General features: G+C 69.3%; 57 protein-coding genes (1 of these 57 only partly in view). 40 read left to right on the top strand and 17 right to left on the bottom strand.

Translation table 11 applies throughout. The features are described 5' to 3' along the window. Positions 1-133, bottom strand: the 5' portion of a protein-coding gene (locus ACNJ7E_RS40445; protein ID WP_198601994.1) for a hypothetical protein. Its footprint begins 17 nt before the window's first position; the window shows 133 of its 150 coding nt (coding positions 1-133); the start codon lies at positions 131-133; the stop codon falls past the left edge of the window. Positions 134-242: 109 nt separating this feature from the next. Here ACNJ7E_RS40445 and ACNJ7E_RS40440 point away from each other — a divergent pair, with 109 nt between their 5' ends. Both ACNJ7E_RS40440 and ACNJ7E_RS40435 read left to right on the top strand, forming a co-directional pair. After that, complete coding sequence (locus ACNJ7E_RS40440) at positions 243-431, top strand: DUF1918 domain-containing protein (protein WP_005247576.1); 189 nt, start codon at positions 243-245, stop codon at positions 429-431. Between the two features lie 91 nt (positions 432-522). After that, a complete protein-coding gene (locus ACNJ7E_RS40435; RefSeq protein ID WP_283334276.1) occupies positions 523-1,149 on the top strand; it encodes a TetR/AcrR family transcriptional regulator in 627 nt (208 codons plus the stop codon). 17 nt (positions 1,150-1,166) lie between these two features. Here ACNJ7E_RS40435 and ACNJ7E_RS40430 read toward each other — a convergent pair whose 3' ends face one another. From ACNJ7E_RS40430 to ACNJ7E_RS40415, 4 genes are read right to left on the bottom strand one after another with little or no spacing between them, the layout of a single operon-like run. Next, positions 1,167-2,108: an NADP-dependent oxidoreductase gene (locus ACNJ7E_RS40430; protein ID WP_280782540.1), complete on the bottom strand. Its 942-nt coding sequence runs from the start codon at positions 2,106-2,108 to the stop codon at positions 1,167-1,169. 53 nt (positions 2,109-2,161) lie between these two features. Next, positions 2,162-4,519, bottom strand: coding sequence for a malto-oligosyltrehalose synthase (treY, locus tag ACNJ7E_RS40425; RefSeq protein WP_418342477.1), 2,358 nt, complete (start codon positions 4,517-4,519; stop codon positions 2,162-2,164). A gap of 13 nt (positions 4,520-4,532) precedes the next feature. Further along, positions 4,533-6,794 carry a glycogen debranching protein GlgX gene (gene glgX / locus ACNJ7E_RS40420; protein ID WP_283352550.1) on the bottom strand — a complete coding sequence of 754 codons (2,262 nt, stop codon included), beginning with the start codon at positions 6,792-6,794 and terminating at the stop codon, positions 4,533-4,535. 51 nt (positions 6,795-6,845) lie between these two features. Further along, complete coding sequence (locus ACNJ7E_RS40415) at positions 6,846-8,141, bottom strand: adenosylmethionine--8-amino-7-oxononanoate transaminase (protein WP_418342476.1); 1,296 nt, start codon at positions 8,139-8,141, stop codon at positions 6,846-6,848. A 68-nt stretch (positions 8,142-8,209) separates the two neighbouring features. On the opposite strand from ACNJ7E_RS40415, the gene ACNJ7E_RS40410 reads away from it, so the two are divergent. Together ACNJ7E_RS40410 and bioD are read left to right on the top strand one after the other, a co-directional pair. Beyond that, positions 8,210-9,361 carry an 8-amino-7-oxononanoate synthase gene (locus ACNJ7E_RS40410; protein WP_418342475.1) on the top strand — a complete coding sequence of 384 codons (1,152 nt, stop codon included), beginning with the start codon at positions 8,210-8,212 and terminating at the stop codon, positions 9,359-9,361. After that, positions 9,358-10,053 (top strand): dethiobiotin synthase, encoded by a 696-nt coding sequence (bioD, locus tag ACNJ7E_RS40405; RefSeq protein WP_418342474.1) that lies wholly within the window; start codon positions 9,358-9,360, stop codon positions 10,051-10,053. The genes ACNJ7E_RS40410 and bioD overlap by 4 nt, the downstream gene beginning before the upstream one ends. Before the next feature lie 10 nt (positions 10,054-10,063). On the opposite strand, the gene ACNJ7E_RS40400 is transcribed toward bioD, so the two are convergent. Further along, positions 10,064-10,438, bottom strand: a complete 375-nt coding sequence (locus ACNJ7E_RS40400; protein ID WP_283334283.1) for a VOC family protein — start codon at positions 10,436-10,438, stop codon at positions 10,064-10,066. Positions 10,439-10,463: 25 nt separating this feature from the next. Beyond that, positions 10,464-10,850, bottom strand: a complete 387-nt coding sequence (locus ACNJ7E_RS40395) for a VOC family protein (RefSeq protein ID WP_280782534.1) — start codon at positions 10,848-10,850, stop codon at positions 10,464-10,466. A gap of 173 nt (positions 10,851-11,023) precedes the next feature. On the opposite strand from ACNJ7E_RS40395, the gene ACNJ7E_RS40390 reads away from it, so the two are divergent. From ACNJ7E_RS40390 to ACNJ7E_RS40375, 4 genes are read left to right on the top strand one after another with little or no spacing between them, the layout of a single operon-like run. Continuing rightward, the gene (locus ACNJ7E_RS40390) at positions 11,024-11,308 is read left to right on the top strand and encodes a hypothetical protein (protein ID WP_009473700.1); all 285 of its coding nucleotides are present in this window, start codon (positions 11,024-11,026) and stop codon (positions 11,306-11,308) included. After that, the gene (locus ACNJ7E_RS40385) at positions 11,305-12,129 is read left to right on the top strand and encodes a hypothetical protein (protein WP_418342473.1); all 825 of its coding nucleotides are present in this window, start codon (positions 11,305-11,307) and stop codon (positions 12,127-12,129) included. Before ACNJ7E_RS40390 ends, ACNJ7E_RS40385 begins: the two co-directional genes overlap by 4 nt. 21 nt (positions 12,130-12,150) lie before the next feature. Further along, complete coding sequence (locus tag ACNJ7E_RS40380; RefSeq protein WP_418342472.1) at positions 12,151-14,085, top strand: fumarate reductase/succinate dehydrogenase flavoprotein subunit; 1,935 nt, start codon at positions 12,151-12,153, stop codon at positions 14,083-14,085. A gap of 1 nt (position 14,086) precedes the next feature. Beyond that, on the top strand, positions 14,087-14,836 hold the full coding sequence (locus tag ACNJ7E_RS40375; protein ID WP_105413673.1) for a succinate dehydrogenase/fumarate reductase iron-sulfur subunit: 750 nt from the start codon (positions 14,087-14,089) through the stop codon (positions 14,834-14,836). Positions 14,837-14,897: 61 nt separating this feature from the next. On the opposite strand, the gene ACNJ7E_RS40370 is transcribed toward ACNJ7E_RS40375, so the two are convergent. The 4 genes from ACNJ7E_RS40370 to ACNJ7E_RS40355 all read right to left on the bottom strand — a co-directional run bounded on the left by ACNJ7E_RS40370 (position 14,898) and on the right by ACNJ7E_RS40355 (position 18,200). Beyond that, the gene (locus tag ACNJ7E_RS40370; RefSeq protein ID WP_418342471.1) at positions 14,898-15,569 is read right to left on the bottom strand and encodes a sterol desaturase family protein; all 672 of its coding nucleotides are present in this window, start codon (positions 15,567-15,569) and stop codon (positions 14,898-14,900) included. Then, positions 15,566-16,303, bottom strand: a complete 738-nt coding sequence (locus ACNJ7E_RS40365; RefSeq protein WP_418342470.1) for a FadR/GntR family transcriptional regulator — start codon at positions 16,301-16,303, stop codon at positions 15,566-15,568. The genes ACNJ7E_RS40370 and ACNJ7E_RS40365 overlap by 4 nt, the downstream gene beginning before the upstream one ends. Before the next feature lie 59 nt (positions 16,304-16,362). Further along, positions 16,363-17,493 carry a lipase family protein gene (locus tag ACNJ7E_RS40360; RefSeq protein ID WP_418342469.1) on the bottom strand — a complete coding sequence of 377 codons (1,131 nt, stop codon included), beginning with the start codon at positions 17,491-17,493 and terminating at the stop codon, positions 16,363-16,365. Between the two features lie 77 nt (positions 17,494-17,570). Further along, positions 17,571-18,200, bottom strand: coding sequence for a TetR/AcrR family transcriptional regulator C-terminal domain-containing protein (locus tag ACNJ7E_RS40355; RefSeq protein ID WP_418342468.1), 630 nt, complete (start codon positions 18,198-18,200; stop codon positions 17,571-17,573). 154 nt (positions 18,201-18,354) lie between these two features. On the opposite strand from ACNJ7E_RS40355, the gene bioB reads away from it, so the two are divergent. From bioB to ACNJ7E_RS40340, 3 genes are read left to right on the top strand one after another with little or no spacing between them, the layout of a single operon-like run. Then, positions 18,355-19,368: a biotin synthase BioB gene (gene bioB / locus ACNJ7E_RS40350; protein ID WP_418342467.1), complete on the top strand. Its 1,014-nt coding sequence runs from the start codon at positions 18,355-18,357 to the stop codon at positions 19,366-19,368. Continuing rightward, positions 19,365-19,694, top strand: coding sequence for a biotin synthase auxiliary protein BsaP (bsaP, locus tag ACNJ7E_RS40345; protein ID WP_418342466.1), 330 nt, complete (start codon positions 19,365-19,367; stop codon positions 19,692-19,694). The genes bioB and bsaP overlap by 4 nt, the downstream gene beginning before the upstream one ends. A gap of 10 nt (positions 19,695-19,704) precedes the next feature. Further along, positions 19,705-20,262 (top strand): DUF2567 domain-containing protein, encoded by a 558-nt coding sequence (locus ACNJ7E_RS40340; RefSeq protein WP_418342465.1) that lies wholly within the window; start codon positions 19,705-19,707, stop codon positions 20,260-20,262. Here ACNJ7E_RS40340 and ACNJ7E_RS40335 read toward each other — a convergent pair. Then, complete coding sequence (locus tag ACNJ7E_RS40335) at positions 20,252-21,064, bottom strand: SDR family NAD(P)-dependent oxidoreductase (protein WP_418342464.1); 813 nt, start codon at positions 21,062-21,064, stop codon at positions 20,252-20,254. The genes ACNJ7E_RS40340 and ACNJ7E_RS40335 overlap by 11 nt on opposite strands. An 83-nt stretch (positions 21,065-21,147) precedes the next feature. Between ACNJ7E_RS40335 and ACNJ7E_RS40330 the strand changes: the two genes are divergently transcribed. Then, positions 21,148-21,747, top strand: coding sequence for a TetR/AcrR family transcriptional regulator (locus ACNJ7E_RS40330; protein WP_418342463.1), 600 nt, complete (start codon positions 21,148-21,150; stop codon positions 21,745-21,747). 19 nt (positions 21,748-21,766) lie between these two features. Here ACNJ7E_RS40330 and ACNJ7E_RS40325 read toward each other — a convergent pair whose 3' ends face one another. Continuing rightward, the gene (locus ACNJ7E_RS40325; protein WP_418342462.1) at positions 21,767-22,492 is read right to left on the bottom strand and encodes an NUDIX hydrolase; all 726 of its coding nucleotides are present in this window, start codon (positions 22,490-22,492) and stop codon (positions 21,767-21,769) included. A gap of 78 nt (positions 22,493-22,570) precedes the next feature. On the opposite strand from ACNJ7E_RS40325, the gene nadA reads away from it, so the two are divergent. The 3 genes from nadA to nadC are packed head-to-tail and all read left to right on the top strand — an operon-like array spanning position 22,571 to position 26,042. Next, positions 22,571-23,608: a quinolinate synthase NadA gene (gene nadA / locus ACNJ7E_RS40320; RefSeq protein ID WP_005247541.1), complete on the top strand. Its 1,038-nt coding sequence runs from the start codon at positions 22,571-22,573 to the stop codon at positions 23,606-23,608. Next, positions 23,605-25,173: an L-aspartate oxidase gene (locus ACNJ7E_RS40315; protein ID WP_418342461.1), complete on the top strand. Its 1,569-nt coding sequence runs from the start codon at positions 23,605-23,607 to the stop codon at positions 25,171-25,173. Before nadA ends, ACNJ7E_RS40315 begins: the two co-directional genes overlap by 4 nt. After that, the gene (gene nadC, locus ACNJ7E_RS40310) at positions 25,173-26,042 is read left to right on the top strand and encodes a carboxylating nicotinate-nucleotide diphosphorylase (RefSeq protein ID WP_418342460.1); all 870 of its coding nucleotides are present in this window, start codon (positions 25,173-25,175) and stop codon (positions 26,040-26,042) included. Before ACNJ7E_RS40315 ends, nadC begins: the two co-directional genes overlap by 1 nt. 51 nt (positions 26,043-26,093) lie before the next feature. Here nadC and ACNJ7E_RS40305 read toward each other — a convergent pair whose 3' ends face one another. Further along, entirely contained in the window at positions 26,094-26,723 is a 630-nt protein-coding gene (locus ACNJ7E_RS40305) for a LysE family transporter (protein WP_280782521.1), read from the bottom strand. Between the two features lie 37 nt (positions 26,724-26,760). Then, positions 26,761-28,038 carry a glycoside hydrolase family 1 protein gene (locus ACNJ7E_RS40300; protein WP_418342459.1) on the bottom strand — a complete coding sequence of 426 codons (1,278 nt, stop codon included), beginning with the start codon at positions 28,036-28,038 and terminating at the stop codon, positions 26,761-26,763. A gap of 87 nt (positions 28,039-28,125) precedes the next feature. On the opposite strand from ACNJ7E_RS40300, the gene ACNJ7E_RS40295 reads away from it, so the two are divergent. The 14 genes from ACNJ7E_RS40295 to ACNJ7E_RS40230 all read left to right on the top strand — a co-directional run bounded on the left by ACNJ7E_RS40295 (position 28,126) and on the right by ACNJ7E_RS40230 (position 39,584). Then, on the top strand, positions 28,126-30,069 hold the full coding sequence (locus ACNJ7E_RS40295) for an acyl-CoA dehydrogenase family protein (RefSeq protein ID WP_280782519.1): 1,944 nt from the start codon (positions 28,126-28,128) through the stop codon (positions 30,067-30,069). A gap of 111 nt (positions 30,070-30,180) precedes the next feature. Continuing rightward, a complete protein-coding gene (locus ACNJ7E_RS40290; RefSeq protein ID WP_418342458.1) occupies positions 30,181-31,242 on the top strand; it encodes a zinc-binding metallopeptidase family protein in 1,062 nt (353 codons plus the stop codon). Positions 31,243-31,348: 106 nt separating this feature from the next. Then, positions 31,349-32,671, top strand: coding sequence for a histidinol dehydrogenase (gene hisD, locus ACNJ7E_RS40285; protein WP_005260320.1), 1,323 nt, complete (start codon positions 31,349-31,351; stop codon positions 32,669-32,671). Further along, positions 32,668-33,810 (top strand): histidinol-phosphate transaminase, encoded by a 1,143-nt coding sequence (locus ACNJ7E_RS40280; protein WP_105413688.1) that lies wholly within the window; start codon positions 32,668-32,670, stop codon positions 33,808-33,810. Before hisD ends, ACNJ7E_RS40280 begins: the two co-directional genes overlap by 4 nt. Next, a complete protein-coding gene (gene hisB / locus ACNJ7E_RS40275; RefSeq protein WP_005247522.1) occupies positions 33,807-34,421 on the top strand; it encodes an imidazoleglycerol-phosphate dehydratase HisB in 615 nt (204 codons plus the stop codon). Before ACNJ7E_RS40280 ends, hisB begins: the two co-directional genes overlap by 4 nt. Before the next feature lie 13 nt (positions 34,422-34,434). Beyond that, positions 34,435-34,587, top strand: a complete 153-nt coding sequence (locus tag ACNJ7E_RS40270; RefSeq protein ID WP_007297398.1) for a hypothetical protein — start codon at positions 34,435-34,437, stop codon at positions 34,585-34,587. Further along, the gene (locus ACNJ7E_RS40265; protein WP_280782516.1) at positions 34,587-35,768 is read left to right on the top strand and encodes an MFS transporter; all 1,182 of its coding nucleotides are present in this window, start codon (positions 34,587-34,589) and stop codon (positions 35,766-35,768) included. The genes ACNJ7E_RS40270 and ACNJ7E_RS40265 overlap by 1 nt, the downstream gene beginning before the upstream one ends. A gap of 9 nt (positions 35,769-35,777) precedes the next feature. Then, positions 35,778-36,413 (top strand): imidazole glycerol phosphate synthase subunit HisH, encoded by a 636-nt coding sequence (gene hisH, locus ACNJ7E_RS40260; RefSeq protein WP_280782515.1) that lies wholly within the window; start codon positions 35,778-35,780, stop codon positions 36,411-36,413. Then, positions 36,410-36,667 carry a membrane protein gene (locus ACNJ7E_RS40255; protein ID WP_009473676.1) on the top strand — a complete coding sequence of 86 codons (258 nt, stop codon included), beginning with the start codon at positions 36,410-36,412 and terminating at the stop codon, positions 36,665-36,667. The genes hisH and ACNJ7E_RS40255 overlap by 4 nt, the downstream gene beginning before the upstream one ends. A gap of 19 nt (positions 36,668-36,686) precedes the next feature. After that, positions 36,687-37,421 (top strand): bifunctional 1-(5-phosphoribosyl)-5-((5-phosphoribosylamino)methylideneamino)imidazole-4-carboxamide isomerase/phosphoribosylanthranilate isomerase PriA, encoded by a 735-nt coding sequence (priA, locus tag ACNJ7E_RS40250; protein ID WP_005247511.1) that lies wholly within the window; start codon positions 36,687-36,689, stop codon positions 37,419-37,421. 9 nt (positions 37,422-37,430) lie between these two features. After that, positions 37,431-38,264 carry an inositol monophosphatase family protein gene (locus ACNJ7E_RS40245; protein WP_280782513.1) on the top strand — a complete coding sequence of 278 codons (834 nt, stop codon included), beginning with the start codon at positions 37,431-37,433 and terminating at the stop codon, positions 38,262-38,264. Continuing rightward, the gene (hisF, locus tag ACNJ7E_RS40240) at positions 38,261-39,034 is read left to right on the top strand and encodes an imidazole glycerol phosphate synthase subunit HisF (RefSeq protein ID WP_005247506.1); all 774 of its coding nucleotides are present in this window, start codon (positions 38,261-38,263) and stop codon (positions 39,032-39,034) included. The genes ACNJ7E_RS40245 and hisF overlap by 4 nt, the downstream gene beginning before the upstream one ends. Further along, on the top strand, positions 39,031-39,375 hold the full coding sequence (gene hisI / locus ACNJ7E_RS40235; RefSeq protein WP_061044217.1) for a phosphoribosyl-AMP cyclohydrolase: 345 nt from the start codon (positions 39,031-39,033) through the stop codon (positions 39,373-39,375). The genes hisF and hisI overlap by 4 nt, the downstream gene beginning before the upstream one ends. 20 nt (positions 39,376-39,395) lie before the next feature. Next, positions 39,396-39,584 carry a tautomerase family protein gene (locus ACNJ7E_RS40230; protein ID WP_280782510.1) on the top strand — a complete coding sequence of 63 codons (189 nt, stop codon included), beginning with the start codon at positions 39,396-39,398 and terminating at the stop codon, positions 39,582-39,584. 36 nt (positions 39,585-39,620) lie between these two features. Here ACNJ7E_RS40230 and ACNJ7E_RS40225 read toward each other — a convergent pair whose 3' ends face one another. Beyond that, entirely contained in the window at positions 39,621-40,130 is a 510-nt protein-coding gene (locus ACNJ7E_RS40225; protein WP_105413693.1) for a MarR family winged helix-turn-helix transcriptional regulator, read from the bottom strand. Between the two features lie 178 nt (positions 40,131-40,308). On the opposite strand from ACNJ7E_RS40225, the gene ACNJ7E_RS40220 reads away from it, so the two are divergent. Then, the gene (locus tag ACNJ7E_RS40220; RefSeq protein WP_280782509.1) at positions 40,309-41,088 is read left to right on the top strand and encodes a dioxygenase family protein; all 780 of its coding nucleotides are present in this window, start codon (positions 40,309-40,311) and stop codon (positions 41,086-41,088) included. On the opposite strand, the gene ACNJ7E_RS40215 is transcribed toward ACNJ7E_RS40220, so the two are convergent. Next, positions 41,076-41,540 carry a peroxiredoxin gene (locus ACNJ7E_RS40215; RefSeq protein WP_009473669.1) on the bottom strand — a complete coding sequence of 155 codons (465 nt, stop codon included), beginning with the start codon at positions 41,538-41,540 and terminating at the stop codon, positions 41,076-41,078. The two genes, ACNJ7E_RS40220 and ACNJ7E_RS40215, sit on opposite strands and share 13 nt — an antisense overlap. A 59-nt stretch (positions 41,541-41,599) precedes the next feature. On the opposite strand from ACNJ7E_RS40215, the gene ACNJ7E_RS40210 reads away from it, so the two are divergent. From ACNJ7E_RS40210 to ACNJ7E_RS40165, 10 genes are all read left to right on the top strand, one after another. Next, positions 41,600-43,186, top strand: a complete 1,587-nt coding sequence (locus ACNJ7E_RS40210; RefSeq protein ID WP_280782508.1) for an anthranilate synthase component I — start codon at positions 41,600-41,602, stop codon at positions 43,184-43,186. After that, positions 43,183-43,887 carry a TIGR02234 family membrane protein gene (locus tag ACNJ7E_RS40205; protein ID WP_280782507.1) on the top strand — a complete coding sequence of 235 codons (705 nt, stop codon included), beginning with the start codon at positions 43,183-43,185 and terminating at the stop codon, positions 43,885-43,887. Before ACNJ7E_RS40210 ends, ACNJ7E_RS40205 begins: the two co-directional genes overlap by 4 nt. Positions 43,888-43,973: 86 nt before the next feature. Further along, on the top strand, positions 43,974-44,783 hold the full coding sequence (gene trpC / locus ACNJ7E_RS40200; protein ID WP_005247490.1) for an indole-3-glycerol phosphate synthase TrpC: 810 nt from the start codon (positions 43,974-43,976) through the stop codon (positions 44,781-44,783). Positions 44,784-44,845: 62 nt separating this feature from the next. Next, positions 44,846-46,165 carry a tryptophan synthase subunit beta gene (gene trpB / locus ACNJ7E_RS40195; RefSeq protein ID WP_005247488.1) on the top strand — a complete coding sequence of 440 codons (1,320 nt, stop codon included), beginning with the start codon at positions 44,846-44,848 and terminating at the stop codon, positions 46,163-46,165. Continuing rightward, the gene (gene trpA / locus ACNJ7E_RS40190; RefSeq protein WP_009473666.1) at positions 46,162-46,965 is read left to right on the top strand and encodes a tryptophan synthase subunit alpha; all 804 of its coding nucleotides are present in this window, start codon (positions 46,162-46,164) and stop codon (positions 46,963-46,965) included. The genes trpB and trpA overlap by 4 nt, the downstream gene beginning before the upstream one ends. After that, complete coding sequence (gene lgt / locus ACNJ7E_RS40185; RefSeq protein WP_280782506.1) at positions 46,962-48,014, top strand: prolipoprotein diacylglyceryl transferase; 1,053 nt, start codon at positions 46,962-46,964, stop codon at positions 48,012-48,014. Before trpA ends, lgt begins: the two co-directional genes overlap by 4 nt. Beyond that, entirely contained in the window at positions 48,007-48,852 is an 846-nt protein-coding gene (locus tag ACNJ7E_RS40180; protein WP_418342457.1) for an NINE protein, read from the top strand. Before lgt ends, ACNJ7E_RS40180 begins: the two co-directional genes overlap by 8 nt. Positions 48,853-49,127: 275 nt before the next feature. Further along, a complete protein-coding gene (gene gltB, locus ACNJ7E_RS40175; protein ID WP_418342456.1) occupies positions 49,128-53,711 on the top strand; it encodes a glutamate synthase large subunit in 4,584 nt (1,527 codons plus the stop codon). Next, complete coding sequence (locus tag ACNJ7E_RS40170) at positions 53,704-55,206, top strand: glutamate synthase subunit beta (protein ID WP_280782503.1); 1,503 nt, start codon at positions 53,704-53,706, stop codon at positions 55,204-55,206. The genes gltB and ACNJ7E_RS40170 overlap by 8 nt, the downstream gene beginning before the upstream one ends. Before the next feature lie 37 nt (positions 55,207-55,243). Further along, on the top strand, positions 55,244-55,971 hold a 728-nt coding region (locus ACNJ7E_RS40165; RefSeq protein WP_418342455.1), incomplete at its 3' end, for a pyruvate kinase.

Below are 55,971 nucleotides of genomic sequence, written 5' to 3'. Positions count from 1 at the left end.
CGGAGTCCTCTACCTCCTCGATGATCTCGGCGCCGAGAACGGACAACCGGTGTTCCTCGGCGTCCTGCACGGTGCCGAAGTCCTGCTCCTCGAGCACGTTACGGTCCTTGTCGAGGTATCGATACGTAGCCATGTCCCCACGATGGCACACGCCGGCAGAGATGGCGGCGAGTCGACCCTTTCGCCCCGGTTCCGGAAGTAGCAAGCTGGGGGTACGGACTCGAACGTCGCGAGGAGCAGTCATGCACGTAGCAGTGGGAGACCGGTTGCACGTCCAGGGCAGGGTGGTCGGAGTGCACGAGACGACCGCCGAGGTCGTGGAGGTACACGGAGAGAACGGCGAACCGCCCTATCTCGTCCGGTACGACGACGGCCACGAGGCGCTCGTGTTTCCCGGATCCGATGCCTGGGTGGAACACCCGAAGTCGTAGGTATCGGGTGTTTCGCCTGGTCGATGTGTGGCAAATCGCTGTGCCACATTGGTTGCACGATTGATGTATCGAATGCGTCTATCGTGAGCCCATGCCCGAATCCGCCAAGAGGTCCTACAGCTCGCCGCTTCGTGCGGAATCGGCGCGCCGGACCCGCCTCCTCGTCCGGGACGCCGCGGCCCGGCTGTTCGTCGAGCGTGGATACGTCAGCACGACGGTGCGGAACGTGGCCGAGGCCGCCGGGGTGTCGACCCGCACGGTGTTCACCGCGTTCCCCGGCGGCAAGGCGGAACTGTTCCACGAGGCCCTGCACACGGCCATCGACGGTGATACCGCCGCGACCCACACGCCCGCACCCCGGGACGGCGACCCCGTCGAACGGATCCTCGACCAGATGGTCGGATTCAGCACCGACGTCCTGGAGCGCGCCGGAACCCTGATGACGACGTCGATCGAATCCTCGGGAGCGGACGACGACATGCGGCGGTTCGCCGACGAGGGAGCGCGGGCCTCGGCCGAGAATGCGATGACGCTCGCCGAGGGGCTCGCCGCGCACGAACTGCTGCGTCCCGAAATCTCCGTCCAGCGCGCCGCCGACGTGCTGTTCACGGTCGTGTCGCCGCAGGTGTACTCGATGCTGCGACGGCAGTGCGGGTGGGATGTCGTCGAGTACCGGAACTGGGTGAAAGCGACGATCCGGGCGAGTTTGCTCCACTGATCCGAGGTGCGTCGCGCCTACGGCAGCAGGATGAACTTGCCCGCCGCGTGCGGCTTCCGAAGATCGGCATGAGCGCGCGCTGCCTCCGTCAGCGCGTACGTGCGCGCCACGCGCACCCGCACGTCGCCGTTGCCCGCGAGGTCGACGAGGAAGACGCGGGCCCGTTTACGCGGCTCCATACCCTCCGGCCCCAGCGCGCCCACGATCCGGAAACCGGCTTCGGCCGGGCGGGGGCCGGGAACGGTCGTCACCAACCGCGACCGGTCCCGCACCAGGTCCACGGAAACGTCGATCGCCTCGTCACTGCCCGCGGTATCGATCACGGCGTCCACCCCGTCCGGTGCCAGGACGCGGACCCGATCGTCCAGGCCGGCGCCGTAGGACACGGGGGTGGCACCGAGCGAGCGGACGTAGTCGTGGTGCTCGGGGCGCGCGGTACCGATGATCGTGGCACCGCGGGCCCGCCCCAACTGCACGACGAACGACCCCACGCCGCCGGAAGCTCCGTGCACGAGCAGGAGGTCGCCGGTGCCGACGTTCGCCGTGTCGAGGGTGTCGACCGCGGTGGCACCCACGGCGAGAAGTCCGGCCGCCTCGTTCCACGGCAACGACGCCGGTTTCGGGATCACCGAATCACCGGACACGACAAGTCGATCCGCGTACGACTCGGACACCGGGTACACGATCACCTCGTCGCCCACCGAGATCGGGCCCACCGGCCCCGCCGCGGTGTCACCCACCTCGCCGACGATGCCCGCGGCCTCGCTGCCCAGACCCATGGGCAAGACGTCCGGGTCGGCGCCGAACGCGCCGCTGTAGAGCTTGTAGTCGATCGGGTTGACCCCGATGGCGCGAACCTCGATCACCACCTCGCCGGGGGCGGGATTCACAGCCTCCGCGTCGACGACCGCGAGGACCTCCGGCCCTCCGTACGCCCGGGCAACCACACGTCGCGACATACAAGGCCAGTACCCCTGTGAGTACTTGTCAACCGCGGGCGGTTAACAAGTACTCACAGGGTCAGAAGCGCCACGGGATAGCGGGCGAACAGCGTCGCGGTGTCGATGCGGCCGCCGGTGTACGTCTGGGAGGTGAGCAGGTCGGTCCAGGTGCCGTCCGGGAGGGGCACGGTGGTGCCGCCCCAGCCACGTTGCTCCAGTCCGACGGTGTGGCGGGTGGCCAGTGCCACGACGTCCGGCGCCGACCCTTGCCGTCCGCGAGCGAAGCCGATCAGATGCTCCGCCGCGGTCCCCGACGCGAACACCGGCGTGTAGGTCCCGCCGACGAAGCTGTCCGGACGTTCCCGGCGCAGGCGCAGAGCCGTGCGGACGATGTGCATCTTCGCCGCGCCCGTCGCATCGACGGGAGGAGTGCCGAGCCCCGCGAGCAGGCTCCGTCGTATGTCGTAGTCCACGGGACGGCGATTGTCCGGGTCGACGAGCGAGTCTTCCCACAGCTCGGTTCCCTGGTACACGTCCGGGATCCCGGGTCCGCACAGCTGCAGAAGCTTCTGACCGAGCGAGTCCGACCAGGCGTGCGGGGCAAGCTGGGTGCACAGCGAGCCGAGCGCCTTGCCGACGGTGCCGTCGATCACCGTGTCCAGCCAACTGTGGAGGTCGCGCTCGAAGTCCTCGTTCACGTCGTGCCACGACGTCCGGGTCCCGGCCTCGCGGACCGCCTTCTCCGCGTACGCGTGGACGCGCTCGCGGAAGTCGGGCACGTCGGCCGCGGCCCGGCCGTCGACCGGCCACACCCCGAACAGGTTCTGCCACAGGAACAGTCCGGTCACGGGATCGGGGCTGGGTGCGATGCGTTCCCACTGATCGACGCATTCGGCCCACAGGTCCGGCACCTGCGACAGGATGCCGATCCGGGCCCGGACGTCCTCCCCGCGCTTGGTGTCGTGCGTCGACAGCGTCGTCATCGCCCGCGGCCACCGGGTGGCTCGCTCGGCTGCGGCCAGGTGGAATTCGGCGGGGGAGACGCCGACGTTCGCCGGATTGCCGCCCACCTCCTGCAACGACACCAGCCGGGCGGTGCGGTAGAACAGGCAGTCCTCCACGGACTTCGCCATCACCGCGCCGCACACCTGCTGGAATCGGGTGGCCGCCTCACCGCCGGCGATCAGGGCGGCGCCGAGGGCAGAGAGTGCGTCGGACCAGTGCGGTTCACGCCGCAGGACGTCGCCGATCACCCGTTTCGCCAGCCCGGCCAGCGGACTGTAGTCGGACCGGTACACGGGCATGGCCGCGACGACGTCCACGACGGCGTCACGCAGGTCCGTATCGCTGCAGTCGGTGCCGGTTTCCGCGCGGATCGCACGGACGAGGCGCCGGACCTCCGGGGCGAGAATGGTTCCGGCGACGTCGCGTTTGATCGCGGTTTCGTGTTCGTGAATCCACGTCGCGTCACCCCGGTCACCCGTGCGGGACGCCGACAGGGCGGTGAGCGCGGGGGCTCCCGACGCGTCGACGAAGACGCCGCCGACTTCGGCCAATGCGTCGTAACCGGTGGTGCCCGCGATCGGGAGGTGGTCGTCCAGTGGTTCGGTGTGGCCGAGGATTTTCTCGATCACGAGCCACCGGTCCGCGCCGATCAGCCCGCGCAGCCGGTCGAGATATTCGGCCGGATCGGACAACCCGTCGGGATGGTCGATGCGCACGCCGTCGATCAACTCGTCCGCCACCCAGCTCCGCAGTTCGCGGTGCGAGGCCTCGAACACGCGCGGGTCTTCCTGACGGATACCGGCCAGTTCGCTGACCGCGAAGAATCGCCGGTACCCGATGAGACCGGAGTCCCACGGGACCAGGCGGTACGACTGCGCGTCGTGCACCGACGTCGGCTCGGCGGCATCGGTTCCGGGGGCGATCGGGAAACGGTGCTCGTAGAACGCGAGCAGAGGTTCGGGTCCCGAGCGGTCGAGGGTCAGCGACTCGAGATCGGCGTCCGATCCGAGGACGGGCAGCGCGAGCCGGCCGCCTGCGCCGTTGTCGTCGCTCCAGTCGATGTCGAAGAACTCGGCGTACTCGGAGCGGCGACCGTGCGTGAGAACGTCCCACCACCACGGGTTCTCACGCGGATTCGCGACACCCACATGATTGGGGACGAGGTCGACGACGAGACCCATGCCGCGGCCCCGCACCTCCCGGGCCAGCGCGGCCAGCGCCTCCCGCCCGCCGAGCGCGGGGGACACGCGGGTCACGTCGGTGACGTCGTACCCGTGGGTCGATCCGGTGGTGGCCGACAGGATCGGCGACAGATAGGCGTGGGAGATCCCGAGGTCGTCCAGGTAGTCGGCGGCGGCGGCGGCGTCCGCCAGGGTGAAGCAGTCACCGCGCAGTTGCAGCCGGTAGGTGGCCGTGATCGACATCGTCGTCCCCGGCTCAGGCGGTCCGGCGCAGCACGACCAGCGACCGGGCCTCGACCTGCAGCGGATCCCCGGCCTTGATCACCGCTTCCTTCGCCCCCGTCGGGACGGCGGTGTCGAGCACGACCGCCCACTCGTCGGCGTAATCGGAGTTCGGCGTGGAGAACTCGATCTCCTCGTCGTGCGCGTTGAAACACAACAGGAACGAGTCGCCGACCACCCGCTCGCCGCGGTGGTTGGGTTCGGGGATGCCCTCGCCGTTGAGGAATACGGCCAGGGACTTCCCGAAACCGCTGTCCCAGTCCTCGGGGGTCATCTCCTCGCCGGCCGGCGTGAGCCACGCGATGTCGCGGGTCTGGTCACCGCTGCGGATGGGCGTGCCCTCGAAGAACCGGCGACGACGGAACACCGGATTCTTCATCCGCAAGGCGATCACCCGTTTGGTGAATTCGACCAGGTCGGCGTTGGCGTCCGCCAGCGACCAGTCCATCCAGGACAGTTCCGAGTCCTGGCAGTACACGTTGTTGTTGCCCTGCTGGGTGCGGCCCATCTCGTCGCCGTGCGCCAGCATCGGCGTCCCCTGGCTGAGCAGCAGGGTAGCCAGGATGTTGCGGCTCTGCCGCCCGCGCAGATCGAGGATCTCCGGGTCGTCCGTCGGTCCCTCGACACCGCAGTTCCAGGACCGGTTGTGGCTCTCGCCGTCGTTGTTGCCCTCGCCGTTGGCCTCGTTGTGCTTCTCGTTGTACGACACCAGGTCGTGCAGGGTGAACCCGTCGTGGGCGATGACGAAGTTGATGCTCGCGCCGGGGCGGCGTCCGGTCGCCTCGTAGAGGTCGGACGAGCCGGTGAGCCGGGACGCGAATTCGCCGAGCGTCGCGGGTTCGCCGCGCCAGTAGTCGCGGACGGTGTCCCGGTACTTGCCGTTCCACTCCGTCCACAGGCCCGGGAAGTTGCCCACCTGGTACCCGCCCTCGCCGATGTCCCACGGTTCGGCGATGAGCTTGACCTGGCTGACGATCGGATCCTGCTGGACGAGGTCGAAGAACGCGGAGAGCCGGTCGACGTCGTGCAGTTCACGGGCGAGCGTGGACGCGAGGTCGAACCGGAATCCGTCGACGTGCATCTCGGTGACCCAGTACCGCAGCGAGTCCATGATCAGTTGCAGCGTGTGCGGGTGCCGGGCGTTGAGACTGTTCCCGGTGCCCGTGTAGTCCATGTAGTGCTCGGCGTCGCCGTCGACGAGCCGGTAGTAGGCGGCGTTGTCGATGCCGCGGAACGAGATGGTCGGACCGAGATGGTTGCCCTCGGCGGTGTGGTTGTAGACGACGTCGAGGATGACCTCGATGCCCGCCTCGTGGAACGAGCGGACCATCGCCTTGAACTCCGACACCGCGGCGCCCGGCTTTTCCGCCGACGAATACCCGGTGTGCGGGGCGAGGAAGCCGAACGTGTTGTAGCCCCAGTAGTTCCGCAGCCCCTTGTCGAGCAGCGTCTGATCGTGCATGAACTGGTGCACCGGCATCAGTTCGATCGCGGTGACCCCGAGGTCGACGAGGTGGTCGATGATCACCGGATGCGCGAGGCCCGCATACGTGCCGCGAAGCTCTTCCGGCACACCGGGATGCGTCGCCGTCATGCCCTTGACGTGGGCCTCGTAGATCACGGTGTCGTGGTACGGGTGTTTCGGTGCGCGGTCGGCAGCCCAGTCGAAGAACGGGTTGATCACCACCGTCGTCATCGTGTGGCCGAGCGAGTCGTGTCCGGGCAGTCCGGGCGCCGAGGTCTCCTCGGGTTCCGCCGCGAGCTCGGCCTCCGCCTCGTCCTCGGCCTCGATGTCGTCGTCCGTGTCGACGATCAGCGCGGCGTCCTCCGATTCCTCGGGGGCGGACTCGGCGGGCGCGTCGATGTCGTAGGAGAACAGGGACCGGTCTCCGTCGAACTCGCCGTCGAACGCCTTGCCGTAGGGGTCGAGGAGGAGCTTGCTGGGGTCGCAGCGGTGCCCGGCCGCGGGATCCCAGGGGCCGTGGATCCGGTACCCGTACCGCTGACCGGGAACGACGGTCGGCAGGTACGCGTGCCACACGTAACCGTCGACCTCGTCGAGGCGAATCCGCGTCTCCGTGCCGTCCTTCGCGATCAGGCACAGATCGACCGCCTCGGCGACCTCGGAGAACAAGGAGAAGTTCGTCCCGGCTCCGTCGTAGGTGGCGCCTAGTGGGTAGGCGCTGCCGGGCCACACGGGAATGGGCGTGGTGCCGGTCGACTCGCTTGCTTCCATATCGAGAACACTAGCCCGCGTCGGCGTTGCTCTCAGCTCGACGAGATCGGGCTATCGGCCCGGGGCGGAGCTCCGTGCCGCAGCAAGCATTCCGGTTGTGATCTTCCGCACGTCGCCGGTGGTGCACACGTACGGCGGCATCGCGTAGATCAGGTTCCGGAACGGCCGCAACCAGACCCCGGCGGCCACCGCGGCGTCGGTGGCGGCACGCATGTCGACGGGTTCGGCGAGTTCGATCACACCGATCGCGCCGAGCACCCGGACCTCCCGGACGCCGGGGAGTTCCCGGGCCGGTGCGAGCCCCGATTCGAGCTCGCGGCGCACATCCTCGACCTCGCCTCGCCAGTCGCGCGACAGCAGGAGTTCGATCGACGCCACCGCGACGGCGCAGGCGAGCGGGTTGGCCATGAACGTGGGACCGTGCATCAGCCCGCCGGCCTCCCCGGAGCTGATGGTCTCGGCGACGTCGGTGGAACAGAGCGTCGCCGCGAGGGTCATGTACCCGCCGGTGAGGGCCTTGCCGACGCACATGATGTCGGGGCGGGCGCCGGCGTGGTCCGCGGCGAACAGCTCGCCGGTGCGGCCGAAACCGGTCGCGATCTCGTCGAACACCAGCAGCAGCCCGTGTTCGTCGCAGATCCGCCGCAGCTCCGACAGGTACCGGGGGTCGTGGAAGCGCATGCCACCGGCGCCTTGCACCACCGGTTCGACGATGACGGCCGCCAGTTCGTCGGTGTGCGAGGCCACCAGGCGCTCGAACTCCGCGACGTACCGCGGGTCGAACTCGCGGGGCGGAGGTCCCGCGAAGACCTGCCGTGCCAGGACGTCCGTCCACAGGGAGTGCATGCCGCCGTCCGGGTCGCAGACGCTCATCGGGGCGAACGTGTCGCCGTGATACCCGCCGCGCCAGGTGAGCAACCGGTGCCGCTCCGGCCTGCCGCGACTGCGCCAGTACTGCAGGCACATCTTGACGGCGACCTCGACGGACACCGAACCGGAATCGGCGAGGAACACCTTGTCGAGTCCGTCCGGGGTGATCTCGACGAGCAGCTGGGCGAGCCGCGCGGCCGGTTCGTGGGTGAGCCCGCCGAACATCACGTGACTCATCCGCCCGAGCTGCGCCGTCGCCGCCGCGTCGAGGACGGGATGCCGGTAGCCGTGGACCGCGGCCCACCACGAACTCATGCCGTCGACGAGTTCACGACCGTCGGCGAGAGTGAGGCGGGTCCCGCTCGCCTCGGCCACCACGAGCGGGGTGGTCGAGGCGGGGAAGGCGCCGTACGGATGCCAGAGCAGCGAGGCATCGAGGGACGTGATGTCGTCGACGGACAGGCTCGGGGAGGTCACGGTCTCGACCCTAGCCACCCGAAGAAAACCGGGCCCACCCGGGTTGAACACCGTTCAAGTCGAGTATCGTGCCGGGAGTGAGTACCGACCGCACCTTCATTACCTGGCTCGACGACGTCGAGGACCAGCGGCGCGCCGCGGGACTGCGCCGCGAGTTGCGTCCACGCACGCCCGGCAACGCGCTCATCGATCTGGCGTCCAACGACTACCTCGGTCTCGTACGGCACCCGGAGGTGCTGCACGGCGCGATGACCGCGCTGCGCCGCTGGGGTGCGGGGGCCACCGGCTCGCGTCTGGTCACGGGATCGACCACCGAACACGAACTCCTCGAAACCGAACTCGCCGAGTTCGTCGGCGCCGAGGCCGGGCTGGTGTTCTCCTCCGGGTACACCGCGAATCTCGGTGCCGTCACCGCGCTGTCCGGCGCCGGATCGCTGATCGTCTCCGATGCGGGCAGCCACGCGTCACTGGTCGACGCGTGCCGGCTGTCGCGGGCCCGCGTGGCCGTCGCACCGCACTCCGATCTCGATTTCGTCCGCAGCGCACTGGCCACCCGGCCGGAGGAGCGGGCGCTGGTCGTCACCGACTCGGTGTTCAGCGCGGACGGGGATCTCGCACCCCTCGTCGACCTCCACCGGGTGTGCCGCGAGCACGGCGCGTTCCTCGTCGTGGACGAGGCGCACGGTGTCGGAGTCCGCGGCGCAGGGGGCCGCGGACTCGTGCACGAGGTGGGTCTCGCCGGCCAACCCGACATCGTCGTCACGGCCACGCTGTCGAAGTCGCTGGCCAGCCAGGGCGGTGCGGTGCTGGCGTCGGAGAAGGTGCGCGCGCATCTCGTCGACGCCGCGCGCACGTTCATCTTCGATACCGGCCTGGCCCCAGCGGCCGTCGGCGCGGCACGGGCGGCCCTCGCCGTTCTGCGCCGTGAACCCCACCGTGCGGAGTCCGTCCTGGACCGTGCGCGGGATCTCGCCCGGTTCACCGGCGCCGGGACACCCGAGTCCGCCGTCGTCTCCGTGATCCTCGGCGACCCGCAACGCGCCGTCGACGCAGCCGCCGCCTGCCGGGAACAGGGCTTGCACGTCGGCTGCTTCCGGCCCCCGTCGGTGCCCGAAGGCACGTCGCGTCTGCGGCTCACCGCGCGCGCGACGCTCGACGAGGACGAACTGGCGCGGATCGAAGCCGTGTTGACGGACGTCCTGGCGGGAGCGTCGGCGTGAGCATCCTGGTGGTCACCGGCACGTCGACGGATGTCGGCAAAACGGTGGTCACGGCGGCGCTCGCGGCGGCTGCACGTGAAGCGGGCCTGTCCGTGGCGGTGTGCAAGCCCGCGCAGACCGGCGTCGCCCCGGGAGAGCCGGGCGATCTGGTCGAGGTGACCAGACTGTCCGGTGTGACGGCGGTGGTGGAGCTGGCCCGCTACCCCGAACCACTCGCCCCCGACACCGCGGCCCGGCGCAGCGGCCTGCCGATGCTGCGGTGCGCCGACGTGGTCGAGACGGTCCGCGCGCTCGACGACGGGCACGATCTGGTGCTCGTCGAGGGTGCAGGCGGCCTGCTGGTGCGGCTGGGCGCCGAGGGCTTCACGCTCGTCGATCTCGCGCTCGCCCTCGACGCACCGGCTGTCGTGGTCGCCGCGGCAGGCCTCGGCACGCTCAACCACACCGAGCTCACGATCCGGGCACTGTCGGCGGCCGGTCTCGCCTGCGCCGGAACGGTGATCGGGTCGTGGCCGGACGAGCCCGGGCTCGCCGAGCGGTGCAATCTCGACGACCTGCCCGCCGTGACCGGGGTCGACGTCGTCGGCTCGGTGCCCGCAGGCAGCGGACGCCTGGCCTCTGCGTCGTTCGGTGCGGCCGCATCCACGTGGTTCGACAGCACCTGGCTGAAGTCGACGCTCACGCGGCTCTGAGCTGGGGCGGTCAGGATTCGGCGAGCACCGACAGCACGTTGCCCGCGGGGTCGGTGAACCACGCGATGTCGGGACCGTTGCCGCGCATAATCCCCTTGTCGTCCTGATCGAAACCGTCGTACCGCAGGAACCGGACCCCACGTTCGGTGAGCGCGTCGACGGCCTTCTCGACGTCGTCCACGGCGAAGTTCAGGATGGTGAACGTCGCCGGCGTGTGGTCGGGCTTGGGATAGATCAGCACCACCGGCCCCTTCGGGAGATGCAGGCCCAGTAGTCCCATCTCCTCCTCGGTGACCTCGAGGCCCAGGGTGTCGGTGTAGAAGGACTGGGCCGCGGCGATGTCGTCGACGGCGAAACCGCTGAATGCTCGCGCATTGCTCAACATGTCTGTTCTCCTTCCGTGCTGTCGGTCAGGACATCTCGGCCCGCGCCTGCGCGCTGAGCTGGATGATCTGGACGTAGTTGCCGTCGGGGTCCACGGCGGTGCCGAACCAGCTGCCGTCACGATCCTCGAGCGGGGACAACCACGTCGCACCGAGTTCGTCGATCCGGTGTGCTGCGGCGCGGGCGTCGGTGACCTCGACGTTGAGGAGGACGCGGCCGGGTTCGGGATTGGTGTCGCCGACGTCGTCGCGCCGGTCGAGCATGATGTAGAAGCCGTCGAAGTCGAGGACGTCGTAGCCCGGTTCGCCGGGGGTGCGTTCGACCTTCGGCGAGAACGCGGCGGTGTACCAGTCCCGCAGTCGGTCGGGGTGAGTGCTCGCGAGCAGGATGCTTCCGATCGTGGCGTCGGCCATGATGTCCTCCCGGTGGGTGTGCGTTGTCGGTGGTCCTGCAGATATGGACTCGTCCGCCCCGCGAAATTCATCGCAACGGAGTTTCCGAGGTTCCGAAAGCCGCACCGTCCCCTCCGAATATCGGTAGTGTGATTCATGTCACGGCTACATCCGGCTGGGTTGGGAGGGGTCACATGTCGACCTCCGAAATGCTCGAATTGAATCGCACCATCGACCGCCTTCGGCGCGCTGTCGGTTCGTTACGATCGATGTACGGCGACGCCGCATCCGTGCGGCGACTGAGCAACGATCTGGAGCGGCTCGAGATCGACGCGCGGGAACTCGACTCGTCGCCACCGAACGTCGTCCACCGCGAACCGGTGGAGCGAATCAAGGTGTCGGACACCCCGTACGACGCGTCGATGTGGCTCGGTATCGATGACGAGGGGCTGGGCGGGCTCCACTACGAGCGCGGATGAGCGCGCCGCCGAAGGATTCCGAAAGTGCCGGTGTGGGGGCGCCGACGCGTGCCCGGATCGCGGAACGCACGCTCCGCACCGACCGGTGGTGGCTGGCCCCGCTGCTGACGGTGCTCGGCCTGTCCGTCTTCGTGGTGTACGCATCGGTCCGCTCGTGGGTCCGCACCGCGTACTTCGTCGAGGACTACCACTACCTGACGCCGTTCTACTCGCCGTGCCTGAGCGATTCGTGTGTGCCCGGTTCGAGCGACTTCGGGACACCCATCGGCGAGTTGCCGATGATCATCCCGCTCGGGTTCCTGGTGCTGCCGTTCCTGCTCGGCTTCCGGCTCACCTGCTACTACTACCGCAAGGCCTACTACCGGTCGGTGTGGTTCTCGCCGCCCGCGTGCGCGGTCGCGGAACCCCATAGCACCTACACGGGTGAGACGCGCCTGCCGCTGATCGTCCAGAACGCACACCGCTACTTCTTCTACGTCGCACTCGTCGTCTCGCTGATCAACACGTACGACGCGATCCGCGCGTTCCACGGCGCCGACGGCGGATTCGGAATCGGGCTCGGCACACTCGTCATGGTCTGCAACGTGATCCTGCTCTGGGCGTACACCGTCTCCTGCCATTCCTGCAGGCACGTCATGGGCGGCAGGCTCACCCACTTCTCCCAGCACCCGATCCGATACCGGCTCTGGACCTGGGTCAGCACACTGAACACCCGGCACATGCAGCTCGCCTGGACCACCCTCGCCACGCTGATCGTCACCGACTTCTACGTGATGCTCGTGGCGAGCGGGACCATCTCCGACCTGCGCCTGATCAACTGACTTCACCGAAGAGGGAGTGGAATGACGGAAGTCGAACGGCACCAGTACGACGTCGTGGTCATCGGTGCCGGCGGCGCCGGACTGCGAGCGGTCATCGAGGCCCGGGAACAGGGCCTGTCCGTCGCCGTCGTCTGCAAGTCGCTGTTCGGCAAGGCGCACACGGTCATGGCGGAGGGCGGCTGCGCCGCCGCGATGGGAAATGCCAACGAGAAGGACACGTGGCAGACCCATTTCCAGGACACGATGCGCGGCGGCAAGTTCCTCAACAACTGGCGAATGGCCGAACTGCACGCCCGCGAGGCTCCCGACCGGGTGTGGGAACTCGAAACATACGGCGCCCTGTTCGACCGGACCCCCGACGGCCGGATCAGCCAGCGTAACTTCGGCGGTCACACGTATCCGCGGCTCGCCCACGTCGGTGACCGCACCGGACTCGAACTGATCCGCACGATGCAGCAGAAGATCGTGTCGCTGCAGCAGGAAGATTTCGCCGCCACCGGCGACTACGAGGCCCGGATCAAGATCTTCGCCGAGTGCACCATCTCCGAGCTGACCAAGGACGGCGACCGGATCTCGGGTGCGTTCGGATACTGGCGCGAGAGTGGACGTTTCGTCCTGTTCGAGGCCCCCGCCGTCGTGATGGCCACCGGCGGGATCGGCAAGTCGTTCAAGGTGACGTCGAACTCGTGGGAGTACACCGGCGACGGTCACGCGCTCGCCCTGCGCGCAGGCGCCAACCTCATCAACATGGAGTTCGTACAGTTCCACCCCACCGGCATGGTGTGGCCGCCCAGCGTCAAGGGCATCCTCGTGACGGAAGGCGTCCGCGGTGACGGCGGGGTCCTGAAGAACTCCGAGGGCGAGCGGTTCATGTTCTCGTACATCCCGCCGGTCTTCAAAGGGCAATACGCGGAGACCGAGGAAGAGGCCGACGGCTGGTACAAGGATTCCGACAACAACCGCCGCACACCGGATCTCCTGCCCCGCGACGAGGTGGCCCGGGCGATCAACTCCGAGGTCAAGGCCGGACGGCAGACCCCGCACGGCGGCGTGTACCTCGACATCGCCTCACGGATGCCCGCCGACGAGATCGTTCGGCGGCTGCCCTCGATGTACCACCAGTTCAAGGAACTCGCCGACGTCGACATCACCAAGGAGCAGATGGAGGTCGGCCCCACCTGCCACTACGTGATGGGGGGCATCGAAGTCGACCCCGACAGCGGATCGTCCAGCGTCGCGGGGCTGTTCGCCGCGGGGGAGTGCTCGGGCGGGATGCACGGTTCCAACCGGCTCGGCGGCAACTCGTTGTCCGACCTCCTGGTGTTCGGGCGCCGCGCCGGACTGGGGGCGGCGGAGTACGTGAAGTCGCTGGAGGGCCGGCCGGTCGTGTCCGCGGACGCCGTCGATGCGGCGGCGCGAATGTTGTTGTCGCCGTTCGATCCCGCGGTCGGGGAGGGTGGCACCACCGAGAACCCGTACACGCTGCACACCGAACTGCAGCAGACCATGAACGACCTCGTCGGCATCATCCGGAAGGAAGACGAGATCGTCCGTGCCCTGGAGAAGCTCACCGAGATCAAGGGCCGCATCGGGGGCGTGGAGGTGGAGGGGCACCGCCAGTTCAACCCGGGATGGCACCTCGCCGTCGACCTGCGGAACATGGTGCTGGTCAGCGAATGCGTGGCCCAGGCGGCGCTGCTGCGCACGGAAAGTCGCGGCGGGCACACCCGCGACGACCACCCGAGCATGGAGGCGGAGTGGCGCAACACCCTGCTGGTGTGCAGCGTGGTCGGCGACATGTCCGCACATCCCGATTCGGTGGTGCCGGACGTCACCGTCACCCGCGAGCTCCAGCTCCCGATGCGCTCAGAGCTGTTGGAGCTTTTCGACATCGACGAACTCGCCAAGTACTACACCGACGCCGAACTCGCGGGACACCCGGGAAGGAAGGCCTGAGATGGGTTACGACGCGCAGTTCCGGGTCTGGCGCGGCGACGCGGACGGCGGCGCCCTCCAGGACTACTCCATTCCCGTCAACGAAGGTGAGGTGGTGCTCGACATCATCCACCGGTTGCAGGCGACGCAGACCCCGGACCTGGCGGTGCGATGGAACTGCAAGGCGGGCAAATGCGGATCGTGTTCCGCGGAGATCAACGGCCAGCCACGGCTGCTGTGCATGACGCGGATGTCGACGTTCACGGAAGACGAGGTGGTGACGGTCACGCCGTTGCGGGCGTTCCCGGTCATCCGGGATCTCGTCACCGACGTGTCGTTCAACTACGCGAAGGCGCGGGAGATCCCGTCGTTCACCCCGCCCCCGGGGCTCGGGCCGGGCGAGTACCGGATGCAGCAGGTCGACGTCGAACGGTCGCAGGAATTCCGCAAGTGCATCGAGTGCTTCCTCTGCCAGAACACCTGTCACGTCATCCGTGACCACGACGACAACAAGCCGGCGTTCTCCGGCCCCCGCTTCTTCATCCGCGTCGCCGAACTGGAGATGCATCCACTCGACACGGCCGACCGTCGTGACGCGGCGCAGGAAGAGTTCGGCCTCGGGCTCTGCAACATCACCAAGTGCTGCACCGAGGTGTGCCCCGAGGGGATAAAGATCACCGACAACGCCATCATTCCGATGAAGGAGCGGGTGGTCGATCGACGGTACGACCCCATCGTCTGGTTGGGCAACAAGCTCTTTCGCCGCGGTTAGCGCCTCCGGCACCCGTGAGTACTTGTTAACCGCGGGCGGTTGACAAGTACTCACGGGTGCGTCAGCGCACGGCGTGGAGGTTGCGTGCGGTGGGCGACTTCTCGACCGATTCGGGGTCCGGGTCGGTGCCCAGGATCCGGTCGGCGGTTCCCGAGGTGGTGACGGTGAACCAATAGTGCTCGTTCTTGTAGTGGTGATGGCGGTGGTTGCGCCAGATCGCACGGTACAGGCGGGAGTTCGGCTTGTAGTCGCTGTGGATGAGGTAGTGCGTCCATTCGTAGAGGACGCCCAGAATGCTCAGCACCACCAGGAACGTCAGTCCGAGTCCGATGCGCGGGAACGCGAGCAGCGAGAGGGCCACGAGAACGGGAATCAGCCACGTCAACGTCTGCCACGGGATGAAGACCAGCGGTACGTCCCGGGGGTCGACGTGATGCTCGCGATGCTTCCGGGCGAGCAGCGAATCGACGGTCAGGCCCAGGACCTTTCGGGGTTTCCAGTGCAGGATGCAGACGTGGATGACCCATTCGGCGAACGGGAACACGGCCAGCATCACCAGCGGAAGCACGGCGTCGGTCGGCTGCCAGTCGCCGACGATCAGGCGGGCGGCCACCGCGGCGACCAGCATGCCGCCGATCATCCACGGGGACGGGTGTCGGCGGAACTGGTCTGCGGCGTCGCGGAGGGTGATCGACCTCCGTTGGCGGCGATCTGCGGAAGGTTTCGTGGTCATGTGTCCTTCTCCGAATCGTTCTGGGGCAGTGCGTCGATCACGGTCGTGACGGCGGCCGTGCCGAGGTCGAGGAGTGTGGTGGCGGTCTGTGCCGCGGCGACTTCGTCGTGGGCGGTGATCGCCTCGGCCAGCTGGTGGTACAGGTCGGTGCGTCCGACTTCCGCGACCATGACGGCGGCCATCGCCGTCATGGTCGGTTCGTACGCGTTGCGGAGGCTGTTGAAGATGAGCCGGAATGCGATGGAATCGGCCGTGTCGACGACACGCTCCCAGAAGGCCAGGGCGCCGACCTGCTGCGCGACCGGGTCGCTGTCGGAGGCGAGACGATCCACGGCGTCGCGGAGAGCGGCACCCGACTCGTCGGTGGCCCGGCCGGCGGCGAGCCGGGCGACCTGCACGCCGATCATCCGCCGGGCCTCGAGGACGCTGCGCACCACCGCCCAATCGGGGATGCCGTCGCGGACGAGCAGCTGGGACAGCAGTTCGGGCCCGCCGTGCTGGCGGAAGTCGCGGACCGAGGTGGCGTCGCCCTGCCGGACGTCGACGAGTCCGGCCTGGGCCAGCTTCTGGATCGCTTCCCGGACCGCGGGCCGGGACACCCCGAAGGCTTCGGCCAGGCGCCGTTCGCTCGGCAGGGCGTCGCCGGCGGCGAGGTCGCCGCCCAGCACACGCGCGGTGATCTGGTCGAAGACTTCGGTGGAGGCGGATTTCCGCGCGATCGGCTCGAACATCATGACCGCGACATTAAGCCGGCGATAGGTAAGAGGTCAAGTGGTCTTACCAGTGGAGTTTGCTAGTTGAAAAGGCTCCGGACGAACGGAGTGGTGTCGGGCAGGGACGCCGGCATCGTGTAGAGATGGCCGGTCGGATACGTCCGGAACACGAACTGCTGCCCGTTCGCGGCGAGGTCCGCCGTCAGTTTCCAGGAAAGAGGAATCGGGACGACGTCGTCGAACAGACCCTGCCCGATGAACAGCGGCCGGTCGTAGCCCCGCACGGGCACGCCCAGCGTGGTGCGTAGCGCCGCCAGCACCACCGGGTCGTCGAGGGGGCGGGACATCAACTGGCCGATCGAGATGCCGTCGAGTTGCGGGGCCGCCTCCTCGTAGCAGAGCGATTCGACGCGATTCAGGACGTCGACGCCGAGCGGTGTGAGGTAGCTGTCGACGTCGAGGTCGGGCCGCGACGCCCGCAATCCGGCGAGCGCGTACGCCACGAACACCGTGCTCCCGGTGAGGGGCACGTCCGGGAAACCCGGGCCGACGAGCGGCGCGAGATTCTCCAGATTGGACGGGGCGCCGGTGGCGACGGTGCCGCGGAAGTCGAGTTCGGGTGCGTACGTGATGGCCATCGACGCGGCGACGAGAGCGGCATGGCCGCCTTGCGACTGACCGAGGGCGACCCACCGGTTCGACAGGGACGGCGTGACGGTCCGCGCCGCGCGCACCATGTCGATCACGCTGTGCGCCTCCGTCGGGCCGTCCAGGTACGGGTGCACACCCGGTGTGCCGAGGCCGACGTAATCCGTTGCGACGACGGCGTATCCCTGGTCGAGCCAGTGCTGGACGTACGGTCCGACGAGTTTTCCCGTCACCGTCGGCGCACACTTGTCGGCGATACCGACCGTGCCGTGGGCCCAGGACACGACGGGCCACCCGCCGGGTGGCGCCGCGCCGGGGGGCAGGAGAACCGCGCCGGTGCTGAGCGCGGGTTCGTCCATCGGCCCCGTCGTCCAGTAGGTGACGTACGTGGCGTCGGCGACGCCCGCCGGCCGCGCGTCCGGTGCCACCGGCGTCGCGGCGACGACCGCACCCGGATCGCCGCCCGCGGTCTGTGCCGCCGCCGGGGTGGGCGCGCCGAGGAGCGACAGTGCGAGTGCCGCCGCGAGAACCGTTCCGGTGCGGCGGCCGAGTGAAGACGTCATCGCGTCCGTCCCTGGGCCGTCGGAGGCGCCGCGCGGTCCTCGAGTGGCCGACGCGGCGTCGACTCAATTGTGCGCGCTCAGGGGCGGTGGGCGGAGTCTTTCAAGCGTGCGCGAATTCCGTCGACGAACAGCGACAGGCCGAAGTCGAACCGGACCGCCGGATCGCCGTCGAGGAGGTCCTCGTCGTACGCCGCGATCGGAGACTGTGGGGCGTCGGGGGAGAGGGCGGCCCGGGTGAGGGCGCCTGCCGACTCCATCTGCGCCCGCGACTGCTCGTCGACCGTGTGGCCGAGGACGTAGTACAGCAGCGAATACGACGACAGTTCCGCGTGTTCGCGGGACAGTCCGGATCGCAGGCCGACTGCTGCGAAGCTTTCCCGGACCCGGGAGTTGGTCATGCGCGACGCGTACGTGGCGGAGACCAGTTCGGCGCCGTCGCGGTGAGCGAGCAGTGCGGTGCGGAGCCGGTGGGCCTGTTCGGTGAATTCCGCGTCCCAGCCGGGGGCCGTGACCGGGGCGTCGACGTCTTCGAGAATCTTGTCGGCGAGCGCCCCGAGCAGGGTCTGCTTGTTGGGGAAATGCCAGTACAGGGCGCCCGGCTGCACGCCGAGAGCCGTCGCGAGCCTCCGCATCGTGAGGTCGGCGAGGCCGAACTCGTCGAGGATGGCCATTGCGCCGTCGAGTACGTCGCCGCGTCGCAACTGCACTGTGTGATCTCCCAATCTCGTCGAAAAGCCCGCCCCGGCTTTGACAGTATTCCACCACGGATCTAACGTGAACACCGTTCAACTTGTACGGTGTTCAATTTTTCGGTTCCGTCGATTCACGGCACGTGATCGGCCCGTTTTCCAGGAGATACGTGTGACATCGGCCCCGGTACAGACAGATATCCTCGCCCTCGCGCGTGAGCAGGTTCTCGAGCGCGGAGACGCGCTGAACGAGAGTCAGGTGCTCGAGGTCCTGCAACTTCCGGACGATCGGCTCGAGGAACTGCTCGCCCTCGCGCACGACGTGCGCATGAAGTGGTGCGGACCCGAGGTCGAGGTCGAGGGCATCATCAGCCTCAAAACCGGCGGCTGCCCCGAGGACTGCCACTTCTGCTCGCAGTCCGGCCTGTTCCAGTCGCCGGTGCGTGCGGCGTGGCTCGACATTCCGTCGCTCGTGGAGGCTGCGAAGCAGACCGCCAAGTCCGGCGCAAGCGAATTCTGCATCGTCGCCGCCGTCCGCGGCCCCGACGAGCGGCTGCTCGCCCAGGTCGCTGCCGGCATCGAGGCGATCCGCAACGAGGTCGACATCCAGATCGCCTGCTCGCTGGGCATGCTCACCCAGGAGCAGGTCGACCAGCTCGCCGCGATGGGTGTGCACCGCTACAACCACAACCTGGAGACGTCGAAGTCCCATTTCCCGAACGTCGTCACCACCCATACGTGGGACGAGCGCTGGAACACCCTCCGCATGGTGCGCGAGGCGGGCATGGAGGTGTGCTGCGGCGGCATCCTCGGCATGGGGGAGAGCCTCGAGCAGCGCGCCGAGTTCGCGGCCAACCTCGCCGACCTCGAACCCGACGAGGTGCCGCTGAACTTCCTCAACCCGCGTCCCGGAACCCCGTTCGGCGACCTCGAGGTCCTGCCCGCGAGCGAGGCCCTCAAGTCGGTGGCCGCGTTCCGCCTCGCGCTGCCCCGCACCATCCTCCGCTTCGCGGGCGGGCGCGAGATCACGCTCGGCGACCTCGGGGCCAAGCAGGGCATCCTCGGCGGCATCAACGCCGTCATCGTCGGCAACTACCTCACGACCCTCGGCCGCCCGGCCGAACAGGATCTCGACCTGCTCGTCGATCTGCAGATGCCGATCAAGGCCCTGAACGACACCCTGTGACGATCATGGCAGAGGCGACCATGGGCGACCGCCCCGAAGACCGGGTCGACCGCCCCGGAGACCGGGTCGACCGCCCCGGAGACCGGGTCGACGGCCGCGAGGGCCGGGTCGACGGCCTCGAGGAGCGCTACAACCCGTACACCGGCCGCCGCGTGGTGGCCGGTGTGGACGACGCCGTGCCCACCGCCGCGCAGCTGGGACTCGAGCCGCCCCGCTTCTGCGAGGCGTGCGGCCGCCGGATGGTGGTGCAGATCAGCCCGGACGGCTGGTGGGCGAAATGTTCCCGCCACGGTGTGTTCGACTCGATCTACGGCGGACGGCGGTAGCGTCGGACGGGTGACCACGCTCCCGCGCTTCAGGCTTCGATCTGCCGCCGGAATCTTCTGCGGGACGGTGGTGGCGAGCGCGCTCGCCGGGGTGCTGTGGGGAGTCCTCGCACCGCCCGAGCACCTGCTGGTCGTCGCCCCCGACCGTGGGGTGTCGCTGACAGGGGAGAGCGTGCACCGGTTCGACGCGATCGGGATGTTCGCCTGCGCGGGCCTGGTGATCGGCATTCTCACCGCGGTCGCGGCGTGGACGGCGCGGACGAGTCGCGGCCCGGTGGCGCTGGGCGCGGTCCTGGCAGGCAGTGTCGTCGGGGCCGGGGTGATGGCGCTCGGTGGAATCGGCGTGGCGGCGCTGCGTTTTCCCGACCCCGACACCTCGACCGCCGGCACGGTCGTGGCGGTCGCGCCAGGGATCGGGACCTTGCTGGTGCTGATCTTCCAGCCCCTCGTCGCCTGCGTCGTGACGTTGGTGCTCGCCGCGCTCAATCCGTACGACGATCTCGGCGTCAGTGGTCCCCCGGTCGAACTCGACGAGCCGGAAGAGCGCGACGCGACGCTTACCTCGTGACCGACGTCCGCATCCGCACGTCCCCGAGGAGGCGCCCGCTGGCGAGAGCGCCGATGCGGCGAGTCGCGAATCGGGTGCTGACCGACGACACCCAGTTCATCAGCCCGGAGACGACGCTCGGCGGGGTGCTGCGCCGGTCCAGGGCGCGCAGGGCTGTCGACACCACCTGATCCGCGGTCTGCATCCGGCCGACGGCGGCGTCCTCGGAGCCGACGACGTCGAAGAACTCGGTGCGGGTGGGGCCCGGGCAGACGGCGAGCACGGTGAGGCCGGTGCCTCGCGCCTCGGCCCACAACGCCTCCGTGAAATTGAGGACGAACGCCTTGGTCGCCCCGTAGACGGCCATGCCGGGAGTCGGCTGGAACGCGGCGGTGCTCGCCACGTTCACGAGTGCGCCGCGTCCCCGGAGCAGGTCGGGCAAGAATGTGTGCGACAGCTCGACGAGGGTGGTGACGTTGAGCTGGATCTCGGAGGTGAGGCGCTCCAGGTCGGCGGACGCGAAATCTCCGTGCGTCCCGAATCCCGCGTTGTTGATCAGAGAGTCGACGCGGATGTCGCGGGCGGTGAGTTCGCCGCGCAACCGCTCCCCGGCGCCTGGTGTCGCGAGGTCGAACGGGAGCACGGTGACCGACACGTGGTGCGCGGCGCGGAGTTCGGTGGCGAGTTGTTCGAGCCGGTCGGCGCGGCGGGCGACGAGGACGAGATCTGCACCCCGTCCGGCGAACCGGCGAGCGAATTCGACACCGAGGCCCGCGCTGGCGCCGGTGATGAGGACGGTGGTTCCGGATACGTCGAAGGACATGTCTGCTCCTGGCGGTGGGTGTCCTTCGAATGTAGTCACTGCCATCTATGTTGTCAATGACAACATCTTGCTAGGCTGGCGGCATGCCCGTCGCCGAACAGCCCTACCACCACGGGAGTCTTCGCCGGGTGCTGCTCGCGCGCGCCGAGAGCACGCTCGAGAAGGACGGCGTCGACGGACTCTCCCTGCGGCAGCTCGCCCGCGAGGCCGGGGTCAGCCACGCCGCACCCAGCAAGCACTTCCGCGACCGGCAGGCGCTGCTCGACGCACTCGCGGAGTCCGGTTTCCTGCGCCTCACGGCCGCCCTCGAACTCGCGGTCGAGGAGGCGGAACCGCACGCCCGGGCCCGCTTCGCCGCGCTCGCCGGCGCCTACGTGAGCTTCGCACTCGCACACCGGGAGTTGCTGGCCCTGATGTACGGCAACAAGCACGCGCCCGGAGCCGCCTCCCGGGTCGTGGAGGCCGGCCACGCCTCGATGGACCTGACGGTCCGGATCGTCGCCGAAGCCCAGGCCGCGGGCGACATCGGACCCGGGGACGCTTCGCGCATCGCCCTCGTCGCGTTCGCGACGTTCCACGGGATCGCCACCCTCGCCGCAGGCGGGATGCTCGACGGCGCGCCGGTGGACGAAGTCGTCACCACCGCATCGGACACGTTCTGGCGGGGTCTCGCCCAGGCGTGAGGCCGCCTGACGTGCGGGATCAGCTCGGCGGTCGAAGCGCCGCGAACTCGTCCGTCACCCGCAGCGTGGAGTCGGTGAACCGGTAGAGCGCGGCCGGGCGCCCACCGGCGCGGCCCGACGGCGCCGTGTTCCCGGTGGGAGTCAGCACTCCACGTCGCCCGAGGACGCGCTGGAGGTTGGTCGCGTCCACCTGGTACCCGAGTGCGGCGCAGTAGATCTCGCGCAGCGTCGACATGGAGAACTCGTCGGGGGCCAATCCGAACGCGATGTTGGTGTAGGAGAGCTTGGCGGCGAGGCGGGTCCGGGCGTGCCGGACGACAGTGCCGTGGTCGAACGCCGTCTGGGGGAGCGCGGACACCGGGTGCCACGCGGTGTCCGGCGGCAGCTGCGGGTCGGCGGGAAGGGGGACGAGTCCGAGGAAGGTCGACGCGATGGTGCGCGGGCCGGGCACGCGATAGGGGTCGCTGAACACCGACAGCTGCTCGAGGTGGGAGACCTCCTGCACGTCCACCTTCTCGGCCAGCTGACGTCGCGCGGACGTGGTGAGGTCCTCGTCTTCGCGGAGCAGTCCGCCGGGCAGGGACCAGGCGCCCGCCTGGGGGTCGAGGGCCCGTTGCCACAGCAGCACAGCGAGCTCGCCGGCGTGACGCGCATCACCGCCTTGACCTGCGGTGATGTGGTCCGGGAAGTGGCGAACCTGGAACACCGCGGTAAGCACTTCATGCGTGGTGTTACTATTGGGCATGTTTTCGATCCTAAGTCGAAAACCTCGATTGCGGAAATTCGGGCCAGCCCGCCCGAGTTCACGGTGAAGGAGCAAGCCATGACGACCACGACGTTGTGGGCGGGTACCAACCCGCAGATTCAGGACGGTCCCGGCGGTTACGCGGGCGTCGAGGCGAGCGAAGAGTGGGCTGCCGAGATCAAACGGCTGGCGCGTGAGCGGGGAGCGACCCTCCTCGCGCACAACTATCAGTTGCCCGCCATCCAGGACGTGGCCGACCACGTCGGCGACTCCCTCGCGCTCTCGCGCATCGCGGCCGAGGCCCCCGAGGACACCATCGTGTTCTGCGGCGTGCACTTCATGGCCGAGACCGCGAAGATCCTCAGCCCCGCCAAGACGGTGCTTATCCCGGACGAGCGCGCCGGCTGCTCGCTGGCCGACTCGATCAACGCCGATCAGCTGCGTGAGTGGAAGGCGGAGTTCCCCGACGCCGTCGTCGTGTCGTACGTCAACACGACCGCCGAGGTGAAGGGTCTGACGGACATCTGCTGCACGTCGTCCAACGCCGTCGACGTGGTCGCGTCGATCGACCCCGACCGTGAGGTCCTGTTCCTGCCCGACCAGTTCCTCGGCGCACACGTCAAGCGCGTCACCGGCCGCAAGAACATGCAGATCTGGGCGGGTGAGTGCCACGTCCACGCCGGCATCAACGGCGACGAGCTCACCGCGCAGGCCAAGGCGCACCCCGGTGCCGAACTGTTCGTGCACCCCGAATGCGGCTGCGCCACCTCGGCTCTCTACCTGGCCGGTGAAGGGTTCGTGCCCGAGGACAAGGTGAAGATCCTGTCGACGGGCGGGATGCTCGACGCCGCCCGCGCGACCGGGGCCAAGCAGGTTCTCGTGGCCACCGAGGTCGGAATGCTGCACCAGCTGCGCAAGGCCGCGCCGGAGGTCGACTTCCAGGCCGTCAACGACCGCGCGTCCTGCCCGTACATGAAGATGATCACCCCCGCGGCCCTGCTCCGCTGCCTGCTCGAGGGCAAGGACGAGGTTCACGTCGATCTCGCGACCGCGGAGCGTGCCCGCAAGTCGGTGCAGCGCATGATCGAGATCGGAAACCCGGGCGGCGGCGAGTGAGCAGCCCGGCCCGGGGGATTTCCTGGGAAGAGCACGCCGACCTCGTGGTCGTGGGCGGTGGGGTGGCCGGACTGACGGCCGCCCGCACCGCGTCGCTGCGCGGACTGACCGTGCTCACCGTCAGCAAGGGCGGGGCGACGGACACGGCGACGCAGTATGCGCAGGGCGGTATCGCGGTGGTGGGTGACGCCGTCACCGATTCGGTGGACTCGCATGTCGCCGACACGTGCGAGGCCGGGGTGGGCCTGTGCGACGAGGACGCCGTGCGGTCGATCGTCGCGGGCGGCCGTGATGCCGTGGCCGCGTTGACCGATCTGGGCGCGGTGTTCGACCGCGGCCGCGACGGCGCCGTCTCGCGCACCCGCGAGGGCGGGCACAGCACCCGGCGGATCATTCACGCCGGCGGGGACGCCACGGGCGCCGAGGTGCAGCGCGCCCTGGGTGCCGCCGGGCTTCCGGTCCTGTTCGACAGTTGCGCCGTACGGGTACTCACCGACGCGCGCGGCGTCACCGGCGTGCTCGTGGATTCGCCGCGCGGACTCGGCGTCGTTCACACACCGGCCGTCCTCCTGGCCACCGGCGGACTCGGGCAGCTGTACGCCTGCAGCACCAATCCGCCCGGAGCTACCGCCGACGGCGTCGCTCTCGCGCTGGACGCAGGCGCGGCCGTCGCCGATCTCGAGTTCGTGCAGTTCCACCCGACCGTCCTGTTCACCCCCGGCGGTCTCGGACGGCGTCCGCTGATCAGCGAGGCCGTCCGCGGCGAGGGTGCGATCCTCGTCGACGCCAACGGCGAATCGGTGACCGCGGGTGTGCATCCGCGCGGCGACCTCGCCCCCCGCGACGTCGTGTCGCGGGCGATCGCGTCGAGGCTTCGGGAACTGGGTCACGACCACGTCTACCTCGACGCGCGTCATCTGTCCGGCTTCGCGCAGCGGTTCCCGACCGTGACGGCCTCGTGCCTGGACGCCGGGATCGATCCGCGCGAACAGCTGATCCCGGTTGCGCCCGCCGCGCACTACTCGTGCGGCGGAGTGGTCACCGACGTCGACGGACGAACCGCCGTTCCCGGCCTCTACGCGGCGGGCGAGGTGGCCCGCACCGGGCTGCACGGAGCTAACCGGCTGGCCTCCAACAGTCTTCTCGAAGGCCTGGTGGTCGGCGAGCGGGTCGGCGCCGCGGCCGTCGAACGCGCCGGCCTCCGCGTCGAGGCAACCGACCCCGAGCGGCGTGCCCTGCCGTCCGCACCGCGGGACCTGGTGCAGCAGTTGATGACCGGCAACGCCTCCGTCGTCCGGGACGGCGCCGGACTCGATGCGGTGGCCGCCGCCCTGGCGGTCGCGCCGCGCACGGTGCCCGAGGGTGAGACCGCGCTCGAAGACGCCGCGCTGACCCTGACGGCGTCCGCACTGGTACTCGCTGCCGCGGCGCGGACCGAAAGTCGTGGATGCCACACCCGCAGCGACTACCCGCAGACGTCCGACGAGTGGCGCCGCAGCACGCACGTGCGTCTGCGCGACGGCGAACTCGAGCTTCTCGAACCCCAACTGACAGGAGTGCTGTGATGTCCGACCATGTCCTTCCCGACGGTCTGGACGCGGACGAGGTGCGTGCGCTCGTGCGTCTCGCCCTGGACGAGGACCTGCGGTACGGACCGGACGTGACGTCGTCGTCCACGGTCCCGGCCGACGCGGTGGCCAAGGCGTCCGTGGTCTCCCGTGCGCACGGCACCGTCGCCGGCCTCGACGTGGGACTGCTGGTGCTCGATGAGGTGATCGGGGCGGGCCGCTACCAGGTTCTCGACCGGGTCGCCGACGGTGCCCGGGTCGTGCCCGGCCAGGCCGTGCTGACGGTCACCGCGCCCACGCAGGGTTTGCTCACCGCGGAGCGGACGATGCTCAATCTGGTGTGCCACCTGTCCGGCATCGCCACGGCGACGTCCGCCTGGGTGGACGCGGTCGAGGGCACCGGCGCGAAGATCCGCGACAGTCGCAAGACGCTGCCGGGACTGCGCGGCCTGCAGAAGTACGCCGTCCGGGTGGGCGGCGGCGTCAATCACCGCATGGGGCTCGGCGACGCGGCACTGATCAAGGACAACCACGTCGCGGCCGCCGGTTCGGTGGTGGCGGCGCTGCGGGCGGTGCGCGCGGCGGCACCGGACATCGAGTGCGAGGTGGAGGTCGACAGCCTCGAGCAACTCGACGAGGTGCTGGCCGAGAACGTCGAACTGGTGCTGCTCGACAACTTCCCGCTCTGGCAGACGCAGATCGCCGTGCAACGCCGTGACGCGAACGCCCCCGGCATCAAGCTGGAGTCGTCGGGCGGTCTCACGCTGGACGTCGCGGCCGAGTACGCCGGAACCGGAGTCGACTACCTCGCGGTCGGTGCGCTCACCCATTCCGTCACCGTGCTGGATCTCGGCCTCGACATGTGACCCCACCCGTGAGTACTTATCAACCGCCCGCGGTTGATAAGTACTCACGGGTCAGACGGCGCGGCGCACCGTCGCCAGGAACGTGGCCGCGACGAAGAACAATCCGGAGAACGTCCGGTTGGTGGCGCGCTGCTGGCGTGGTGACCGCATCAGCCGCAGGACCTTCGACGCCAGCCCGGTGTAGCCGGTCATGACGACGACATCGACCGCGATCATGGTGGCGGCGATGATCAGGTACTGGGGGAGCAGGGGCGCCGACGGGGTGATGAACTGTGGGAGCACCGCGAGCATGAAGACGACGGCCTTCGGGTTGCTGGCATTGACCAGGAAGCCGCGCAGGGTCATCGCGGGCCCGCTGGTTTCGGCGACCTCGCCGTCGACGCCGGACACGTCGGTCGCACTCGCCCGCCACTGGCGGATGCCGAGATACACCAGGTACGCGACGCCGAACCACTTGATCACCGAGAAGGCGAGTGTCGAGTTCGCGAGCAGCGCCCCGAGTCCGGCGGCGACCACCGCGATCTGCAGCAGCAACCCCAGCTGGAGACCCGCGATGTTCCAGTAGCCCCGACGCAACCCGAACCGCATCCCCGTGGCCATCGACGCGATCGCGCCGGCCCCCGGGGACAGACTGATCACGCACGAGGCCCCGAGCACTGCACACCACATCTGCCACGACACCACGTGATGGTACGTCGCGCCCCGGGCGGCACCCGTTCTACGGGGGATCGGTGCAGCTGAGGGGCGGATTCGCGAGGGAACAGAGTGCGGCAGGGCGTTCGGGTCCGTAGCCGGGCGGGAGCCCGTTCGCGACGAGGTCCCCGTAGGTGGTCACCGCATCGGTCGGTCGGCGGGTGAGGGTGGGATCGGTCAGCGCGTCGACGGTGAACAGGCCGAACCGGGGACGGTACGTGCCCCACTCGTAGTTGTCGGTGATCGACCAGTAGTTGTATCCGATCACCGGGGCGCCGTCCGCGCGTGCCCGCTCCAGCCAGTAGACGTGATCGCGGAGATGATCGGACCGGGTGTAGCCGTCCGGGCGCGGTGTCCCGTCGTCGGTGGGCATGCCGTTCTCCACGACGTACAGCGGTAGTCCCGGAAATTTTCCGGTGTACCGCATCAGGGCGTGGTAGATGCCGTCCGGTTGGGGGCTGATGTCGTAGAAGGCGTCGGTGACCGCATGTGCCGCGGTGAGGTTGTCGGGGGACAGGCCGTAGTAGTAGTCGACGCCGAGGAAGTCGAGCTTGTCGCGGATCCGGTCGACGAAGGTGGCGTCGAGCGCGTCCATGGCGGCCGGGACGTATGCGAGATTGCTGCTCACCCGGGCGCCGGGGTCGTTCTCGTGGATCAGGTCGTAGGCGCGGCGGTGGACCTCGACGAGCCGGTCGAGCATCTGCGGGGCCCGGTCGGGGGTGATGCCACCGAACGTCAGCTCCTTCTGCACGTACACGGTCGGTTCGTTGATCGTGATCCAGAGCGCACCGAGACCGGAATAACGCTCGATCACTTTCTGCGCGTTCGCGAGCCAGTAGTCGACGGTGTCCGGGTCGGCCCAGCCGCCCTGATCGGCGACCCACCCCGGATACACCCAGTGGTCGAGGGTGATCATCGGGGTCATGCCGCGGCTGGTGATCTCGTGGACGACGTCGTCGTAGTACCGCAGTTCGGTCTCGTCCCACACGCCCGGGGCGGGCTGCAGGCGGGCCCATTCGACGCCGAATCGGAAGACGTCGACACCCAGGTCCGCGGCGCGGGCGATGTCCTCGGTGTACCGGTGACGGAAGTCGACCGAGTTGCCGATCGCGTCGTGGGTCCGTCCGGAGTCGGAATACCGCCGCCAGTTGCTGTCGGGTGAGGAACCCTCCGATTGGAACCCGGACGTCGCCACGCCCCACAGGAAGTCGTCGGGGAGAGGGGCGGCGTGCGCCGCGGTCGCGGGCGCCAGCAAGCACAGCAGGACCGCGCCGGCGCCCAGGAGTCGCGAGGGAGTCCGCATCGGCCGAAGAGTAGCGGAAACGCTGTCCCGAGTGCGCCGATTGGGTGATACTGGTGAGTAGGACTACCCGCCAGTAGGAGGCGCGTCATGGTCGATACCTCAGCTCCGAAGGTCACCGAGGAAGAAGCACGAGCGGTCGCGGAGGAGGCGAGGGAATCCGGCTGGGACAAACCCTCCTTCGCGAAAGAACTGTTTCTGGGACGGTTCCGGCTGGATCTGGTTCATCCCTTCCCACGCCCGGCCACCGAGGACGCCGCCAAGGCCGAGGAATTCCTCATTCGCCTCCGCGCCTACTGCGAGGAGATGGACGGCAGCGTCATCGAGTCCCAGTCGCGCATTCCCGACGAATACGTCCGCGGTCTCGCCGACCTCGGGTGCTTCGGCCTGAAGATCTCGGAAGAGTACGGCGGCCTCGGACTCTCGCAGGTCGCGTACAACCGGGCCTTGATGCTCGTCGCCTCGGTGCATCCGAGCCTGGGCGCCCTGCTGTCCGCGCATCAATCGATCGGCGTTCCCGAACCGCTCAAGCTGGCCGGCACCCCCGAGCAGAAGCGCGAGTTCCTGCCGCGCTGCGCCCGCGGCGCCATCTCCGCCTTCCTCCTCACCGAACCCGACGTCGGTTCCGACCCCGCGCGGCTGGCGTCCTCCGCGACCCCCATCGAGGGCGGCGCCGCCTACGAACTCGACGGCGTGAAGCTGTGGACGACCAACGGCGTCGTCGCCGAACTGCTCGTCGTCATGGCGCGGGTACCCAAGAGCGAAGGCCACCGCGGCGGCATCTCCGCCTTCGTCGTCGAGGCCGACACCCCGGGCATCACCGTCGAACGGCGCAACGCGTTCATGGGACTGCGGGGGATCGAGAACGGCGTCACCCGCATGTACAAGGTCCGCGTTCCGGCCGAGAACCTGATCGGCCGGGAAGGTGACGGACTCAAGATCGCGCTCACCACCCTCAACGCCGGCAGGCTGGCGATTCCGGCAATGTGCGCCGGGGCCGGGAAGTGGTCGCTGAAGATCGCCCGCGAGTGGTCGGGCATCCGCGTCCAGTGGGGCAAGCCGATCGCCGAGCACACTGCCGTCGCCAACAAACTGTCATTCATGGCCGCGACCACCTATGCCCTCGAGGCCGTGGTGGACCTGTCGGCGCAGATGAACGACGAGGGTCGCAACGACATCCGGATCGAGGCGGCGCTCGCCAAGTTGTGGTCGTCCGAGATGGCCTGCGTCATCTCCGACGAGCTGATCCAGGTCCGCGGCGGGCGCGGGTACGAGACGGCGGCGTCGCTGGCCGCCCGCGGTGAACGCGCGGTGCCGGTGGAGCAGCTGGACCGCGACCTGCGCATCAACCGGATCTTCGAGGGCTCGAGCGAGATCATGCGGCTGCTGGTCGCGCGCGAGGCCGTGGACGCGCACCTCACGGCGGCGGGCGATCTCGCGGACCCGCACGCCGACACGGGTGCGAAGGCCCGCGCGGCCGCCAAGGCGAGCGGGTTCTACGCGAAGTGGCTGCCGCAACTCGTGGCAGGCAAGGGGCAGGTGCCGACGTCATACAGCGAATTCGGCGTCCTGGCCAAGCACCTGCGGTTCGTCGAACGGCACTCCCGCAAGCTGGCCCGCTCCACGTTCTACGGGATGGCCCGGTGGCAGGCGGCCCTGGAGAAGCAGCAGGGCTTCCTCGGCCGGGTCGTCGACATCGGCGCCGAACTGTTCGCGATGTCCGCCACGTGCGTCAAGGCGGAGATGCAGCGCGAGGAGAACGAAGCCGAGGGCGCGGCCGCCTACGAACTCGCCGACGTGTTCTGCCGGCAGGCGGCGCTGCGGGTCGAGAAACTGTTCGACGGTCTGTGGCACAACACCGACGACGTGGACAAGCAGGTCGCGCACTCGATCCTCGAGGGACGGTATGCGTGGCTGGAGCGGGGAGTGGTCGACCCCAGCGAAGGCACCGGTCCGTGGATCACCGAGTGGACCCCCGGCGCCTCCACCGAGGAAAACCTGGCGAGGAGGTTCCTGCACTCCACCCGCCTCTAGGCCCTCGGGTTCGGCGCCCCGGCTCGGCGGTACCCTCCGAGGAGACGCGCATACCAGCGTGGCACCCGCCTGCGTTCTCGGACGCGGGCGGGACGAGCCGAGGGAACACCAGTGCGTAGCTTCATGTGTCGCAAATGCGGCCAACGACTGTCGTTCGAGAACAGTCTCTGCCTGAAATGTGACAGCGCCCTGGGATTCCATCTGCCGAGCCGGTCCATCGTCGTCCTCGACGGCGCCGACCGGGCGGAGGTGGACGGCGAAACCTGGGTGCGGTGCGCGAATGCCGGCACGGCGAAGTGCAACTGGCTCGTCCGGAACGACGACGTCCAGAGTCTGTGCACGTCGTGCCGGTTGACGCGGACGCGTCCCGCGGACGGTGACGACGAGGGCATGGCCGCGTTCGCGACCGCCGAGACCAACAAGAGGCGGGTCGTTCTCGAACTCGACGAGCTCGGTCTCCCGATCGTCCCCAAGTTCGAGGACCCGGGCACCGGGCTGGCCTTCGACCTGCTGTCGAGCGCACGGACCCGGGTGGTGACCGGGCACGCCGGCGGGGTGATCACCCTCGACCTGGCCGAGGGCGACGACGTGCACCGGGAACAGCTGCGCGTCGAGATGGACGAGCCCTATCGCACGCTCGTCGGCCATTTCCGGCACGAGATCGGGCACTACTACCAGGTGATGCTGATCCGGCGCGACGCCGAGCGCACCCGGTTCGAGGACCTGTTCGGGGATCCGGACCAGGACTACCAGTCCGCGCTGAAACGCCACTACCGCGAGGGCGCGCCGAAGGGCTGGGGCCGACTCTATGTGTCGTCCTACGCCACGATGCACCCCGCTGAGGACTGGGCGGAGACCTTCGCGCACTACCTGCACATTCGTGACGCCCTCGACACGGCGGCAGCCTTCGCGATGGCGCCCGCCGGAGCGACGACGAGCAGCGAACTCAGCGGTGACGTGGGGTTCGACCAGATCATCGACTGGTGGCTGCCGCTGTCGTGGGCGCTCAACCAGATGAACAGGTCGATGGGCCACCACGACCTGTATCCGTTCGTGCTACCGGCCGCGGTGCTGGAGAAGATGCGGTTCATCCACTCCCTGATCCAGCCCGCCCCGGTGTGGGACGAGCCGGCACCGATGCCGGCGGAAACCCGGTCGGCCGCCGACCGGTGAAAACGGGGTGCGCCTATCCTGGATAATCGGTGTCGAGCCCTGTTCTCCGCAGAACAGTCCGCTCGTCCGAGACACCGTGTCCCGACAGTCGCAGAGAGGACCTCTCATGCTCGCCCGCACCGACCTTCGTGGTCGTACCCCTTCCACGGCCGAACTTCGCGCCGCACTTCCTCGAGGTGGAGTGGATGTGGACGCGGTCCTGCATCAGGTTCGCCCGGTCGTCGAGGCGGTCCGGGAGCGCGGCGCCGACGCAGCGCTCGAGTTCAGCGAGAAGTTCGACGGCGTCCGTCCCGCGCAGGTGCGGGTGCCGCAGTCCGAGTTGGACCGCGCGCTCGGCGAACTCGATCCGGCCGTCCGCGCCGCCCTCGAGGTCGCGATCGAACGCACCCGCAAGGTCCACGCCGACCAGCGCCGCACCGACACCACCACCGAGGTGGTCCCGGGCGGCACCGTCACCGAACGGTGGGTGCCCGTCGACCGCGTCGGGCTGTACGTCCCCGGCGGCAACGCCGTCTACCCGTCCAGCGTCGTGATGAACGTGGTCCCGGCGCAGGCTGCCGGTGTCCGGTCCCTCGTGGTGGCGTCGCCGCCGCAGTCCGAGTTCGGTGGTCTGCCGCACCCGACGATCCTCGCCGCGGCCGCGCTGCTCGGCGTCGACGAGGTGTGGGCCGTCGGCGGCGGTCAGGCCGTCGCCCTGCTCACCTACGGCGGCACCGACACGAACGGCGCCGAACTCGCCCCCGTCGACCTCATCACCGGCCCCGGCAACATCTACGTCACCGCCGCCAAGCGCCTCTGCCGCGGACTCGTCGGCATCGACGCCGAGGCGGGCCCCACCGAGATCGCGATCCTCGCCGACCACACGGCCGACCCGGTGCACGTCGCCGCGGACATGATCAGCCAGGCCGAGCACGACGTGATGGCCGCGAGCGTGCTCGTCACATCCAGCGTCGAACTCGCCGACGCCGTCGACACGGCGCTGGCCGCGCAGCTCGAGATCACCAAGCACAAGGAGCGCGTCACCGCCGCGCTGTCCGGCACGCAGTCGGGCACCGTCCTGGTCTCCGACGTCGAGGCCGGGCTGCGGGTGGTCAACGCGTATGCCGCCGAGCACCTCGAGATCCAGACCGAGAACGCCACCGCCGTCGCCGCGAAGGTGACCAGTGCGGGCGCGGTGTTCGTCGGCCCGTGGGCGCCGGTCAGCCTCGGCGACTACTGCGCCGGGTCCAACCACGTCCTGCCCACCGCGGGCTGCGCCCGGCACTCCTCGGGTCTGAGCGTTCAGACGTTCCTGCGCGGCATCCACGTGGTCGACTACTCCGAATCGGCGCTGAAGGAGGTCTCCGGCCACGTCATCACCCTCGCGAACGCCGAGGACCTGCCCGCGCACGGTGAGGCCGTGCGGCTGCGGTTCGAGGCGCTGCGGTGACCGCGGCGAATGTGCCGGGTTCGTCGATCGGGGTGGACGCCCTGCCGATCCGGGAGAATCTGCGTGGCAAGTCGGCGTACGGGGCGCCGCAGCTGACCGTCCCGGTCCAGCTGAACACCAACGAGAACCCGCACCCGCCCACGAAGGCGCTCGTCGACGACGTCGCCGAGTCCGTGCGGGAGGCCGCGCGGGAACTGCACCGCTACCCGGATCGTGATGCGGTGGCACTGCGCACCGACCTCGCCGCGTACCTCGTCCGCCAGACGGGGGTGCCGGTGACGGTCGACAACGTGTGGGCGGCCAACGGGTCCAACGAGATCCTGCAGCAGCTGCTGCAGGCGTTCGGCGGTCCCGGTCGCAGCGCGATGGGCTTCGTGCCGTCGTATTCGATGCACCCGATCATCGCGGACGGCACCGAGACCGAGTGGCTGCCGATCTTCCGGCGCGCCGACTTCGCTCTCGACGTGGACGCCGCGACCGCGGCGATCGCCGAGCGCAGGCCCGACGTAGTGTTCGTCACCAGTCCCAACAACCCGACCGGGCACAGCGTCGGCATCGCGGAACTGCGCCGGGTCCTCGACGCCGCGCCGGGCATCGTGATCGTCGACGAGGCGTACGCCGAATTCTCCGACGCGCCCAGCGCTCTGACGTTGATCGACGAGTACCCGTCGAAGCTGGTGGTGTCGCGGACGATGAGCAAGGCGTTCGCGTTCGCCGGTGGCCGGCTCGGATACCTCGCGGCCGCACCGGCATTCATCGAGGCGCTGCTCCTGGTCCGGCTGCCGTATCACCTGTCGGTGGTCACGCAGGCCGCTGCCCGCGCGGCGCTGCGGCACGCGAACGAGACGCTCGCCAGCGTGCACGCGCTCGCCACGGAGCGGGTGCGGGTGTCGAAGGCATTGGAGGACACGGGGTTCCGCGTCATCCCCAGCGACGCGAACTTCATCCTGTTCGGTGAGTTCACCGACAGTGCCCACGCCTGGCAGGCCTACCTCGACCGCGGGGTGCTCATCCGGGACGTCGGCATCCCCGGTTACCTGCGCGCCACCGTCGGGCTGGCCTCCGAGAACGACGCCTTCATCGTGGCGAGCGACGAGATCGCCGCCACCGAACTCACCAGCTCAGGAGACCGAGGATGACCGACCGCATCGCCCGCGTGGAGCGCACCACCAAGGAATCCAGCATCACCGTCGAACTGAACCTCGACGGCACCGGCATCGTCGACGTCTCCACCGGGGTTCCGTTCTTCGATCACATGCTGACCGCGCTCGGCTCCCACGCGAGTTTCGACCTGACCGTCCACGCGAAGGGCGACATCGAGATCGAGGCGCACCACACGGTGGAGGACACGTCGATCGTGCTCGGGCAGGCGCTCGGTCAGGCGCTCGGCGACAAGAAGGGCATACGCCGGTTCGGTGACGCGTTCATCCCCATGGACGAGACGCTCGCGCACGCGTCGGTCGACGTGTCCGGTCGTCCGTACTGCGTCCACACCGGCGAACCGGAACACCTGCTGCACGCCGTCATCGGCGGCTACCCGGGCGTGCCGTACGCGACGGTGATCAACCGGCACGTGTTCGAGTCGATCGCGCTCAACGCGCGAATCGCCCTGCACGTGCGGGTGCTCTACGGACGCGATCAGCACCACATCACCGAGGCCGAGTTCAAGGCCGTCGCCCGCGCACTACGCGAGGCGGTCGAACCGGATCCCCGCGTCACGGGTGTGCCGTCCACCAAGGGCAGCCTGTGATCCGGGCGCATTCGTGAGTGTCGTCCTCGTCTACGTCCTGTTCATCGCCGCGGGGATCGCGGCGGGCGGGGCGTACTCCATGTGGAAGTTCAACAAACTGGCCTCGGGCGTGCTGCTGGCACTGGCGGTGCTGGCAGCCGTGGCAGGCGTTCTCAGGTTGATGTAGTGCCCGTCGCAGTGGAGCCGCGCCGCGGCCTGCTCCGCACCCGCGGCATGCCCGCCGCGATGGTGATGGGCGCGGCGGCGTTCGGCGGCTGGGCGGTGCTGCTGCCCGTGGTGCCGCTGATCGTCTCGCTGTCCGGTGGCTCCGACACGCTCGCCGGCAGCGTGACGGCCGTGTTCATGGCCGCGACCGTGATCACCCAACTCGGTGTGCCCCGGCTCCTGCGCAGGTGGGGGCATCGCTGGGTGCTCGCCGCCGGCTGCATGCTGCTCGGGCCGCCGTCGCTGCTCCTCCTCCTGTCGACCGAGGCGATCCCGGTGCTGGCCGTGTCTGCCGTCCGGGGATCGGGCTTCGGCATGCTCACCGTCGCCAGTAGTGCGCTGGTCGCCGAACTCGTGCCCCGCGAGGTGCTCGGCCGGGCGACGGGTGCGCAGGGAATCGCGGTGGCCGCCGCGCAGATGGTCGGGCTGCCCGCGGGGCTCGCGATCATGCAGCACTGGTCCGCGACCCCCGTCTTCGTGATCGGCGCCCTCATTCCCGCCTTCGCGGTGCTCGCGATCGCGCGCCTCCCCGCGATCCACGCCCCCGCGGATCGCGCGTCGCAGGGCCGCATCCCGCTCGCCGTCCTACTCACGCCGTGGCTCGCGATCGCGATCTCCGCGGCCGCGTTCGGCGGCCTGTCCAGCCTGCTGCCCATCGCGATCTCGGAGCGGGCCTCGCTCGCCGGGGTGATCCTCGCCGTCTCGAGCGGTGCGACGCTGATCGGGCGATACGCCGCGGGATCGTTCTCCGACAGGCTGGGGGTGGGCCGCGCCCTGGTTCCCGCCCTGACGCTCGTGTGCCTCGGCCTGGTGCTGTTCGCCGTCGCGGCGGCGACGAGTGCGCCGGTGCCGCTGCTGGTGTGCGCGGCCCTGGCCTTCGGATTCGGATTCGGGGCGGTGCAGAACGAGTCCCTCGTCATGATCTTCACCGCCGCGGGACCGGCTCGTTTCGGCTCGGCGAGCGCCGGATGGAACATCGGGTTCGACGCCGGAACCGGTTTCGGTTCCCTCGCACTCGGAGCTGTCGCGTCGGCGGCCGGGTACTCCTGGGTGTTCGCGGTCGCGGCGACGGCCGTCGCGGTGGTCCCGGCCGCCGGGATGATCGTCGGCCGCGCCCTCGGGCGTCGTGCAGCCGCCGGATAAGGTTGTGTCATGACCGTCTCCACGATTGCCGTCCTCGACTACGGCTCCGGCAACCTGCATTCGGCCACCCGCGCTCTGGCCCGGACCGGCGCGCGCGTCGAGGTCACATCCGATCACAAGGTCGCACTCGCGGCCGACGGTCTGGTCGTTCCCGGCGTCGGCGCCTTCGCCGCGTGCATGGAGGGACTGCGCGCGGTCCGCGGGGAGCGGATCATCGGTCAGCGTCTGGCCGGCGGACGGCCGGTCCTCGGGATCTGCGTCGGCATGCAGATCCTCTTCGAACGCGGAGTCGAGTTCGGCGTCGAAGCGGAAGGCTGCGGCGAATGGCCCGGCACCGTCGAACGGCTCCAGGCCGACGTGCTGCCGCACATGGGATGGAACACGGTCGAGGCCCCCGACAACAGCACGCTGTTCGCCGGCATCGATCCCGACACCCGGTTCTACTTCGTCCACTCGTACGCGGCCCAGTCCTGGGACATGCCGACACCGGAGCGGCTGGCGCCCCCCGCCCTGACGTGGGCCGACCACGGCGGCAAGTTCCTCGCCGCCGTCGAGAACGGCGCGCTGTCCGCCACCCAGTTCCACCCCGAGAAGTCCGGTGACGCGGGCGCGGAGCTGCTCCGGAACTGGGCTCGCAGTCTGTGACCGAGCCCGGGGACGGGCGCGGCGACCTGTCGATCGGCAGGCTCGCCGTGTACGCGATGGGCGCGGCCACCGCGGTGCTGGTACTCGCCACCGCCATCATTCTGGTGGTGAAACCGGGCCCCGTCCTCGGGCTGATCGTCGGACTGCTCGGCGTCGCAGGTGCGATCGCGGCCATGGGCTTCGTGTCGAAACGCATGACCCGCAACGCGTACGGTCCCGATCCCGAGGACCCGGAGCCGGGTTCCGACCGCTGAGCGACTAGGGTTGTCGCACGTGAGCCTGGTCCTTTTGCCTGCTGTAGATGTCGTCAACGGTGAAGCTGTTCGCCTCGTCCAGGGGGAGGCAGGAAGCGAGACCGGATACGGCTCGCCTCGTGATGCCGCCCTCGCATGGCAGAACGACGGTGCCGAGTGGGTGCATATCGTCGACCTCGACGCCGCGTTCGGTCGCGGCTCGAACCGTGAACTCCTCGCCGACGTGGTGGGCGAGCTCGACGTCCAGGTGGAACTGTCCGGTGGGATCCGCGACGACGCGTCGCTCGAGGCCGCACTGGCCACGGGCTGCGGCCGCGTCAACCTCGGTACCGCCGCCATCGAGAACCCCGAGTGGTGTGCCCGCGCCATCGCCAAGTACGGCGAGAAGATCGCCGTCGGTCTCGACGTGCGCCTCGTCGACGGTGAATACCAGCTCCGCGGTCGCGGCTGGGTCACCGAGGGCGGAAACCTGTGGGAGACGCTCGCCCGGCTCGACAAGGACGGCTGCTCCCGGTACGTCGTCACCGACGTCAGCAAGGACGGCACCCTCACCGGCCCCAATCTCGAACTCCTCGCGCAGGTCTGCGCGGCCACCGACGCTCCCGTGGTGGCCTCGGGCGGCGTGTCCACCATCGACGACCTCCGGGCGATCGCCGGGCTCGTCGATCAGGGGGTCGAGGGATCCATTGTCGGCAAGGCGCTGTACGCGGGGCGGTTCACCCTCCCCGAAGCGCTCGCCGCGGTCTCGGGCTGAGTTCCCGCCATGGCCCTGTCCCGTGATCCCCGGGAGCTCCTCGCCGTCGCCAGTGAGCTGCTCGACGGCGTGCACAACCGGTTCGTCTCGGGCGTGGGTGCGCCCAGCGCCGTCCACAAGGGTCCCGACGACTTCGCGACCGCCGTCGACCTCGAACTGGAGAAGCGGCTGACCGGCGAACTGCGCGACCGGACCGGCATCGACGTCCACGGCGAGGAGTTCGGCGGCCCCGACCTCGGCAGCGGACCCGTGTGGGTGCTCGACCCGATCGATGGCACGTTCAACTATTCGGCCGGCCTGCCCACGGCGGGCACGCTGCTCGCGCTGCTCGACGACGGGGTTCCCGTTCTCGGTCTCACATGGCTGCCGCTCGTCGGGCGCCGGTATGCGGCCGTCGCGGACGGCCCGCTGCTCGAAGGGGGCACGCCCCTGCCTGCGCTCGGTCGCACGTCGCTGGCGTCGTCGATCGTGGGCTTGGGCGCACTGAACATCGACAGTCGCGGGCGCATCCCCGGCGCGTACCGGCTGCAGGTCCTCGCGCAGCTCAGCCGGGTGTCCTCCCGGATCCGGATCCACGGATCCACCGGCGTCGACCTCGCGTTCACCGCGGCCGGAATACTCGGTGGCGCGGTGGTGTTCGGCCACAATGCGTGGGACAACGCCGCCGGCGTCGCGCTGGTGCGCGCTGCGGGTGGTGTGGTCACGGATCTCGGCGGCAAGCCCTGGACCGTGACGTCCGACTCGGTGCTCGCCGGAGCGCCCGGAGTGCACGGCGAAATTCTCGATATCCTCGGATCACTGGGTGATCCTCGTTCCGAGCCTTCAGGAGGGCGTACGCAATGACTCTGGCGGTTCGAGTGATCCCGTGTCTGGACGTCGATGCCGGACGCGTCGTCAAGGGCGTCAACTTCGAGAACCTGCGGGACGCGGGTGACCCCGTCGAGCTGGCCGCCGCATACGATGCCCAGGGAGCCGACGAGCTCACGTTCCTCGACGTCACCGCGTCCACCGCGGACCGGGGCACCATGCTCGACGTGGTGAGCCGGACGGCGGAGCAGGTCTTCATCCCGCTCACGGTCGGCGGCGGTGTCCGCACCGTCGAGGACGTCGACCGGTTGCTGCGCGCCGGTGCCGACAAGGTCAGCGTCAACACCGCCGCGATCGCCCGGCCCGAGTTGCTCCGCGAACTCAGCGAACGCTTCGGCTCCCAGTGCATCGTGCTGTCGGTCGATGCGCGGACCGTGCCGCAGGGTCAGCCCGACACCCCGTCGGGGTGGGAGGTCACGACGCACGGCGGCAAGCGCGGCACCGGTATCGACGCGGTCGAGTGGGCGGTCCGCGGCGCCGAACTGGGTGTCGGGGAGATCCTGCTCAACTCGATGGACGCCGACGGCACGAAGGCCGGTTTCGACCTGCCCATGATCCGGGCGGTGCGCGCCGCCGTGCACGTGCCGGTGATCGCCAGCGGGGGAGCGGGCGCCGTCGAGCACTTCGCACCCGCGGTCGGCGCCGGCGCGGACGCTGTCCTGGCGGCCAGTGTCTTCCACTTCGGCGACATGACGATCGGCGACGTGAAGAAGTCCATGCGTGAAGAAGGGATCACCGTCCGATGAGTCTCGACCCCGCCATCGCGTCACGGCTCAAGCGCAACGAGGCGGGACTGTTCAGTGCTGTCGCGCAGGAACGGTCGACGGGCGACGTCCTGATGGTGGCGTGGATGGACGACGAGGCCCTCGCGCGCACCCTCGACACCCGCAAGGGCACGTACTACTCCCGGTCCCGTCAGCAGTACTGGGTGAAGGGCGAGACGTCGGGTCACACGCAGTACGTCCACGAGGTGCGGCTCGACTGCGACGGCGACACCGTGCTGCTCGTCGTCGATCAGGAGGGGGCGGCGTGCCACACGGGCACGCACACGTGTTTCGACACCGACGTGCTGCTCACTGCGGAGTAGCGCACCGGCACTCGGGCAGAATGTTCGCCATGCCACTCATTCAGATCAGCCAGACCCCCGGGCTCACCGCCGAGCAGAAGCGCGCCACGATCGAGGCCGTCACCAAGGCCTACGCCGACGCGACGGGCAAGGATCCCGCGAAGGTGTGGGTGACGATCACCGAGGTCCCGCGCGACAGCTGGGGTGTCGGCGGGACGCCGCTGGGTTGAGCTGCCGGGGCGCCGCTGGGTTGAGCTGCGGGGCTGTCAGGCTCTGCCGGTGCCTGACGCGATGCTCTTGTCGAGTTGGGTGAGCATGGCGCCGGACAGTTCGGACAGCTGACGGACCTGTTCGGCGGACAGTCCGTCGAAGATCAGTGAGCGAACGGATTCGACGTGCGGGGGTGCGGCCTCGACGACTTTGGCCATGCCTTCGTCCGTGAGGACGGCGTCGGAGCCGCGGCTGCCGCGGATGCTCTCGCGGCGCACCCAGCCGGCTTTTTCCATCTTGGTGATGACGTGCGACAGCCGGGACAGTGACGCGTTGGCGCGCTGGGCGAGCAGGGACAGCTGGAGGCGCCGGTTGGCTTCGCCGGACAGCGAGGCGAGGACGAAGTACTCGAAGTGGGTGAGTGCCGAGTCGCGTTGGAGCTGGGTGTCCAGTGCGGCGGGGAGCCGGGTGACCAGGGCGATGAGGGTGAGCCAGGCCTCCTGCTGCTCTGCGTCGAGCCATCGGGTGCCGGGTTCTGCGGGCTTGCCCTCGTCGTTCCCACTCATCAGTGGTGTCCTCCATCCGTACGTCGATCCACGCGTGCAGTGTGTTCAACATAGTTAGCACGTCGCGGGCCGGATCGTGTCCGGGGAATAGTTGCCGCGCCCATCGGTTGACTCCTATAGTAACTTGAAGGTTCAACATTGGCTGTCGATGTTGGATCTCGGATCCGAAGGAGTCGCGATGACCGCCACGATGCCCGCACTGTTCCTCAGTCATGGTGCGCCTCCGCTGGTCGACAGCGAACTGTGGGTGTCGCAGCTGGCGAAGTGGGCAGGTGACCTGCCGCGGCCGAAGGCCATCCTCATGGTGTCGGCGCACTGGGAATCGGCGCCGCTCACGATCGGATCCACCACCACGGGCACGCCCCTCGTCTACGACTTCGGTGGCTTCCCCGAGCGCTTCTACCGGACCACGTACGAGTCGCCCGGCGCCCCCGAACTCGCGGCGCAGATCGTGGCGCTGATGCCGGACGACGAGACCGTGTCGCACCAGCCGCACCGCGGCCTGGACCACGGCGCCTACGTGCCGTTGACGGTCATGTACCCCGACGCCGACATTCCGGTCCTGCAGATCTCGCTGCCCACGCTCGACCCGCAGCGACTGCTGCACCTCGGTGAGCGGCTGCGACCCCTGCGCGAGCAGGGTGTGCTGATCGTCGGTTCGGGATTCACCACCCACGGGCTGCCGTTCCTGCGCGACCCGTCACCCGACGCGAAGGCGCCCGGCTGGTCGTCGGAGTTCGACGCCTGGGCGGACGAGCGTCTCGCCGCGGGCGACGTCGATTCGCTCATCGACTTCCGCTCGCTCGCGCCGGGCATGCCGTACGCCCACCCGACGATCGAGCACTTCGCGCCGCTGTTCGTCACGCTGGGCGCCTCGAGCGATCCGGAGCAGATCCCCCGGCAGGTGATCGACGGCTTCTGGATGGGGCTGGCCAAACGGTCGATTCAGGTGGACTGACGCGTCCGGAGGAAGGCGAGCGCCTGATCGCCGTGCGTGTTGGCGCGGAACTCGCTCGAGATGACCTCGAGCACGGTGCGGTCGGTGTCGATGACGAACGTCGACCGCTTCACCGGGGCGAGTTTGCCGAGCAGTCCGCGCCGGACGCCGAACTTCTCCGCGACGGCTCCGTCGGCGTCCGACAGCAGCGGGTAGTCGAACGACTGCGCCTGCGCGAACGACGCCTGCTTCTCCACCGCGTCGGTGCTGATCCCGGCGCGGGACGCGCCCACCGCGGAGAACTCGATTCCGAGGTCACGGAAATGGCAGGCCTCGGCGGTGCAGACCGGCGTCGACGCCGCGGGGTAGAAGAACAGCACCAGGGGGCCGTCCTCGAGGAGGCTCGACAGGGATCGCGCGATGCCGTCCTGATCGGGCAGGGTGAATTCCGGTGCGAGCTGACCTGGCTTCATGAGAGCCGAGGCTACCCGCGCACGCAGACACGACGAGTGCGCCTGGGATGATGGTCGGCATGCACGGCGAGCCCACCACGATTCCCGCACCCGAGTCCGCCGCCACCCCGGCCGACGGCGGGTCCGACTCGACCACCACGCGCGAGCAGTTCCACGCTCTCGCCGCCGAACACCGGGTGGTCCCGGTGACGCGCAAGGTGTTGGCAGACGCGGAAACCCCGCTGTCGGCGTACACCAAGCTGGCGGCGAACCGGCCGGGGACCTTCCTGCTCGAGTCGGCGGAGAACGGCCGATCGTGGTCGCGATGGTCGTTCATCGGCGCGGGCAGTCCCGCCGCGCTGACGGTCGTCGACGGCGAGGCCGCGTGGTACGGCAACGTTCCCGCGGGCGCACCGTCCGGCGGCGACCCGATCGCGGCCCTCGGCCAGACGCTGGAACTGCTCCGCAGCGAGCGGCTGCCCGACCTGCCGCCGCTGACCGGCGGCATGGTGGGTTTCCTCGGCTACGACGCGGTGCGCCGGATCGAGCGGATCGGCGAGCACGCCACCGACGATCTGCAGATCCCCGAGATGGTCATGTTGCTGGCGACGGACCTCGCGGCCGTCGACCACCACGAGGGCGCCATCACCCTGATCGCCAACGCGGTCAACTGGGACGGCACCGACGAACGCGTCGACGAGGCCTACGACTCCGCGGTCGAGCGGCTGGACCGGATGACGCACGCCCTGTCAGCCCCGGCGTCGTCCACCGTGTCCACGTTCGCGAAGCCCGCCCCCGACTACCGGCGTCAGCGCACCACCGAAGGTTTCGGCGCCGACGTGCAGAAACTCGTGGGAGACATCGAGGCGGGCGAGGCATTCCAGGTGGTGCTGTCGCAGCGCTTCGAGATCGACTGCACCGCGGACCCGATCGACGTCTACCGGATGCTGCGCGCCTCCAACCCCAGCCCGTACATGTACCTGCTCAACGTGCCGAACGGCGACGGCGAGACCGCGTTCTCGATCGTCGGTTCGAGCCCGGAGGCCCTGGTGACCGTGTCGGAAGGCGTCGCCACCACGCACCCGATCGCGGGAACCCGGTGGCGCGGGCACACCGAGGAGGAAGACATCCTGCTCGAGAAGGACCTGCTCGCCGACGAGAAGGAGAACGCGGAGCACCTGATGCTCGTGGATCTGGGCCGCAACGACCTCGGGCGCGTGTGCGAACCGGGCACGGTGAAGGTCCACGACTACCGCCACATCGAGCGGTACAGCCACGTGATGCATCTCGTCTCCACCGTCACGGGTCACCTCGCGGACGGTAAGCACGCCTTGGACGCCGTCACCGCGTGCTTCCCCGCGGGCACGCTGTCGGGTGCGCCGAAGGTCCGGGCGATGCAGCTGATCGAGGAACTCGAACCCACGCGCCGGGGCATCTACGGCGGCATCATCGGGTACCTCGACTTCGCCGGCGACGCCGACACGGCCATCGCGATCCGGACCGCGCTGATCAAGGACGGCATCGGGTACGTCCAGGCGGGTGCGGGCGTCGTTGCCGACTCGAACCCCGAATACGAGGACACCGAGGCGCGGAACAAGGCGATGGCGGTGCTCAGCGCGATCGCGGCGGCGCACACGCTGAAGACCCTGGGAGGCGACACGCAGTGAGTGACGCGTCGGAGACGGCCCGGGAACCTGCGCAGGCGGGACGTCGCCGGTCGATGATCTCGGTGCTGCTGCTCGCGGTCGCCGCTCTGTGTCTGTGGGGTGCCTCCCGGATGACGTGGGTGGAGGTCACCTCCTCCGACGGGCTCGGCGAGGAGCGCACGTCGGCGCTCGTCGGCGGCACGTGGGCGGCGGCACTCACGCCGCTGGCGCTGACCCTGGTCGCCGCGATCGCCGCGTCGTTCGCCGTGAAGGGCTGGGCGCTGCGGGTGCTCGGTGTCCTCGTCGCGGTCGTGGCCGTCGGGGCCGCGGTCCCCGCGGTGGGGCTGATCGTCTCCGGCGCCTCCGACGACGACGCGGGCCGACTGGCCGAGCTGCCGGGCCGCGCCGAGGTCCAGTCGGTGTCCGTGCACGTCGGACCCGCCGTTCTGGCGCTGGTGGGCGCCCTGGCGGCGCTCGCCGCCGCGGTGGAACTCGTCCGCCGTCCGCGGGTGCGGGCCGGGCTCTCCTCCAAGTACGACAGCCCCGGTGCGCGACGGGACGCCGCGAAGAAGGCCGGCGCCGATTCGGCCGAGGGGCCCGTCACCCAGCGCATGCTCTGGGACGCACTGGACGCGGGGGAGGACCCCACGGTCGAAGACAAGAAAGCCGAACCTGTCGACAAAGTTGACGGACCGGACAAAGACCCGGGGACCCGAACGTAAACAGAATCAGAGTGCCATCTAGGCTGACTTCACCCCTGATGATGTTCCTCACATCGGGTTTCTGCCCAGAAAGGACTCGGGCCACGATGACCGTTCTCGACTCGATTCTCGACGGGGTGCGCGCCGACGTCGCCGCCCGCGAAGCCGTCCTTGACTTCGCCGCAGTCAAGGCTGCCGCCGCTGCCGCACCGCCGGCCCTCGATGCCGCGGCCGCCCTGCTCGAGCCGGGCATCGGAGTCATCGCCGAGGTCAAGCGCGCGAGCCCCTCGAAGGGCGCGCTCGCCGACATCACCGATCCCGCCGAGTTGGCCGCCGCCTACCAGGCCGGTGGCGCCCGCGTGATCAGCGTGCTCACCGAGGAGCGCCGGTTCCAGGGGTCCCTCGCGGACCTCGACGCCGTCCGCCGCGCGGTGAGCATCCCGATCCTCCGTAAGGACTTCATCGTCGGGCCGTATCAGATCCACGAGGCCCGCGCGCACGGCGCCGACGTCGTGCTGCTCATCGTCGCCGCCCTCGAGCAGGACGCGCTCGCGTCGCTGATCGACCGCACGGAGTCGCTGGGCATGACGGCCCTCGTCGAGGTCCACACCGAGGAGGAGGCCAACCGCGCGCTCGAGGCGGGCGCCAAGGTCATCGGTGTCAACGCCCGCAATCTCAAGACGCTCGAGGTCGACAAGAACACGTTCGGCGAGATCGCTCCCGGGCTGCCCACCGAGATCATCAAGATCGCCGAGTCCGGTGTGCGCGGCACGGCCGACCTGCTGGCCTACGCCGGCGCGGGAGCAGACGCGGTGCTGGTCGGCGAAGGCCTCGTCACCAGCGGGGATCCGCGCAAGGCGGTGGCCGATCTGGTCAACGCCGGCGCTCACCCGTCCTGCCCCAAGCCGTCACGCTGAGGCTGCGTCGGCGGAACTGACCCGGACGGCGGCGGAACCCGGCGTTGGGGCAGACTGGACCTGTGACTTCACGTAATCAGGAAACCGTCTTCAAGGGTGGCAATCTGCCGACTGCCAGCGCCGGAATCGCCGAGCGCACGACGCACGACCCCGACGCCGGAGGACACTTCGGCGTGTACGGCGGACGGCACGTGCCCGAGGCCCTGATGGCAGTGATCGAGGAGGTCACCGCCGAGTACGAGAAGGCCCGCGCCGACGACGCGTTCCTGAACGAACTCGATCGTCTCCAGCGCGACTACACCGGCCGTCCGTCCCCGATCTTCGAGGCGAAACGGATGAGCGAGTTCGCCGGTGGGGCGCGGCTCATCCTCAAGCGCGAAGACCTCAACCACACCGGCTCGCACAAGATCAACAACGTGCTCGGCCAGGTGCTGCTCGCCAAGCGCATGGGCAAGACCCGCATCATCGCGGAGACCGGCGCCGGCCAGCACGGTGTGGCCACCGCCACCGCCTGCGCGCTCCTCGGCCTCGAATGCGTCATCTACATGGGTGCCGTCGACACCGAGCGGCAGGCGCTGAACGTCGCCCGCATGCGGTTGCTGGGCTCCTCGGTGGTGTCGGTCGAGTCGGGGTCGAGGACCCTGAAGGACGCCATCAACGAGGCGCTGCGCGACTGGGTTACCAACGCCCACAACACGTACTACTGCTTCGGCACCGCTGCCGGGCCGCACCCGTTCCCGACCATCGTCCGCGACTTCCAGCGCGTCGTCGGTCTGGAGGCGCGTGCCCAGGTGCAGGCGCTGACCGGCCGGCTGCCCGACGCCGTGACGGCGTGCGTCGGCGGCGGTTCCAACGCCATCGGCATCTTCCACGCGTTCCTCGACGACCCGGCCGTGCGGCTGGTCGGCTACGAGGCCGCCGGTGACGGCGTCGAGACCGGGCGGCACGCCGCCACGTTCGCGGCGGGCACCCCGGGCGCGTTCCAGGGCGCGTACTCGTACCTGCTGCAGGACGAGGACGGCCAGACCATCGAGTCGCACTCGATCTCCGCGGGCCTCGACTACCCCGGTGTCGGACCGGAGCATGCACTCCTCAAGGACATCGGCCGCGCCACCTACGAGCCGGTCACCGACACGGAGGCCATGGACGCGCTGCGTCTGCTGTCCGAGCGGGAGGGCATCATCCCGGCCATCGAGTCCGCCCACGCCGTCGCCGGGTCGCTGCGACTGGGCCGCGAACTGGGGGAGGGCGCAATCATCGTCATCAGCCTGTCCGGGCGCGGCGACAAGGACATGGACACGGCCGCCAAGTGGTTCGGACTGTTCGATCCCGACGACTCGACCGAGACCACCACGACTGACAAGGAAGGTTCGGCCAAGTGAGCGAACGACTCTCGCGCCTCGCCCCGACGTTCGCGCAGTGCCGCGAGGAGAAGCGCGCCGCGCTCGTCGGGTACCTCCCGGCCGGTTTCCCCACCGTGCAGGAGTCCATCGACGTGTTCAAGGCGATGGTCGAATCCGGTTGCGACATCGTCGAGGTCGGCATCGCCTACTCCGACCCGGTGATGGACGGGCCCACCATCCAGGCGGCGGCCGAGACGGCGCTGCGGAACGGTGTCCGTGTGCGTGACGTGTTCACCGTCGTCGAGGCGATCGCCTCGGTCGGCGGCAAGGCCGTCGTGATGACCTACTGGAATCCGGTCCTGCAGTACGGCGTCGACAAGTTCGCCCGCGACCTGGCGAGCGCGGGCGGCCTCGGCCTGATCACGCCCAACCTCATCCCCGAGGAGGCCGGCGAGTGGATCGCCGCGTCGAAGGAACACGACCTCGACCGGATCTTCCTCGTGGCGCCGTCGTCGACCGAGGAACGTCTCTCGATGACCCTGGACGCGAGCAGCGGCTTCGTGTACGCCGCGTCGACGATGGGTGTCACCGGCGCCCGTGACGCGGTGTCGTCGATGGCACCCGAGTTGACGGCCCGTATCCGCGCCCACTCGGACATTCCGGTGGGTGTCGGACTGGGTGTCCGCTCCGGCGCGCAGGCCGCCGAGATCGCCGCGTACGCCGATGCGGTCATCGTCGGATCTGCGCTGGTCACGGCCGCGGAGAGCGGTCTGGACGCGGTGCGCTCGCTCACGAAGGAACTCGCCGAGGGCGTTCGCTCCGCTACCGTGGCGTCGTGACTTCCACTGTGGACGTACTGGCCTACATTCCGAGTCCGCCCCAAGGTGTCTGGTATGTCGGACCGGTGGCCCTGCGCGCGTACGCGCTGTTCATCATCGTCGGGATCGTCGTCGCAATCGTGTGGGGTGACCGTCGCTGGGTCGCCCGCGGCGGCGAGAAGGGCACCGTCCTCGACATCGCCATCTGGGCGGTGCCGTTCGGCCTGATCGGCGGCCGTCTCTACCACGTGATGACCGACTGGCCGACGTACTTCGGGGAGGGCGGCGACCCCGTCGACGCCCTGAAGGTGTGGCAGGGCGGTCTCGGCATCTGGGGCGCCGTGGCGCTCGGCGGTGTCGGCGCCTGGATCGGGTGTCGCCGTCGCGGCATCCCGCTGCCTGCGCTCGGCGACGCAGTCGCGCCCGCGATCCTGCTGGCGCAGGCGATCGGCCGACTCGGAAACTACTTCAACCAGGAACTCTACGGTCGCGAGACCGACGTGCCGTGGGGGCTCGAGATCTTCGAGCGGCGTAACGACGTGGGCCAGGTGTCGCCGCAGCTGATCGACGGGGTGTCCACCGGCGAGGTCGCGTTCGTGGTGCACCCGACGTTCCTGTACGAGGCGCTGTGGAACGTGCTGATCGTGATCCTGCTCGTGTGGGTCGATCGCCGCTTCCGCATCGGTCACGGCCGACTGTTCGCCCTGTACGTGGCCGGTTACTGCGCCGGCCGCTTCTGGATCGAACTGATGCGCAGCGATCACGCGAGCCTCATCGCCGGTGTCCGCGTGAACTCGTTCACCTCCGCCCTGGTGTTCGTCGCGGCCCTGGTGTACTTCTTCGCCGCCACGAAGGGCCGCGAGGACCCGGCCGAATTGCGGCCCGCCGACGGCGAACCGGTCGACGGCGAGACCGCGGAGAAGGAGCCCGAGAAGAGCGTCGAGGACGCAGGCAAGGACGAGGGCACGTCGGAGCCGGTATCGGACGACAAGGCCGCGAGTACTGCGAGTACCGGCGGCGAGGCGGGCACGAAGACCATCGACAGCAAGAAGGATGACGCGAATGACTGAACCGGGGAAAGCATCCGACGATTCCGGCAAGGGTGCATCCGAGGACGCACACAAGGTCGACCTGGGCAAGAGCAGCGACGGCACGGAGAACAGCACGGAGTCGAGCCTGCCGCCCGAGTTCGGCTCACCCTTCGATTACGACGCCACCGCCGAGGCCTCGCTGTCCCAGCCGCCGGCCACGTCGGACGCGACGCCGTCACCGAGTTCGACCGGCACCGGACCGGGCTGGGACACCTACTCCGGTGTCGGCAACGGCCCGGGGTGGGGGTCCACGCCGACCTACCCGTCGCCGAGCGGCACCGAGCCGACGGCCCCGTTCCCGAACGTGGGCGAGCCGACTTCGCCGACCGCGCCCTACACCGGGTACGAGAACCCCCAGCAGCAGCCGGACGGTCCCACCTACGGCGCACCCGACCCCAACTACGGCGCGCAGTACGGGGCGGCTCCGCAGTCGTCGCAGGACCACCCGCAGCCCGGGTATCAGCAGCCCGGGTACGGACAGCAGCAGGGTTACCCCCCGCAGGGGTTCCCGCCGCCCGGATACGCCCCCGCCGGCTACAACGCGTACGCCGATCCGTCGGCGCCGTTCGGCAGGCACCCGCTGACGGGTGAGCCGTACTCCGACAAGTCCAAGCTGACCGCCGGTCTGCTGCAGATCTTCCTCGGCGGCTTCGGAGTCGGGCGGTTCTACCTGAACCAGCCCGGCATCGCCGTGGCGCAGATCGCCGTCACGTGGCTCACCTGTGGAATCGGCGGAATCTGGCCGCTGGTCGACGGCATCATGATGCTGACCGGGAGCGTGAAGGACAAGTACGGACGACCCCTGCGGGAGCAGTGACGATCCCCGGCCGATTTGTGGCCCGTGTTGCTGATGCGACACGGGCCACAGTGCTTTCCGGGGCCGGATTCGGCATATCGTGCGAGGTATCGGTCCTGGTAAGCTGAGCGCGCCGGGTGTATGTCCGGTAACAACCTTCACGGGCCGATGCTGTCCCGGTAGACCCCCGAAAAGCAGTTAGCGCCCGTCGTGGCGACCCCGCTAGCGGAGGCCGCCGACAGCACGTGCGGAGCGCACACACTGGTGGTCTTCCTGGCCGATGTGGAGGTATATCGGTGCTGTTCTCTCAGTTGCCCGGTCCCCAGGGCTTGTACGACCCGGACCAGGAAGCCGATTCCTGCGGCGTCGCGATGGTGGCGGACGTGCACGGCCGCCGCTCACACTCCATCGTCTCCGACGGACTCCTCGCACTCGAGAATCTCGAGCACCGCGGTGCGGCGGGATCGGAACCGAACAGCGGAGACGGCGCCGGCATCCTCCTCCAGCTCCCCACCGAATTCTTCGCGGACGTCGTCGACTTCGATCTCCCGGCGCCGCTCGACGACGGCAGCAGCACGTACGCGGCGGGCACCTGCTTCCTCCCGCACGACCCGCAGGCGCGGGCGGCCGCGCAACGACGCGTGTCCGACCTCGCGGCCGAGGAGGGGCTCGACATCCTCGGCTGGCGCCGGGTGCCCGTAGATCCGGACGGCGCGGACGTCGGTTCCACGGCCCGGGCCTGCGAACCGCACATGAGCCAGTTGTTCGTCACCGCACCCGCCGTCGGCGGGATCCGGCCCGGCGGGCTGGCACTCGACCGCCTGGTCTACGCGCTGCGCAAGCGGGCCGAGCAGGTCACTCCCGAGGTCGAGTCCGAGGGCAGCGGCCTGTACTTCCCGTCCCTGTCGAGCCGGACCGTCGTCTACAAGGGAATGCTGACCACGTCCCAGCTGTCGCGGTACTTCCCGGACCTGCGCGATCCCCGGATCGCGAGTGCGATCGCGATCGTGCACAGCCGGTTCTCGACCAACACGTTCCCGTCCTGGCCGCTCGCGCACCCGTTCCGGTTCGTCGCGCACAACGGCGAGATCAACACGGTCCGCGGCAACCGGAACCGCATGCGTGCCCGCGAGGCGCTGCTGTCGAGTTCGGTGATCCCGGGCGACCTGCGCAGGCTGTATCCGATCTGCACCCCCGACGCCTCGGATTCGGCGTCGTTCGACGAGGTGCTCGAACTGCTGCACCTTGCAGGCCGCAGCGTGGCGCACGCGGTGATGATGATGGTGCCGGAGGCGTGGGAGAACGACACGTCGATGTGCCCCGACCGGCGGGCGTTCTACCAGTTCCACGCGTCGCTGATGGAGGCGTGGGACGGTCCGGCGTGTGTGACGTTCACCGACGGGACCGTGGTCGGCGCCGTGCTGGACCGCAACGGCCTGCGTCCGGGACGCTGGTGGCAGACCGTCGACGGGCGGGTGGTCCTCGCGAGCGAGAGTGGTGTCCTCGACGTGCCGCAGGCGGAGGTCGTGGCGAAGGGCCGCCTCGAACCGGGGCAGATGTTCCTGGTCGACACGTCCGAGGGCCGGATCGTGCCCGACGAGGAGATCAAGATGCGGCTCGCGGCGGAGCGGCCGTACGCCGAGTGGCTGTACGCCGGTCTGCTCGAACTGAAGACGCTGCCTGATCGCCCGCACGCGCAGCACAACCACGAGTCGGTGGTGCGACGGCAGGTGGCGTTCGGGTACACCGAGGAGGATCTGCGCATCCTGCTCGCGCCGATGGCCGCGTCCGGCGGCGAGCCCCTCGGCTCGATGGGGACGGACACCCCGATCGCGGTCATGTCGCAGCGTTCGCGGCTGCTCTACGACTACTTCGTCGAACTGTTCGCGCAGGTCACGAACCCGCCGCTCGACGCGATCCGCGAAGAGATCGTGACGTCGCTGTCGCGGGTCATGGGCCCGGAGCAGAACCTGCTCGAGCCGACCGCGGCGTCGTGCAGGCAGATCGTGCTGCCGTGGCCGGTGCTCGACAACGAAGAGCTGAACAAGATCATCAACGTGAACGCCGACGGCAACCATCCGGGGCTGGCCGCGACGGTGCTGCGCGCGCTGTACGACGTGGAGCGCGGCGGTGCGGGGATGGCCGAGGCGATCGAGGAATTGCGGGCGCAGGCGAGCGCCGCGATCGCGGACGGCTATCGGACGCTGGTGATCTCGGACCGCGACTCCGACCACACCCGCGCGCCGATCCCGTCGCTGCTCGCGGTCGCCGCGGTGCACCATCACCTGGTGCGAACCAAGGAGCGCACCAAGGTGGCGCTGGTCGTCGAATCCGGTGACGCCCGCGAGGTCCATCACCTGGCGCTGCTCATCGGGTACGGCGCCGCCGCGGTCAACCCGTACCTCGCGATGGAGTCGATCGAGGACCTCGTGTCCGAGGGCGAACTCACCGGCGTCGAGCACACGATCGCCGTGCGGAACTACCTCACCGCTCTCGGCAAGGGTGTGCTGAAGGTGATGTCGAAGATGGGCATCTCCACCGTCGGCTCGTACACCGCGGCGCAGGTGTTCGAGGCGATCGGCCTGGACCGCGGCCTCGTCCACGAGTACTTCACAGGCACCGTCAGCAAGCTGGGCGGCGCCGGTCTCGACGAGATCGCCCGCGAGGTCACCGTCCGCCACCGGCAGGCGTACCCGGACAACCCGGCCGAGTTCGCCCACCGGCGGCTCGAGGACGGCGGCGAGTACCAGTTCCGCCGCGACGGCGAACTGCACCTGTTCACGCCGGAGACGGTGTTCCTGCTGCAGCACGCGACCCGCACCGGTCAGCACGAAGTGTTCGCGAAGTACAGCGAGGAGGTCAACCGGCTGGCCGAGGCCGGTGGCGCACTGCGCGGCCTGTTCACGTTCCGCGAGGGCGTGCGCCCGCCGGTGCCGTTGGACGAGGTGGAACCGGTCGAGCGGATCGTCACCCGGTTCAATACCGGCGCGATGAGCTACGGCTCGATCTCCGCCGAGGCCCACGAAACGATGGCCGTCGCGATGAACAATCTCGGCGGACGCTCCAATACGGGCGAGGGTGGGGAGAACGTCGACCGTCTCTACGATCCGTCGCGCCGCAGCGCCGTCAAGCAGGTGGCGAGCGGGCGGTTCGGCGTCACCAGCGACTACCTGATCAACGCCAGCGACATCCAGATCAAGATGGCGCAGGGCGCGAAGCCCGGCGAGGGCGGCCAGCTGCCGGCGTACAAGGTGTACCCGTGGGTCGCGGAGACCCGGCATTCGACGCCGGGGGTCGGGCTCATCTCGCCGCCGCCGCACCACGACATCTACTCGATCGAGGATCTCGCGCAGCTGATCCACGACCTGAAGAACGCCAACGACCGGGCCCGGGTCCACGTGAAGCTGGTCAGCTCGGTGGGTGTGGGAACGGTGGCCGCCGGCGTCAGCAAGGCACACGCCGACGTGGTCCTGATCTCCGGGAACGACGGCGGAACCGGCGCCACTCCGCTGACGTCGATGAAGCATGCCGGGGCGCCGTGGGAGATCGGGCTGGCCGACGCCCAGCAGACACTGGTGCTCAATGGTCTCCGTGACCGCATCACCGTCCAGTGCGACGGCGGGATGCGCACCGCGCGGGACGTCGTGGTCGCGGCGCTGCTGGGTGCGGAGGAGTTCGGGTTCTCGACGGCCCCGCTGATCGTGGCGGGTTGCATCATGATGCGGGTCTGCCACCTCGACACCTGCCCGGTCGGTGTCGCCACCCAGAACCCGGAGCTCCGTAAGCGCTACACCGGCAAACCGGAGTTCGTGGAGGAGTTCTTCCGGTTCGTCGCCGAGGACGTGCGCCAGTACCTGGCGGACCTCGGGTTCCGCAGCATCGACGAGGCCGTCGGTCATGCCGATGTCCTCGAGACCGCGCAGGGGATCGCGCACTGGAAGAACCGCGGACTCGACCTCACCCCGATCTTCGCCGTGCCCACCGGGCCGGACGGTGTGCCGTTGCCGCAGCGGCGCCGGGACCGCCATCAGGACCACGGACTGGACCGGGCGCTGGATCGCACGCTCATCCAGCTGGCCGAGGGTGCCCTCGAGGACGCGCACGCCGTGGAGATCGAGATGCCGGTGCGCAACGTCAACCGGACCGTCGGGACGCTGCTCGGCGCGGAGGTCACCCGCCGGTACGGCGCCGCCGGGCTGCCGGACGACACGATCCGGCTCACGTTCACCGGTTCCGCCGGGCAGTCGCTCGGCGCGTTCCTGCCGCCGGGCATCACCATCGACCTGACCGGTGACGCCAACGACTACGTCGGCAAGGGATTGTCGGGCGGACGGATCGTGGTCCGTCCCGCCGACGACGTCCTGTTCGTCCCCGAAACCCAGGTGATCGCGGGCAACACCCTCCTCTACGGCGCCACTTCGGGCGAGCTGTATCTGCGGGGCCGCGTCGGCGAACGTTTCTCGGTGCGCAACTCCGGTGCGTCGGCCGTCGTGGAGGGCGTCGGCGACCACGCCTGCGAGTACATGACGGGCGGACGGGTCGTGATCCTCGGACCCACCGGCCGGAACATGGCGGCCGGCATGTCCGGCGGCATCGCGTACGTCCTCGACCTGGACCCCGAGGACGTGAACCCGGCGATGGTGAAGCTCCTGCAACCCGACCCGGACGACCTCGACTGGTTGTGCGGAGCGGTCACCCGGCACCACCGGTGGACCGGTTCCGCGGTGGCGGCGTCGGTGCTCGCCGACTGGCCCAGGCGGTCCGCGTTGTTCACCAAGGTGATGCCGGTGGACTACCAGCGGGTGCTGGACGCGACCCGGATCGCCAAGGCCGAGGGACTCGACGTGGACACTGCGATCATGGAGGCGGCACGTGGCTGATCCGCAGGGCTTTCTGCACATCGTCAAGAAGGAGGCGCGCAAGCGTCCGGTCGCGGAGCGGGTGCACGACTGGCACGAGGTGTATGCGCCGCAGAGTCCGGCGGAGCGGGCCGCCGAGGTGTCCGAGCAGGCCGCGCGGTGCATGGACTGCGGAATCCCGTTCTGCCACTCGGGAAGTGCGGGCTGCCCGCTGGGCAACCTGATCCCGGAGTGGAACGACCTGGTGCGGCGCGGCCGCTGGTCGGCGGCCAGTGAGCGCCTTCACGCCACCAACAACTTCCCGGAGTTCACGGGGCGGGTGTGTCCGGCGCCGTGCGAGTCGGCGTGTGTGCTCGCCCTCGCCGACACGCACACGACCGGCAGCGTCACCATCAAGCGGATCGAGCAGGCCATCGCCGACGTCGCCTGGGAGTCCGGCTCGGTGGTGCCCAAGCCGCCGATGATCGCGACGGGCCGCAAGGTGGCGGTGGTCGGTTCCGGCCCGGCAGGCCTTGCGGCGGCACAGCAGCTGACCCGGGCGGGGCACGACGTGACCGTGTACGAGCGCGACGACCGGCTCGGGGGACTGCTGCGGTACGGCATCCCGGAATTCAAGATGGAGAAGGCGATCCTCGATCAGCGCCTGATGCAGATGCGCGCCGAGGGTACGCACTTCGTCACCGACTGCGAGGTCGGCGTCGACCTCACCGTGGAGCAGATGCGCGAGAACTTCGACGCCGTCGTGCTCGCGATCGGCGCGCTCCGGGGCCGCGACAACACGACCGTCGAAGGCCGGGAGCTGAACGGGATCCACCTCGCGATGGAACACCTCGTCACCTCGAACAAGGAATGCGAGGGTGACGGTCCCGCGACGATCACCGCCAAAGGCAAGCATGTCGTCATCATCGGCGGCGGCGACACCGGGGCCGATTGCCTCGGAACGGCGCACCGCCAGGGTGCGCTGTCGGTGACCCAGCTGGACTACAACCCGGAGTTGCCGACGGAACGGGACGACGCCGCGACGCCGTGGCCTGCGTGGCCGATGGTGCTGCGCACGTCGCCCGCGCACGCCGAGGGCGGTGTCCGCCGGTATCAGGTCGCGGTGCAGCGTTTCCTCGGCGACGAGAACGGGAACGTCCGATCCATGGTTCTCGCCGAGGTCCGGGTCACCCGCGAGGACGGCAAACGCATCATCACGCCGGTCGGCGAGGAGATCGAATTACCGTGCGAACTGGCGCTTTTCGCGATCGGATTCGAGGGTGTCGATCTCGGCCCGCTGCTCGACGACTACGGGCTGTCGCCCACCCGGCGCGGATCGCTCTCCTGCGGCCCGGACTGGCAGACCACCGCACCCGGGGTCTTCGTCTGCGGGGACGCGCACCGCGGCGCGTCGCTCGTGGTGTGGGCGATCGCGGAGGGCAGGTCCGCGGCACACGCCGTCGACGTGTATCTGACCGGGGCGTCGGACCTCCCGTCGCCGGTGCATCCGACGGCGCTCCCGCTGGCAGTCGTCTAAATGGAGAAGGGCGCGCGGGGCGACTAGGCTCGAGGCCGTGAACCGACGCACGAAGATCGTATGCACACTTGGACCTGCTACCGCCACCGGTGACCGTATTCGCGAGCTCGTCGAAAGCGGTATGGACGTGGCGCGGCTGAATTTCAGCCACGGCGAACACGCCGACCACGAGGAGAACTACAAACGCGTCCGGGCGGCCTCGGACGCGACGGGGAAGGCGGTCGGTGTCCTCGCCGACCTGCAGGGCCCGAAGATCCGGCTCGGCCGGTTCGCCGAGGGGCGCACCACGTGGGCCAACGGTGAGGAAGTGCGGATCACCGTCGACGAGGTCGAGGGCACCCACGACCGGGTGTCGACCACCTACAAGCAGCTCGCCGAGGACGCCAAGGCCGGTGACCGGTTGCTCGTCGACGACGGCAAGATCGGATTGGTCGTCACGGACGTCGACGGCAACGACGTGATCTGCCGGGTCACCGAGGGCGGCCCGGTCAGCAACAACAAGGGTGTGTCCCTGCCGGGGATGAACGTGTCGGTCCCGGCGCTGTCGGGCAAGGACATCGCCGACCTCGAGTTCGCGCTCGGTCTCGGTGTCGACTTCATCGCCCTGTCGTTCGTGCGATCGGCCGCAGACATCGAACTCGTCCATGCCGTGATGGATCGGGTCGGTCGCCGGATCCCGGTGATCGCGAAGCTCGAGAAGCCGGAGGCGATCGACAACCTCGAGGCGATCGTGCTGGCGTTCGACGCGGTGATGGTCGCCCGTGG

Origin of the sequence: Rhodococcus mengyinensis, assembly GCF_048381435.1 — a bacterium.
GTDB lineage: Bacteria > Actinomycetota > Actinomycetes > Mycobacteriales > Mycobacteriaceae > Rhodococcus_F > Rhodococcus_F opacus_D.
The sequence above is the reverse complement of the archived record's forward strand: the minus strand, read 5'-3'. Positions and strand labels throughout refer to the sequence as shown.

What these genes read in the sequence shown, in the direction of transcription:
- glgX (WP_283352550.1), bottom strand. Translation starts at nt 6,794, where the DNA reads ATGGAAGCAAGCGAGTCGACCGGCACCACGCCCATTCCCGTGTGGCCC.
- ACNJ7E_RS40180 (WP_418342457.1), top strand. Translation starts at nt 48,007, where the DNA reads ATGACTGAACCGGGGAAAGCATCCGACGATTCCGGCAAGGGTGCATCC.
- nadC (WP_418342460.1), top strand. Translation starts at nt 25,173, where the DNA reads ATGTCCGACCATGTCCTTCCCGACGGTCTGGACGCGGACGAGGTGCGT.
- ACNJ7E_RS40430 (WP_280782540.1), bottom strand. Translation starts at nt 2,108, where the DNA reads ATGTCGCGACGTGTGGTTGCCCGGGCGTACGGAGGGCCGGAGGTCCTC.
- ACNJ7E_RS40335 (WP_418342464.1), bottom strand. Translation starts at nt 21,064, where the DNA reads ATGTCCTTCGACGTATCCGGAACCACCGTCCTCATCACCGGCGCCAGC.
- ACNJ7E_RS40375 (WP_105413673.1), top strand. Translation starts at nt 14,087, where the DNA reads ATGGGTTACGACGCGCAGTTCCGGGTCTGGCGCGGCGACGCGGACGGC.
- hisI (WP_061044217.1), top strand. Translation starts at nt 39,031, where the DNA reads ATGAGTCTCGACCCCGCCATCGCGTCACGGCTCAAGCGCAACGAGGCG.
- treY (WP_418342477.1), bottom strand. Translation starts at nt 4,519, where the DNA reads ATGTCGATCACGGCCACCTACCGGCTGCAACTGCGCGGTGACTGCTTC.
- hisB (WP_005247522.1), top strand. Translation starts at nt 33,807, where the DNA reads ATGACCGACCGCATCGCCCGCGTGGAGCGCACCACCAAGGAATCCAGC.
- ACNJ7E_RS40365 (WP_418342470.1), bottom strand. Translation starts at nt 16,303, where the DNA reads ATGATGTTCGAGCCGATCGCGCGGAAATCCGCCTCCACCGAAGTCTTC.
- hisF (WP_005247506.1), top strand. Translation starts at nt 38,261, where the DNA reads ATGACTCTGGCGGTTCGAGTGATCCCGTGTCTGGACGTCGATGCCGGA.
- hisH (WP_280782515.1), top strand. Translation starts at nt 35,778, where the DNA reads ATGACCGTCTCCACGATTGCCGTCCTCGACTACGGCTCCGGCAACCTG.
- ACNJ7E_RS40325 (WP_418342462.1), bottom strand. Translation starts at nt 22,492, where the DNA reads ATGCCCAATAGTAACACCACGCATGAAGTGCTTACCGCGGTGTTCCAG.
- ACNJ7E_RS40245 (WP_280782513.1), top strand. Translation starts at nt 37,431, where the DNA reads ATGGCCCTGTCCCGTGATCCCCGGGAGCTCCTCGCCGTCGCCAGTGAG.
- ACNJ7E_RS40230 (WP_280782510.1), top strand. Translation starts at nt 39,396, where the DNA reads ATGTTCGCCATGCCACTCATTCAGATCAGCCAGACCCCCGGGCTCACC.
- trpC (WP_005247490.1), top strand. Translation starts at nt 43,974, where the DNA reads ATGACCGTTCTCGACTCGATTCTCGACGGGGTGCGCGCCGACGTCGCC.
- ACNJ7E_RS40395 (WP_280782534.1), bottom strand. Translation starts at nt 10,850, where the DNA reads ATGGCCGACGCCACGATCGGAAGCATCCTGCTCGCGAGCACTCACCCC.
- ACNJ7E_RS40400 (WP_283334283.1), bottom strand. Translation starts at nt 10,438, where the DNA reads ATGTTGAGCAATGCGCGAGCATTCAGCGGTTTCGCCGTCGACGACATC.
- ACNJ7E_RS40360 (WP_418342469.1), bottom strand. Translation starts at nt 17,493, where the DNA reads ATGACGTCTTCACTCGGCCGCCGCACCGGAACGGTTCTCGCGGCGGCA.
- hisD (WP_005260320.1), top strand. Translation starts at nt 31,349, where the DNA reads ATGCTCGCCCGCACCGACCTTCGTGGTCGTACCCCTTCCACGGCCGAA.
- ACNJ7E_RS40435 (WP_283334276.1), top strand. Translation starts at nt 523, where the DNA reads ATGCCCGAATCCGCCAAGAGGTCCTACAGCTCGCCGCTTCGTGCGGAA.
- ACNJ7E_RS40390 (WP_009473700.1), top strand. Translation starts at nt 11,024, where the DNA reads ATGTCGACCTCCGAAATGCTCGAATTGAATCGCACCATCGACCGCCTT.
- ACNJ7E_RS40295 (WP_280782519.1), top strand. Translation starts at nt 28,126, where the DNA reads ATGGTCGATACCTCAGCTCCGAAGGTCACCGAGGAAGAAGCACGAGCG.
- ACNJ7E_RS40330 (WP_418342463.1), top strand. Translation starts at nt 21,148, where the DNA reads ATGCCCGTCGCCGAACAGCCCTACCACCACGGGAGTCTTCGCCGGGTG.
- ACNJ7E_RS40300 (WP_418342459.1), bottom strand. Translation starts at nt 28,038, where the DNA reads ATGCGGACTCCCTCGCGACTCCTGGGCGCCGGCGCGGTCCTGCTGTGC.
- ACNJ7E_RS40385 (WP_418342473.1), top strand. Translation starts at nt 11,305, where the DNA reads ATGAGCGCGCCGCCGAAGGATTCCGAAAGTGCCGGTGTGGGGGCGCCG.
- ACNJ7E_RS40210 (WP_280782508.1), top strand. Translation starts at nt 41,600, where the DNA reads ATGCACGGCGAGCCCACCACGATTCCCGCACCCGAGTCCGCCGCCACC.
- ACNJ7E_RS40380 (WP_418342472.1), top strand. Translation starts at nt 12,151, where the DNA reads ATGACGGAAGTCGAACGGCACCAGTACGACGTCGTGGTCATCGGTGCC.
- ACNJ7E_RS40370 (WP_418342471.1), bottom strand. Translation starts at nt 15,569, where the DNA reads ATGACCACGAAACCTTCCGCAGATCGCCGCCAACGGAGGTCGATCACC.
- ACNJ7E_RS40215 (WP_009473669.1), bottom strand. Translation starts at nt 41,540, where the DNA reads ATGAAGCCAGGTCAGCTCGCACCGGAATTCACCCTGCCCGATCAGGAC.
- ACNJ7E_RS40440 (WP_005247576.1), top strand. Translation starts at nt 243, where the DNA reads ATGCACGTAGCAGTGGGAGACCGGTTGCACGTCCAGGGCAGGGTGGTC.
- ACNJ7E_RS40225 (WP_105413693.1), bottom strand. Translation starts at nt 40,130, where the DNA reads ATGAGTGGGAACGACGAGGGCAAGCCCGCAGAACCCGGCACCCGATGG.
- ACNJ7E_RS40220 (WP_280782509.1), top strand. Translation starts at nt 40,309, where the DNA reads ATGACCGCCACGATGCCCGCACTGTTCCTCAGTCATGGTGCGCCTCCG.
- nadA (WP_005247541.1), top strand. Translation starts at nt 22,571, where the DNA reads ATGACGACCACGACGTTGTGGGCGGGTACCAACCCGCAGATTCAGGAC.